The sequence below is a fragment of the Sphaerisporangium rhizosphaerae genome, assembly GCF_042665155.1.
Classification (GTDB): Bacteria; Actinomycetota; Actinomycetes; order Streptosporangiales; family Streptosporangiaceae; genus Sphaerisporangium; species Sphaerisporangium rhizosphaerae.
This window is the reverse complement of sequence record NZ_JBHTCG010000020.1, coordinates 1-56,457: the sequence shown is the minus strand read 5'-3', so window position 1 is coordinate 56,457 and position 56,457 is coordinate 1. Positions and strand designations below refer to the sequence as shown.

General features: G+C 71.6%; 52 protein-coding genes and 1 pseudogene (1 of these 53 only partly in view). 10 read left to right on the top strand and 43 right to left on the bottom strand.

All coding sequences use genetic code 11. The features are described 5' to 3' along the window. Window positions 1–421, top strand: the 3' portion of a protein-coding gene (locus tag ACFQSB_RS25800; RefSeq protein WP_354930266.1) for a TetR/AcrR family transcriptional regulator. Its footprint begins 155 nt before the window's first position; 421 of the gene's 576 nt are visible here — the last part of the coding sequence; its start codon lies beyond the left edge, outside the window; its stop codon occupies window positions 419–421. Window positions 422–485: 64 nt separating this feature from the next. Here ACFQSB_RS25800 and ACFQSB_RS25795 read toward each other — a convergent pair whose 3' ends face one another. From ACFQSB_RS25795 to ACFQSB_RS25765, 7 genes are all read right to left on the bottom strand, one after another. Then, entirely contained in the window at window positions 486–1,061 is a 576-nt protein-coding gene (locus ACFQSB_RS25795; RefSeq protein ID WP_380829538.1) for a dihydrofolate reductase family protein, read from the bottom strand. 185 nt (window positions 1,062–1,246) lie between these two features. Next, entirely contained in the window at window positions 1,247–1,852 is a 606-nt protein-coding gene (locus tag ACFQSB_RS25790) for a response regulator transcription factor (protein ID WP_354844963.1), read from the bottom strand. A gap of 94 nt (window positions 1,853–1,946) precedes the next feature. Further along, window positions 1,947–3,092, bottom strand: coding sequence for a sensor histidine kinase (locus ACFQSB_RS25785; protein WP_380829537.1), 1,146 nt, complete (start codon window positions 3,090–3,092; stop codon window positions 1,947–1,949). 3 nt (window positions 3,093–3,095) lie between these two features. Then, window positions 3,096–3,833 carry an ABC transporter permease gene (locus ACFQSB_RS25780; RefSeq protein WP_354844957.1) on the bottom strand — a complete coding sequence of 246 codons (738 nt, stop codon included), beginning with the start codon at window positions 3,831–3,833 and terminating at the stop codon, window positions 3,096–3,098. A gap of 3 nt (window positions 3,834–3,836) precedes the next feature. Continuing rightward, entirely contained in the window at window positions 3,837–4,727 is an 891-nt protein-coding gene (locus ACFQSB_RS25775; RefSeq protein ID WP_380829536.1) for an ABC transporter ATP-binding protein, read from the bottom strand. A 105-nt stretch (window positions 4,728–4,832) separates the two neighbouring features. Beyond that, window positions 4,833–5,678: an ATP phosphoribosyltransferase gene (gene hisG / locus ACFQSB_RS25770; protein ID WP_380829535.1), complete on the bottom strand. Its 846-nt coding sequence runs from the start codon at window positions 5,676–5,678 to the stop codon at window positions 4,833–4,835. A 79-nt stretch (window positions 5,679–5,757) separates the two neighbouring features. Then, window positions 5,758–6,021 (bottom strand): phosphoribosyl-ATP diphosphatase, encoded by a 264-nt coding sequence (locus ACFQSB_RS25765; RefSeq protein ID WP_248961442.1) that lies wholly within the window; start codon window positions 6,019–6,021, stop codon window positions 5,758–5,760. 436 nt (window positions 6,022–6,457) lie between these two features. Between ACFQSB_RS25765 and ACFQSB_RS25760 the strand changes: the two genes are divergently transcribed. Beyond that, window positions 6,458–7,474: a LacI family DNA-binding transcriptional regulator gene (locus ACFQSB_RS25760; protein WP_354844949.1), complete on the top strand. Its 1,017-nt coding sequence runs from the start codon at window positions 6,458–6,460 to the stop codon at window positions 7,472–7,474. Between the two features lie 80 nt (window positions 7,475–7,554). Here ACFQSB_RS25760 and ACFQSB_RS25755 read toward each other — a convergent pair whose 3' ends face one another. The 12 genes from ACFQSB_RS25755 to ACFQSB_RS25700 form a co-directional block, all read right to left on the bottom strand. Further along, the gene (locus ACFQSB_RS25755; protein WP_380829534.1) at window positions 7,555–9,213 is read right to left on the bottom strand and encodes a DEAD/DEAH box helicase; all 1,659 of its coding nucleotides are present in this window, start codon (window positions 9,211–9,213) and stop codon (window positions 7,555–7,557) included. Between the two features lie 389 nt (window positions 9,214–9,602). Then, window positions 9,603–10,004: a metal-sulfur cluster assembly factor gene (locus ACFQSB_RS25750; protein ID WP_380829533.1), complete on the bottom strand. Its 402-nt coding sequence runs from the start codon at window positions 10,002–10,004 to the stop codon at window positions 9,603–9,605. 46 nt (window positions 10,005–10,050) lie between these two features. After that, the gene (gene sufU, locus ACFQSB_RS25745) at window positions 10,051–10,488 is read right to left on the bottom strand and encodes a Fe-S cluster assembly sulfur transfer protein SufU (RefSeq protein WP_354844941.1); all 438 of its coding nucleotides are present in this window, start codon (window positions 10,486–10,488) and stop codon (window positions 10,051–10,053) included. 3 nt (window positions 10,489–10,491) lie between these two features. Beyond that, a complete protein-coding gene (locus tag ACFQSB_RS25740; protein ID WP_380829532.1) occupies window positions 10,492–11,754 on the bottom strand; it encodes a cysteine desulfurase in 1,263 nt (420 codons plus the stop codon). Further along, complete coding sequence (sufC, locus tag ACFQSB_RS25735) at window positions 11,751–12,497, bottom strand: Fe-S cluster assembly ATPase SufC (protein ID WP_380829531.1); 747 nt, start codon at window positions 12,495–12,497, stop codon at window positions 11,751–11,753. Before sufC ends, ACFQSB_RS25740 begins: the two co-directional genes overlap by 4 nt. Continuing rightward, window positions 12,498–12,836, bottom strand: coding sequence for a non-heme iron oxygenase ferredoxin subunit (locus ACFQSB_RS25730; protein WP_380829530.1), 339 nt, complete (start codon window positions 12,834–12,836; stop codon window positions 12,498–12,500). Continuing rightward, window positions 12,833–13,954, bottom strand: a complete 1,122-nt coding sequence (gene sufD / locus ACFQSB_RS25725) for a Fe-S cluster assembly protein SufD (protein ID WP_380829528.1) — start codon at window positions 13,952–13,954, stop codon at window positions 12,833–12,835. Before sufD ends, ACFQSB_RS25730 begins: the two co-directional genes overlap by 4 nt. 2 nt (window positions 13,955–13,956) lie before the next feature. Continuing rightward, window positions 13,957–15,369, bottom strand: a complete 1,413-nt coding sequence (sufB, locus tag ACFQSB_RS25720) for a Fe-S cluster assembly protein SufB (RefSeq protein WP_354844928.1) — start codon at window positions 15,367–15,369, stop codon at window positions 13,957–13,959. Further along, entirely contained in the window at window positions 15,366–16,145 is a 780-nt protein-coding gene (locus tag ACFQSB_RS25715; RefSeq protein ID WP_354926746.1) for a helix-turn-helix transcriptional regulator, read from the bottom strand. Before ACFQSB_RS25715 ends, sufB begins: the two co-directional genes overlap by 4 nt. Before the next feature lie 93 nt (window positions 16,146–16,238). Beyond that, window positions 16,239–17,417, bottom strand: coding sequence for a multidrug effflux MFS transporter (locus tag ACFQSB_RS25710; protein WP_380829527.1), 1,179 nt, complete (start codon window positions 17,415–17,417; stop codon window positions 16,239–16,241). A 278-nt stretch (window positions 17,418–17,695) separates the two neighbouring features. Continuing rightward, a complete protein-coding gene (locus ACFQSB_RS25705; RefSeq protein ID WP_380829526.1) occupies window positions 17,696–20,182 on the bottom strand; it encodes a SpoIIE family protein phosphatase in 2,487 nt (828 codons plus the stop codon). 87 nt (window positions 20,183–20,269) lie between these two features. Beyond that, complete coding sequence (locus tag ACFQSB_RS25700) at window positions 20,270–21,307, bottom strand: VOC family protein (protein ID WP_380829525.1); 1,038 nt, start codon at window positions 21,305–21,307, stop codon at window positions 20,270–20,272. Between the two features lie 242 nt (window positions 21,308–21,549). On the opposite strand from ACFQSB_RS25700, the gene ACFQSB_RS25695 reads away from it, so the two are divergent. Genes ACFQSB_RS25695 through ACFQSB_RS25685 form a run of 3 tightly spaced genes read left to right on the top strand, consistent with a single transcriptional unit; the run spans window position 21,550 to window position 23,350 of the window. Further along, on the top strand, window positions 21,550–22,464 hold the full coding sequence (locus ACFQSB_RS25695; RefSeq protein ID WP_380829524.1) for an ABC transporter ATP-binding protein: 915 nt from the start codon (window positions 21,550–21,552) through the stop codon (window positions 22,462–22,464). After that, window positions 22,461–22,583 carry a hypothetical protein gene (locus ACFQSB_RS25690; RefSeq protein WP_380829523.1) on the top strand — a complete coding sequence of 41 codons (123 nt, stop codon included), beginning with the start codon at window positions 22,461–22,463 and terminating at the stop codon, window positions 22,581–22,583. The genes ACFQSB_RS25695 and ACFQSB_RS25690 overlap by 4 nt, the downstream gene beginning before the upstream one ends. Before the next feature lie 53 nt (window positions 22,584–22,636). Beyond that, window positions 22,637–23,350 (top strand): ABC transporter permease, encoded by a 714-nt coding sequence (locus tag ACFQSB_RS25685; protein ID WP_380829611.1) that lies wholly within the window; start codon window positions 22,637–22,639, stop codon window positions 23,348–23,350. Between the two features lie 9 nt (window positions 23,351–23,359). Here ACFQSB_RS25685 and ACFQSB_RS25680 read toward each other — a convergent pair whose 3' ends face one another. Beyond that, complete coding sequence (locus tag ACFQSB_RS25680) at window positions 23,360–23,731, bottom strand: STAS domain-containing protein (protein WP_380829522.1); 372 nt, start codon at window positions 23,729–23,731, stop codon at window positions 23,360–23,362. A gap of 361 nt (window positions 23,732–24,092) precedes the next feature. On the opposite strand from ACFQSB_RS25680, the gene ACFQSB_RS25675 reads away from it, so the two are divergent. Further along, the gene (locus tag ACFQSB_RS25675) at window positions 24,093–25,004 is read left to right on the top strand and encodes an EamA family transporter (RefSeq protein ID WP_380829521.1); all 912 of its coding nucleotides are present in this window, start codon (window positions 24,093–24,095) and stop codon (window positions 25,002–25,004) included. Window positions 25,005–25,082: 78 nt separating this feature from the next. On the opposite strand, the gene ACFQSB_RS25670 is transcribed toward ACFQSB_RS25675, so the two are convergent. Next, window positions 25,083–25,577, bottom strand: a complete 495-nt coding sequence (locus tag ACFQSB_RS25670; protein WP_380829520.1) for a beta-class carbonic anhydrase — start codon at window positions 25,575–25,577, stop codon at window positions 25,083–25,085. A gap of 173 nt (window positions 25,578–25,750) precedes the next feature. Between ACFQSB_RS25670 and ACFQSB_RS25665 the strand changes: the two genes are divergently transcribed. Further along, complete coding sequence (locus tag ACFQSB_RS25665) at window positions 25,751–26,182, top strand: hypothetical protein (protein ID WP_380829519.1); 432 nt, start codon at window positions 25,751–25,753, stop codon at window positions 26,180–26,182. Continuing rightward, complete coding sequence (locus ACFQSB_RS25660) at window positions 26,179–26,802, top strand: TetR/AcrR family transcriptional regulator C-terminal domain-containing protein (RefSeq protein WP_380829518.1); 624 nt, start codon at window positions 26,179–26,181, stop codon at window positions 26,800–26,802. Before ACFQSB_RS25665 ends, ACFQSB_RS25660 begins: the two co-directional genes overlap by 4 nt. A 57-nt stretch (window positions 26,803–26,859) precedes the next feature. Here the strand turns inward: ACFQSB_RS25660 and ACFQSB_RS25655 are convergent, their stop codons facing one another. The 21 genes from ACFQSB_RS25655 to ACFQSB_RS25555 form a co-directional block, all read right to left on the bottom strand. Beyond that, window positions 26,860–27,534: a GntR family transcriptional regulator gene (locus ACFQSB_RS25655; RefSeq protein WP_354844898.1), complete on the bottom strand. Its 675-nt coding sequence runs from the start codon at window positions 27,532–27,534 to the stop codon at window positions 26,860–26,862. A 130-nt stretch (window positions 27,535–27,664) separates the two neighbouring features. Beyond that, on the bottom strand, window positions 27,665–28,777 hold the full coding sequence (locus tag ACFQSB_RS25650) for an ornithine cyclodeaminase family protein (RefSeq protein WP_380829517.1): 1,113 nt from the start codon (window positions 28,775–28,777) through the stop codon (window positions 27,665–27,667). Next, a complete protein-coding gene (locus tag ACFQSB_RS25645) occupies window positions 28,774–29,793 on the bottom strand; it encodes a proline racemase family protein (RefSeq protein ID WP_380829516.1) in 1,020 nt (339 codons plus the stop codon). The genes ACFQSB_RS25650 and ACFQSB_RS25645 overlap by 4 nt, the downstream gene beginning before the upstream one ends. Before the next feature lies 1 nt (window position 29,794). Continuing rightward, window positions 29,795–30,508, bottom strand: coding sequence for an ABC transporter ATP-binding protein (locus ACFQSB_RS25640; RefSeq protein WP_380829515.1), 714 nt, complete (start codon window positions 30,506–30,508; stop codon window positions 29,795–29,797). Further along, entirely contained in the window at window positions 30,495–31,307 is an 813-nt protein-coding gene (locus ACFQSB_RS25635; protein ID WP_380829514.1) for an ABC transporter ATP-binding protein, read from the bottom strand. The genes ACFQSB_RS25640 and ACFQSB_RS25635 overlap by 14 nt, the downstream gene beginning before the upstream one ends. Continuing rightward, window positions 31,304–32,269, bottom strand: coding sequence for a branched-chain amino acid ABC transporter permease (locus ACFQSB_RS25630; RefSeq protein WP_380829513.1), 966 nt, complete (start codon window positions 32,267–32,269; stop codon window positions 31,304–31,306). Before ACFQSB_RS25630 ends, ACFQSB_RS25635 begins: the two co-directional genes overlap by 4 nt. Then, window positions 32,266–33,159, bottom strand: coding sequence for a branched-chain amino acid ABC transporter permease (locus tag ACFQSB_RS25625; protein ID WP_354844883.1), 894 nt, complete (start codon window positions 33,157–33,159; stop codon window positions 32,266–32,268). The genes ACFQSB_RS25630 and ACFQSB_RS25625 overlap by 4 nt, the downstream gene beginning before the upstream one ends. A 70-nt stretch (window positions 33,160–33,229) precedes the next feature. After that, window positions 33,230–34,396 (bottom strand): branched-chain amino acid ABC transporter substrate-binding protein, encoded by a 1,167-nt coding sequence (locus ACFQSB_RS25620; RefSeq protein ID WP_380829512.1) that lies wholly within the window; start codon window positions 34,394–34,396, stop codon window positions 33,230–33,232. Window positions 34,397–34,738: 342 nt separating this feature from the next. Next, window positions 34,739–36,895, bottom strand: a complete 2,157-nt coding sequence (locus ACFQSB_RS25615) for an alpha-galactosidase (RefSeq protein WP_380829511.1) — start codon at window positions 36,893–36,895, stop codon at window positions 34,739–34,741. A 212-nt stretch (window positions 36,896–37,107) separates the two neighbouring features. Next, window positions 37,108–38,058, bottom strand: coding sequence for a sugar kinase (locus ACFQSB_RS25610; protein ID WP_380829510.1), 951 nt, complete (start codon window positions 38,056–38,058; stop codon window positions 37,108–37,110). Further along, complete coding sequence (locus tag ACFQSB_RS25605) at window positions 38,051–38,689, bottom strand: bifunctional 4-hydroxy-2-oxoglutarate aldolase/2-dehydro-3-deoxy-phosphogluconate aldolase (RefSeq protein ID WP_380829509.1); 639 nt, start codon at window positions 38,687–38,689, stop codon at window positions 38,051–38,053. Before ACFQSB_RS25605 ends, ACFQSB_RS25610 begins: the two co-directional genes overlap by 8 nt. An 82-nt stretch (window positions 38,690–38,771) precedes the next feature. Beyond that, on the bottom strand, window positions 38,772–40,808 hold the full coding sequence (locus ACFQSB_RS25600) for a beta-galactosidase (protein WP_380829508.1): 2,037 nt from the start codon (window positions 40,806–40,808) through the stop codon (window positions 38,772–38,774). A 71-nt stretch (window positions 40,809–40,879) separates the two neighbouring features. Continuing rightward, window positions 40,880–41,851, bottom strand: a complete 972-nt coding sequence (locus ACFQSB_RS25595) for an acetylxylan esterase (protein ID WP_380829507.1) — start codon at window positions 41,849–41,851, stop codon at window positions 40,880–40,882. A 43-nt stretch (window positions 41,852–41,894) separates the two neighbouring features. Further along, a complete protein-coding gene (dgoD, locus tag ACFQSB_RS25590; protein WP_380829506.1) occupies window positions 41,895–43,040 on the bottom strand; it encodes a galactonate dehydratase in 1,146 nt (381 codons plus the stop codon). Beyond that, window positions 43,037–44,302 (bottom strand): enolase C-terminal domain-like protein, encoded by a 1,266-nt coding sequence (locus ACFQSB_RS25585; RefSeq protein WP_380829505.1) that lies wholly within the window; start codon window positions 44,300–44,302, stop codon window positions 43,037–43,039. The genes dgoD and ACFQSB_RS25585 overlap by 4 nt, the downstream gene beginning before the upstream one ends. Before the next feature lie 62 nt (window positions 44,303–44,364). Then, on the bottom strand, window positions 44,365–46,587 hold the full coding sequence (locus ACFQSB_RS25580; RefSeq protein ID WP_380829504.1) for an FAD-dependent oxidoreductase: 2,223 nt from the start codon (window positions 46,585–46,587) through the stop codon (window positions 44,365–44,367). Window positions 46,588–46,608: 21 nt separating this feature from the next. After that, the gene (locus ACFQSB_RS25575; RefSeq protein WP_380829503.1) at window positions 46,609–47,448 is read right to left on the bottom strand and encodes a carbohydrate ABC transporter permease; all 840 of its coding nucleotides are present in this window, start codon (window positions 47,446–47,448) and stop codon (window positions 46,609–46,611) included. Further along, a complete protein-coding gene (locus tag ACFQSB_RS25570) occupies window positions 47,445–48,395 on the bottom strand; it encodes a carbohydrate ABC transporter permease (protein ID WP_380829502.1) in 951 nt (316 codons plus the stop codon). The genes ACFQSB_RS25575 and ACFQSB_RS25570 overlap by 4 nt, the downstream gene beginning before the upstream one ends. A 6-nt stretch (window positions 48,396–48,401) precedes the next feature. After that, window positions 48,402–49,727: an ABC transporter substrate-binding protein gene (locus ACFQSB_RS25565; protein WP_380829501.1), complete on the bottom strand. Its 1,326-nt coding sequence runs from the start codon at window positions 49,725–49,727 to the stop codon at window positions 48,402–48,404. 4 nt (window positions 49,728–49,731) lie between these two features. Further along, window positions 49,732–50,622, bottom strand: coding sequence for an NAD-dependent epimerase/dehydratase family protein (locus ACFQSB_RS25560; protein ID WP_380829500.1), 891 nt, complete (start codon window positions 50,620–50,622; stop codon window positions 49,732–49,734). After that, the gene (locus ACFQSB_RS25555; RefSeq protein ID WP_380829499.1) at window positions 50,619–53,822 is read right to left on the bottom strand and encodes a sugar-binding protein; all 3,204 of its coding nucleotides are present in this window, start codon (window positions 53,820–53,822) and stop codon (window positions 50,619–50,621) included. Before ACFQSB_RS25555 ends, ACFQSB_RS25560 begins: the two co-directional genes overlap by 4 nt. A gap of 339 nt (window positions 53,823–54,161) precedes the next feature. Between ACFQSB_RS25555 and ACFQSB_RS25550 the strand changes: the two genes are divergently transcribed. Continuing rightward, entirely contained in the window at window positions 54,162–54,863 is a 702-nt protein-coding gene (locus ACFQSB_RS25550) for an IclR family transcriptional regulator (protein ID WP_380829498.1), read from the top strand. A gap of 64 nt (window positions 54,864–54,927) precedes the next feature. Further along, window positions 54,928–55,146: pseudogene (locus tag ACFQSB_RS25545) on the top strand (transposase); the annotation flags it as partial. Window positions 55,147–55,268: 122 nt separating this feature from the next. Here ACFQSB_RS25545 and ACFQSB_RS25540 read toward each other — a convergent pair. Then, the coding region (locus ACFQSB_RS25540) for an aldehyde dehydrogenase family protein (RefSeq protein WP_380829497.1) at window positions 55,269–56,457 on the bottom strand (1,189 nt) is incomplete at its 5' end.

Sequence of the window (56,457 nt, the reverse complement as noted above, 5' to 3'; positions counted from 1 at the left end):
CTATTTCGGCTCCAAGGAAGGGCTGTTCACCGAGGTGGTGGACGTCTCGTTCGCCGAGCCCACAATGGTCCCGGCCGATCCGGCAGATGTGACGGCCGAGACCGCCCGCGCGCTGGTGGACCGCACCGCCCCGGAGACGGACCACCTCGGACCGTTCGAGCTGATGCTCAAGTCGGCGGCCAACCCAAGAGCCGCGGAGATCATCCGAGCCGGCATCGAGAAGCACGTGGGGGCCCGTTTCACCGCCGCCCTGCACGGCTCCCACGCGCGAGAACGCGCCGAACTGGGGCTCGCCCTGCTGGCCGGCACCTGGCTGCTGCGCCGCCTCATCGGTACCTCGGCGCTGCGCGACGCCGATCCGGATCTGCTGACGGCTCAGGTCACCCGCATGCTGGCGGTGGTCGTCGAGCCACCGGCCTAGCCACGGCAGCGGGTTTCGGGGCCGGGCCGACCGCCACGCGAACCGGCGGCGGCCCCGTCGCCGGTCAGCCGTGTCGGGTCGGCCGGTAGGTCAGCACCTGCGTGTGGCGGTCGAAGGTCCGGGCCTCGAGCAGTTCGAGGTCGAAGTCGTCCGCGCCGTCGAAGATCCGGTCCACGCCGGTCGCCCCGGAGATCACCGGGAAGACCGTCACCTCGATGGTGTCGACCAGGCCGGCGTTCAGCAGCGCCCGGTTGAGCGTCAGGCTGCCGTGGGAGCGCAGCGGCACATCGGATTCGGCCTTGAGGCGCGTGACCACCTCGACGGGATCGCCGGACTCGATGGTCGTATCCGGCCAGTCGAGCGGCTCGGTCAGCCGGCTGGACAGCACCGTGACCGGGGAGGCGAACATGCGCGTGATCCACCCGTCGAACACGCTGCGGTCGAAGCCCGCGTCGAGGAACGGCGCGTTCGACGCGTAGGTCGTGGCCCCGAGCACCATGCGCAGCGGGTCGCGGTAGGCGGCGGCGCGATGCGCGAGGAACTCGGGGCCCTGCTTGCCCCAGTAGCCGCCCCAGTCACCGTCGTGGTTGGCGAAGCCGTCAAGGGTGGAGAAGATGTCGAAGGTGTACGCGGCGGTCACGGTGTCTCCTCGCGGGAAGTCGGTCGCGCGCCTTGCGGCGGCCTCACCACTGCAACGAACACCACCGCCCCGATCCGACACGCCTCCCCGGATCTCTCCCAGAACTTTCCGGGCTCATCGGAACGCCCCGAGCGTCGCTCGCGCGAAGCGCGCCGGATGCTCCTGCCATGCCCTCACGCACGTCGTCAGAGCCAGCCTTGGGATTGGGCTCGCTGGACGGCTTCTATGCGGTTGCGGGTGTGGGTCTTCTGGATGGCCGTGGACAGGTAGTTGCGGACGGTGCCCTCGGACAGGTGCAGGCGCAGGGCGATGTCTCCGATGGTCGAGCCGTCGGCGGCGGCGGACAGCACGTCGCGTTCCCGCGGGGACAGCGGATTCGGGCCGGCGCTGAGGGCGGCGGCGGCCAGGGCCGGGTCGATCACCCGCTCCCCGGCCAGCACCCGCCTGATGGCGGCGGCCAGCTCGCGGGCCGGGCTGTCCTTGACCATGAACGCCACCGCGCCGGCCTCCATCGCCCGGCGCAGGTAGCCGGGCCGGCCGAACGTCGTCAGGATCATGACGCGGCACCCGGGCGCCACGCGGACGATCTCGGCGGCGGCCGTGATGCCGTCCATCACCGGCATCTCGATGTCCAGCAGAGCGATGTCGGGCCTGGTCTCGCGGACGACGGCGACGGCCTCCTCTCCGGTGGAGGCCTCACCGACGACCTCGATGTCGGCCTCCAGGCCGAGCAGGGTGGACAGGGCGCCCCTGACCATCGCCTGGTCCTCGGCCAGCACCACTCTGATCACGTGCCGCTCCCAGGGGTGCGAAGGCCGGGCGGTGGCGTGACGCGGCCCGGGTGGGGTGTGCGCCAAGCCATGCGCAGGTGGTCGGTGAGCCGGGTCACGCGCGGGTTCCCACCGGGGCCGGGACGGTGACGCGCAGGTGGAAGCCGCCCCCGGCGGAGGGGCCGGCGTCCAGGGTGCCGCCGGCGGCCTGGACGCGCTCGGCGAGCCCGGTCAGGCCGCTGCCCGGCTCGTAGGTGCCGTCCCCGTGGCCGTCGTCGGTGACCTCGAGACCGGCCTTGCCCTCGTGGTAGGTCACGGTGATCTCGCACCTGCGGGCACGGGCGTGGCGGACGACGTTGGTGATCCCTTCGCGCACCGCCCAGCCGAACAGGCCGTCCAGGGTGTCGGGCAGCGGAGTGCCGGTGGTGCGCACCACGACGTTCACCCCCGCCGCGTCGAGCGCGGCGCGGGCGCTGTCGAGCTCCTCCGACAGGCCGCGCTGGCGGTAGCCGGTGACCGCCTCGCGGACCTCCTGCAGGGCCATGCGGGCGACCGACTCGATGTCGCGGATCTCGCCGGTGGCCTTGGACGAGCCGCTCTCGGCCAGCCGTCCGGCCAGCTCGCTCTTGAGGACGATGAGCGACAGGCTGTGGCCGAGCAGGTCGTGCAGGTCGCGGGCGATGCGCAGCCGTTCCTCGCCGGCCGCCAGTCGGGCCACCTCGCTCTGCGCCCTGTGCAGCCGGTTGAGCAGAACGCGGGTGTTGCGGACGCTCATGAACAGCACGCCGAGCGTGACGACCTGCATCACCAGCAGCGCGATGGCTCCGCCGTCGGCCCCGGAAAGGCGGCCGTCCACCACCACGACGCCGGCCATTCCCGCGATGCCCGCCAGGGCCACCCGGCTGGGCAGGCCCATGCTGATCACGACGGTGACGTAGACGGGCAGCGCCACCCAGCCGCCCCCGAAGATGATCGGGAGCACGATGGCCATCAGCACGAGCACCGACAGCAGCGGAGCGGTCCAGCGTCCCGGCTCGCCGTAGTCCTTCGGGCTGAGCACCGTGGCGATGTAGCAGGTGACGAAGGCGACCAGCGAGGCGACCGCCCAGTACGCCTTGGTTCCGGTGATGGCGCCCGAGGTGACGTCCGAGACCGGGTAGAACAGGTAGACCAGGCCGAAGGACGTGCCGAGCAGGCGCCTCCAGCGGGACGGCTTGTCGCCCACCCCGCCGAAGGTGAACACGCTGCTGAGACCGCTCATGACTCAGGCCCGCACCGTCGCCCTGCGGTAGGCGAACACCGCGACGGCGCCGAGCGCGACCGCCCAGCCGAGGATGCCGGCCACCGACGCCCCCGAGGGGGTGTGACCCGCGACGATCTCCCAGCCGATGGAGGCGTAGTCGTAGGACGGCAGGACGTGCGCGACGGTGCGCAGGGCGCTGGGGAGCATGTCGACGGGGAACCACAGGCCACCGAGCAGCGCGAGGCCGAACATGCTGATGATGGCGATCGGCTGGGCGGTGTCCGGGCGCACCAGCGAGCCGATGATGAGGCCGAGCGCCGCGAACGGGATCGTGCCCGCCCACATGACCGGGATCAGCGCGGCCCACTCCCCCGCGCTCAGCGACACGTGCTGGGTGAGCACCGCGGCCAGCACGACGAACAGCAGCGCGGGCAGCACCAGCAGCAGGGACGCGATGAGCTTGGTCAGGATGATCGACCAGCCGGGCAGCGGGGTGATCTGGAGCTGGCGCAGCCAGCCGCTCTGCCGTTCCTGCGCCCACGGGACGGCGGTGGACATGATCGAGGCGGCAAGGGCCCCGTAGGCGCCCATGGACACCATCAGGATGACGGCGGCCCGTGTGCCGGTCGAGGGGTCGGCCTGGTCGCCGTACAGGTTGGAGTACAGCAGGTAGAAGGCGACGGGGAAGGCCACGACGAAGATGATATAGCGCTTGTTGCGCAGCATCCGAAGCAGTTCGATCTTGATGTAGTGCGGCATGGTTCACGCCTCCGAGGACTGGGTGAGAGCGAGGAAGGCGTCCTCCAGATCGGCCCCGTTGATCTGCAGGTCGCTGATCTCCAGCGTGGTGCGGCGGTACAGCGCGGCCACGGTCGCGTCGGTGTCGGCGGTGCGCAGCGTCACCCTGCCGTCGAGGATGGTGACGCCGGTGACCCCCGGCAGGGCGTCCAGGCGGGCCGCCGACTGGGCGCCGAGCGAGAACTCCACCGAGCTGCCGCCGGCGCCCGCCTTGATCTCGGCGGCCGTGCCGTCGGCCACCACCTTGCCGCGGGCGACGACGATCACCCGGTCGGAGTTCTCGTCGGCCTCCTGCAGGTAGTGGGTCGCGAACAGCACCGTACGCCCCTGGGCGGCGTAGGCGCGCATGCCCTCCCAGAAGGCGCGCCGCGACTCGACGTCCATGGCGGCGGTGGGCTCGTCCAGCACCAGCAGCCGGGGCGACCCGGCGACGGCGAGGGCGAACCGCACCCGCTGGGACTGACCGCCGGACAGCCGGTCGGCGCGGCGCGAGGCCAGGTCGGTCAGGTCGGCCATCCGCAGCAGCTCGTCCAGCGGCAGGGGACGAGGGTAGAGGCGGCGGACGAAGTCGACCAGTTCGCGGACGGTCAGCTCGGGGATGAGCGTCCCTTCCTGGAGCATCGCGCCGATGTCGCCGGCGGCGACCGCCTGGTCGGGGGTGCGGCCGAAGACGCGGATGTCCCCGGCGGTTGGGCGGGTCAGGCCCAGCAGCATGTTGATCGTCGTGGACTTGCCGGCCCCGTTCGGGCCGAGGAGCGCGACCGTGCGCCCGGCCTCCATGGTGAGGTCCAGGCCGTCCACGGCGCGGACCTCACCGAAGCTCTTTCGCACGCCGGCGAGGGATATGGCGTTCATGTGCTCAACGCTAGGAGGGAACGCCGGAGATCCTCAGTGCCGACCATCCGGGCCTGGCGATGACATTTGTCAGAGCGGGATCATCGGGGCGGGATCAGCGTGGAATCACAGGCGGCAGGCGAAGATGGCGGTGACCAGGACGGCCTTGGCGCCGATCTCCCAGAGCTGGTCCATGATCTGCTGGTGGCCCTTGCGCGGGACCATCGCCCGGACGGCGACCCAGCCCTCGCGGTGCAGCGGGGAGACCGTGGGCCCCTCCATGCCGGGGGTGATCGCGATGGCCTCGTCGATGCGCTCGGCCCGGATGTCGTAGTCGATCATGACGTAGTCGCGGGCGACCAGCACGCCCTGCAGGCGCCGGACGAGCTGCCTGACCGCGGGGGTCTCCTCGGCGCCGACCTGCTTGATCAGGGCCGCCTGCGACTGCGCGATCGGGTCGCCGAAGACCTCCAGGCCGACATTGCGCAATGTGGTGCCGGTCTCGACCACGTCGGCGACGGCGTCGGCGACGCCGAGCCTGATCGCGGTCTCCACCGCGCCGTCCAGCTTGATCACCCGGGCGTCGACGCCCACCTCGGCGAGATACTTGCCGAGCAGCCCCGCGTAGGAGGTGGCGATGCGCATGCCCTGGAGGTCGTGGATCGAGGTGAACGCGCCGGGCTTGGCGGCCAGGCGGAAGGTGGAGACCCCGAAGCCGAGCGGAATGATCTGTTCGGCCGGGGCCCCGGAGTCGGCCAGCATGTCCATGCCGGTGATGCCGACGTCCAAGGTGCCCTCGCCGACGTAGACGGCGATGTCGCGCGGGCGCAGGAAGAACAGCTCGCAGGAGTTCTCGGGGTCGACGACCACGAGTTCCTTGGAGTCTTTGCGCGAGCGGTAGCCCGCTTCTTTCAGGATGGTCTGGGCGGCCTCGTTGAGCACGCCCTTGTTCGGTACGGCGAGACGGAGCATGGCTTGCCGTGGTCCCTTTCGGATCGGAGAGGCATCGGGTCGAGGACGAGGTCGGTCGGCTGCGGCCGGGTGGTCCGGCCTAGAGATGCTTGTAGACCTCGTCGAGCCCGATGCCCCGGGCGATCATGAGAACCTGGACGTGGTAGAGCAGCTGGGAGATCTCCTCGGCCGCCCGGTCGGTGGACTCGTGCTCGGCCGCCATCCAGCTCTCGGCGGCCTCCTCCACGACCTTCTTGCCGATGGCATGGACACCGGCGTCCAGGGCCGCGACGGTGCCCGACCCGGCGGGACGGGTGCGCGCCTTGTCCGAAAGCTCGGCGAACAGCTCTTCGAAGGTCTTCATGGTCTCTCTCACGTCGGTGTGCCTGCTCGTCAAGAGTAGTCGGCGGCGGGCGCGAGGCGTGCTAGGCACCCGCCCGAGAGCCGCCCGGCGCGTCAAACAGACCAGGACGGGACCCGGCCATGCGGCGGGCAGGCCATCGGGTGGCCATCTGCCGGCGGCGCCGGTGAAGGTGACGGCCGCGGATCCCACGTGTTCCGCCTTTGATGGGAAGACAGATGCTGAACCGGATAAGCAACATGCGACCACGGCCCGTGCGTATGCGGTCGCAACGGGGTCGCCACCGTGCCCGTCCCGTGGATTCCCCGCGCCGATCGGGTGAGCGCCCCGCACACCGGGCGGCCGCCCGGCCGTGGGAGACCCCGTTCCACCTGCAAGGAGCGTAGTAAGGTACTGGGCAGACACGGTTGGTCTAGACCGGTTCAGCAAAGGGGCCGCTGTGAAACGTCCGACGATCGCCGACATCGCGCGGCAGGCCGGGGTGTCCAAAGGGGCGGTGTCCTACGCGCTCAACGGGCAGCCAGGGGTGTCGGCGTCCACCCGGGCGCGCATCCTGGCGATCGCCGACGAGATCGGCTGGCGGCCCAACAGCGCGGCCCGCGCCCTGAACGGGGCCAGGGCCAACACCGTCGGCCTGGCGCTGTGCCGCCCGGCGCGCTTCCTCGGCGTCGAGCCGTTCTTCATGGAGCTCATCAGCGGCATCGAGGGCGAGCTGTCGGCGCAGTCGTACGCGCTCATGCTCCAGGTGGTCGCCGACCACGACGAGGAGATGGCGGTCTACCGCCGATGGTGGGGCGAGGGCCGCGTCGACGGCGCCATCCTGGTCGACCTGCACTCCGACGACTCCCGCGTGAGCGAGATGGAGTCGATGGGCATGCCGGTCGTGGTGTTCGGGCAACCCTCGGGGTCGGGGTCGCTGCTGCCGGTGTGGTCCGACGAGGGCACGGCCGTCCGCGAGACCGTCGAATACCTCGCCGCGCTCGGCCACCGCCGCATCGCCCGGGTCGCCGGCCTGCCCCGGCTCCTGCACACCGCGCTGCGCGACGAGGCGTTCACCGCCGTCTGCGCGAGCCTCGGCGTGAGCGAGGCCGTCACCGTGCACACCGACTACACCGGCGAGCAGGGCGCCCGCGCCACCCGCAGGCTGCTCAGCTCGCCCGCGCGGCCGACCGCCGTCGTCTACGACAACGACATCATGGCCGTGGCCGGGCTGTCGGTCGCCCAGGAGATGCGCCTGGACGTCCCCGGCGACCTGTCCATCGTCGCCTGGGACGACTCCCCGCTCTCGCAGGTGGTCCGGCCACCGCTCACCGCGCTCACCCGCGACATCCCCGCCTACGGCGCGCACGGCGCCCGCCGCCTGCTCTCGCTCATCGCCGGCGACCACGTCACCGCCTACGAGGACCAGGCCGCCCGCCTCACCCCCCGAGGCAGCACCGCTCCCCCACCGGCCTAGATCATCTCTTGTCCTGACATACGGTCCCCGCGAATGACGAAGGCGCACCCGCACGGAGCGGGTGCGCCTTCGTCGATGGGTCAGCGGGCGGCGCGGCCGGGGGTGTGGTCGCGGCGGTCGGAGGCGGGGCGGCGGGGGCCGCCGCGGGCGTCGCGCGCCGGGCGCTCGCCCTGGTAGCCGCGCGAGGGACGCTCGCCCTGGTAGCCGCGGGCGGGACGGTCGCCCGAGGCCGGGCGCTCGCCGCGGGGGGCGCCGTCGCGGCGGTGGCCGTCCTCGCGGGGACGGTCGTGGAAGCGGCGCGGGAGGCGGTCACCGCCGCCGTGGCCGCCCTCGCGGCGCGGGCGCTTGGCGACCGGGGCCGCCGGCTCCCACACCGGGATCTCCACGCCGCTCGGCCGCTGCGCGCCCGCAACCTCGGCCAGGCGGGGGTGCCCCGGCGTGGCCTTCAGGCGGAACGGCTGGACGCCCGCCCGGCGGGTCATCGTCTCGGTGGAGCGGCGCTCGTTGGGCAGCACGAGGGTCATGACCGTGCCGCGCTCGCCGGCGCGGGCCGTGCGGCCGCCGCGGTGCAGGTAGCTCTTGTGGTCCATCGGCGGGTCCACGTGCAGGACGAGGCTGACGTCGTCCACGTGGATGCCGCGCGCGGCCACGTCGGTGCAGACCAGCACGCCGATGGCGCCCTCGCGGAACTCCGACAGGATGCGCGTGCGCTGGTTCTGCCGCTTGCCGCCGTGCAGGCCGCCGGCGCGGACGCCGACCCGGGCGAGCTGCTTGACCAGCCGGTCGACGCCGTGCTGGGTGCGCACGAACATGATCGTGCGGCCTTCGCGGGCGGCGATCTCGGCGGTGACGGCGAACTTGTCGTCCCTGGTGACCTGGAGCACGTGGTGCTCCATCGTCTCCACCGGCGAGGTCGCCGGGGCCAGCGAGTGCGTCACCGGGTCGTTGAGGAAGCGGCGGACCAGCTTGTCGACGTCCCCGTCGAGCGTGGCGGAGAACAGCAGGCGCTGGCCGTCGGAGGGGGTGCGCTCGAGCAGGGCGCTGACCACCGGGAAGAAGCCGAGGTCGCACATGTGGTCGGCCTCGTCGATCACCGTCACGCGCACGTCCTGCAGCGAGCACTCGCCCTGCTGGATGAGGTCGGTGAGCCGGCCGGGGGTGGCGACGACGATCTCGACGCCGCGCCGCAGCGCCTCGATCTGCCGGCCCATGGACATGCCGCCGACGACGGTCTTCATGCGCAGGGACAGGCCACGGCCGAGCGGCTCGAGGGCGTCGGTCACCTGCATCGCCAGCTCACGCGTGGGGACCAGGATGACGGCGAGCGGCCGGCGCGGCGCCGCCTTGACGCCACCGAGCAGCGCCATGGTGGGCAGGCCGAAGGCCAGGGTCTTGCCCGAGCCGGTCTGGCCGCGGCCAAGGACGTGGCGGCCGGACAGGATGTCGGGGATGGTGGCCCGCTGGATGGGGAACGGGCTGGTGATGCCCTGCCGGGCCAGCGCGGAGATGAGCGGCTTGGGCAGGCCGAGCAGGGAGAACTCCGCCGGCGCGTCGGCGGCGGACTCGGGGAGGCTCTCGCCGTCGGCGGGGACGGCCTGCGGCCGGGTCTCGGCGGGGGCCGTGGACGCGGAGCCCTTCGGACTGGACACCGCCCGCGCGGACCGCGCGGTCGGCGCGTCCTGGTCGTGCCCCGCGCCGGTCATGGCGTCGGCGGGCATGGCGGTGTTGATGATGGTCACGATTGGTCGTGCCTTTCGATCGAAGAGAGATGGCGCGTCACTTCTGCGAAAGGACGAGCCGGGGGCGTGCGGCCTGCGCCGCACTCGAACACGGGCACCCGGAAGGATGCGAAGCGGTGCGCTCATGGCACACGCGAGCACCACTCGAAACAGTGGGCGAACTGAAGTCTAGCCTATCCTCGCCCGGAGGCGATCAAGCGGGTCGCGGCCGAGGCTCCGCGACGGGCCGTACCAGGCGCGAAAAGGCGCGGATCGCCGTACCGAGGTGTCGCAGACAGGGAGAACGGCGTGCAAGAGGACGCCCCGCACCGATCCCGGCGACGGGGCGGCGGCCCGGCAGGGCCGGGCGCCGCGGGCCGGTCTCGTGGGGGCGTCGGGAACCGCGGTGGTCAGACGTTGAATCCGAGCATGCGAAGCTGGTCGCGGCCGTCGTCGGTGATCTTGTCGGGGCCCCACGGGGGAAGCCAGACCCAGTTGATCTTCACGTCGGACACCATGCCGTCGAGGGCCGAGTGCGCCTGCTCCTCGATGACGTCGGTGAGCGGGCAGGCGGCGCTGGTGAGGGTCATGTCGATGGTGGCGACCGGCGGCGCGCCGGGCTCGCCCTCGTCGAGGTTCACGCCGTAGACCAGGCCGAGGTCCACCACGTTGACCCCGAGCTCGGGGTCGACGACGTCCCTCAGGGCCTCGAGAACCTCCTCCAGGGTCGCCTCACCGTCGAACCCGGTGACGGGCCCCGTCGGGGTCTCCACGGGCTTGCTCACGCCGCCTCCTCGCCTTGCCTCGCACATGCCGCCCCGCGCGCGGGGCCGTCCAATCCAACCGGCCGCAGGACGCTCATGCCGAGCTCCTCGCCACGGCGTCCTTGTAGGCCATCCATGCCAGCAGGGCGCACTTCACCCTGGCCGGGAACTTCGCCACACCCGCGAAGGCGACGGCGTCACCCAGCACGTCCTCGTCGGGTTCGATCTGACCCCGGCCCTGCATGAGCCGGGTGAACTCGTCCACCACCGCCAGAGAATGGACAACGGTGGAACCGGTGGCCAGCTCGTGCAGGACGGAGGCGGCGGCCTGGCTGATCGAGCACCCCTGGCCGTCGTAGGACACGTCCTCGACCTGGCCGCCGTCGCCCAGCTTCACCCGCATCGTCACCTCGTCGCCACACGTGGGGTTCACGTGGTGCACCTCGGCGTCGAACGGATCGCGCAGGCCACGGCCCTGCGGGTGCTTGTAGTGCTCGAGGATCAGCTCCTGGTACAGCGACTCGGCGATCATCTTTTATCCGAACACCTTCTGGACGTAATGGATGCCCCGGACCAGTGCGTCGATCTCGTCCGTGGTGTTGTACAGATAGAAAGACGCCCGCGTCGACGCCGGTATTCCGAAGCGCAAATGCAGCGGCCGGGCGCAATGATGCCCGACGCGCACGGCGACGCCGAATTGGTCATCCAATATCTGCCCCACATCGTGGGGATGAATGTCCGGAATGGTGAACGACAGAAGGCCGCCGCGGTCCTCGGCCGTGGTGGGCCCGATGATGCGCAGGCCCGGGACCTCGGACAACGCCTTCAGACCGTACACGGTGAGCTCGTGCTCGTGCCGGCGGATGTCGTCCATGCCCACCGCGGTGAGATAGTCGACGGCCGCGCCGAGCCCGATCGCCTCGACGATAGGTGGGGTACCGGCCTCGAATTTGTGGGGTACCGGAGCAAAGGTCGAGTGGTCCATCCAGACCGCCTCGATCATCTCGCCGCCGCCCAGGAACGGCGGCATGGCCTCCAGCAGTTCCCGCCGGCCCCACAGCACGCCGATGCCGGACGGGCCCGCCATCTTGTGCCCGGTGAAGGCCACGAAGTCGACGCCGAGCGCCGCCACGTCGACCGCGCGGTGCGGCACCGACTGGGAGGCGTCGAGCATCATCAGCGCGCCGACCTCGCGGACCCTGGCCAGGATGCCGTCCACCGGGTTGACCGTGCCGAGGACGTTCGACTGGTGCACGACCGACACGATCTTGGTGCGCTCGTTGACCAGCTCCTCCAGGCCCGACAGGTCCAGGCGGCCCTCGTCGGTCACCGGGAACCAGCGCAGGGTCGCGCCGGTGCGCTGGGCGAGCAACTGCCAGGGCACGATGTTGGAGTGGTGCTCCATCTCGGAGATGACGATCTCGTCGCCAGGCCCCATGCGGAACCGATCGTCGGCGCAGGTCGGGTTGCCGAAGGAGTAGGCCACCAGGTTGAGCGCCTCGGAGGCGTTCTTGGTGAAGACCACCTCGTCGCGGTCCGGCGCGCCGATGAAGGCGGCCACCTTGTCGCGCGCGCCCTCGTAGGCCTCGGTCGACTCGCCGCCGAGCGTGTGCAGAGCGCGGCCGACGTTGCTGTAGTGCTGTTCCATGTGCTCGCGCATGGTCGCGATGACCTGCGAGGGCTTCTGGGAGGAGTTGCCCGAGTCGAGGTAGACCAGCGGCCTCCCCCCGGGCAGCTCGCGCGACAGGATCGGGAAGTCCTTCCGGATCCTGTCCACGTCGAACATGCCGTTTGTCATGCGGTCGCCTTCGTGTAGCGCTCGTAACCCTCGGACTCGAGCTGGTCGGCCAGTTCGGGGCCGCCCTCCTCGACGACCCTGCCGCCCGCGAAGACGTGGACGAAGTCCGGCTTCACGTAGCGCAGGATGCGCGTGTAGTGCGTGATCAGCAGCACGCCGGTCTCGCCGGACGCGCCGAAGCGGTTGATGCCCTCGGAGACGACGCGCAGGGCGTCGACGTCCAGACCGGAGTCGGTCTCGTCGAGAATGGCGATCTTCGGCTTGAGCAGTTCGAGCTGCAGGATCTCGTGACGCTTCTTCTCGCCGCCGGAGAAGCCCTCGTTGAGGTTGCGCTGGGCGAAGGCGGGGTCGATCGACAGGGCGTCCATGCCCTGCTTGAGCTCCTTGGTGAACACCCGCAGCTTGGGCGCCTCACCGCGCACGGAGGTGACCGCGCTGCGCAGGAAGTTCGACACCGAGACGCCGGGCACCTCGACGGGGTACTGCATGGCGAGGAACAGCCCGGCGCGGGCGCGCTCGTCCACCGTCAGCGACAGCACGTCCTCGCCGTCGAGGGTGACCGTGCCGGAGGTGATGGTGTACTTCGGGTGGCCGGCGACGGCGTAGGCGAGCGTCGACTTGCCCGACCCGTTGGGGCCCATGAGGGCGTGGGTCTCCCCCGCGCGGACGGTCAGGTTGACGCCGCGCAGGATCTCCTTGTCCTCCACGGCGACATGCAGGTCACGAATTTCCAGCGTGGACACTTAAGACTCCCCATTTTCAGCATGGTCTGCGCCGTCGAGCGAGACGAGCACGTCGTCGCCTTCGAGCTTCACTCGGTAGACAGGGACCGGGCGCACCGCGGGCGGCCCGGTGGGCTTGCCGCTGCGCACGTCGAAACACGACCCGTGCAGCCAGCACTCCAGGGTGTCGTCGTAGACGTCGCCCTCGCTGAGGCGCACCTCGGCGTGCGAGCACACGTCGTGCAGGGCGAACACCTCGCCGTCCTTGCGGACCAGCGCGACCGGCGTGCCCGCGACCTCGACGCCGACGACCCCGCCGTCGGGGATGTCGGAGATCGTGCAGGCCTTGATGAACGTCATGAGCCGAGCTCCGCCTCCACCGCGGCCAGAACCCGCTCGCGGATCTCCTCGACCTCGATCTTCTGGATGAGCTGGGCGAAAAACCCGCGGATGACCAGGCGGCGCGCCTCGTCGAACGGGATGCCCCGAGCCTGCAGGTAGAACAGGTGCTCGTCGTCCAGGCGGCCGGACGCCGAGGCGTGGCCGGCGCCGGCGACCTCGCCGGTGAGGATCTCCAGGTTCGGCACCGAGTCGGCGCGGGCGCCGTCGGTGAGGATGAGGTTGCGGTTGAGCTCGTAGGTGTCGGTGCCGGTCGCCTCGACGCGGATGATCACATCGCCGATCCAGACGGCGTGCGCGTCGTCGCCCTGCAGGGCGCCGCGGTAGTCGACGTTGCTGCGGCAGTCGGGGACGCTGTGGTCGACCAGCAGGCGGTGCTCGATGTGCTGGCCGGCGTCCACGAAGTACAGCCCGCTCAGGTCGGCGTCCCCGCCGCGGCCGGTGTAGGTCACCGACGGCGACAGGCGCACCAGGTCTCCGCCGAGGGTGACGGCGAAGCTCCGGTAGGTGGCGTCCCTGCCCAGGTGGGCGTGGTGCTGGGAGACGTGCACGGCGTCGTCGGCCCAGTCCTGCAGGCTGACGACCTTCAGCTTGGCGCCGTCGCCGACGACGAACTCGACGTTGTCGGCGTACACCGCGCTGCCCTGGTGGTCGAGCACGACCACGGCCTCGGCGAGCGGCTCGACGGCGACCACGATGTGGCCGTACACCGCGCCGCCGCCCTCGCCGCGCAGGCTGATGACGGTCGGCCTGGAGGTGACGGCCTCCTTCGGCACCGTGATCACGGTGGCCTTCTCGAAGGAGGTGAACGCCTGGGCGCTGACCCGGTCGGTCGGCGCGAACGCCTTGCCGATGCGGGGGTCGTCGCGGCCGACGGTCTCGACCGAGACCTCGGGCGCGGCGTCCACGTTGACGACGACCGTGCCCGAGCCCGCGGCGGTGCCGTCGTGCAGGCCGCGCAGCCGCGACAGCGGCGTGAAGCGCCAGGCCTCCTCGCGGCCGGTGGGGACCGGGAAGTCCTCCAGCTTGTAGGAGGCCTTGCCGTGCAGGGTCGACAGTGGCTTGGAATCCAGCCCCATGGTCAGCCCACCGCTCCTTCCATCTGCAGCTCGATGAGCCGGTTCAGCTCGAGCGCGTACTCCATGGGCAGCTCGCGGGCGATCGGCTCGACGAAGCCGCGCACGATCATCGCCATGGCCTCGTCCTCGTTCAGGCCGCGGCTCATGAGGTAGAACAGCTGGTCGTCCGACACCTTGGAGACGGTCGCCTCGTGCCCCATGGAGACGTCGTCCTCGCGGACGTCGACGTAGGGGTAGGTGTCGGAGCGGCTGATCTGGTCGATGAGCAGGGCGTCGCACTTGACCGTGGAGGCCGAGCCCGCCGCGCCCTCCTCGATCTGGACCAGGCCCCGGTAGGAGGTGCGGCCGCCGCCGCGCGCGACCGACTTGGAGACGATCGTCGAGGAGGTCTTGGGCGCCAGGTGCACCATCTTGGCGCCGGCGTCCTGGTGCTGGCCCTCGCCGGCGAAGGCGACGCTCAGCGTCTCGCCCTTGGCGTGCTCGCCCATGAGGTACACGGCGGGGTACTTCATCGTGACCTTGGAGCCGATGTTGCCGTCGATCCACTCCATGGTGGCGCCCTCGTAGGCGACGGCGCGCTTGGTCACCAGGTTGTAGACGTTGTTCGACCAGTTCTGGATGGTCGTGTAACGGCACCGGGCGTTCTTCTTCACGATGATCTCGACGACCGCGCTGTGCAGCGAGTCGGAGGAGTAGATCGGCGCCGTGCAGCCCTCGACGTAGTGGACGTAGGAGCCCTCGTCGACGATGATCAGCGTGCGCTCGAACTGGCCCATGTTCTCGGTGTTGATCCGGAAGTAGGCCTGCAGCGGGATCTCGACGTTCACGTTCGGCGGCACGTAGATGAACGAGCCGCCCGACCACACCGCGGTGTTCAGCGAGGCGAACTTGTTGTCGCCGACCGGGATGACCGACCCGAAGTACTCCTTGAAGATCTCGGGGTGCTCCTTGAGACCGGTGTCGGTGTCGAGGAAGATGACGCCCTTCTCCTCGAGGTCCTCACGGATCTTGTGGTAGACGACCTCGGACTCGTACTGCGCGGCGACGCCGGCGACCAGGCGCTGCTTCTCGGCCTCGGGGATGCCGAGCTTGTCGTAGGTGTTCTTGATGTCCGCCGGCAGCTCGTCCCAGGAGGCGGCCTGCTTCTCGGTGGAGCGGACGAAGTACTTGATGTTGTCGAAGTCGATGCCCGACAGGTCGGACCCCCACGTGGGCATGGGCTTCTTGCCGAACAGGCGAAGGCCCTTCAGCCGCAGGTCGAGCATCCACTCGGGCTCGTTCTTCAACGCGGAGATGTTTCGCACGACCTCTTCGGACAGGCCGCGGCGCGCGGTCGCGCCGGCCACGTCGGCGTCGGCCCAGCCGAACTTGTAATTCCCGAGGCCTTCAAGCTCCGGGCGGTCGGTGAGAGTCACCTTCCGGTCTCCTTGCTCTCGATCGCGTTCCGCGAAGTGCTTATGGTCACATCGCCGGAGTCGTCTGAGGTGTCCACGGTCGCGGTGCGCCGGGGGGTCACAGGTTGGTTCCGCTGTGCGGCCAGCGCCCTCGGGCTCACGTGGGTGGTGCACACCCCGTCGCCGTGGGCGATGGTCGCCAGGCGCTGGACGGGGGTGCCGAGAAGCTGCCCGAAGGCCTCGGTCTCGGCCTCGCACAACTGCGGGAACTCCGCCGCCACGTGCGCCACGGGGCAGTGGTGCTGGCACAACTGCTCGCCGCCCGACTTCGCCTGGCTGGCCGAGGCGGCATAGCCGTCTGCGGTCAGCGCCTCGGCGAGCACGCGCACCCGCTGGTCGGCGGGCACCTCGCTCATCGCCGGGGCCAGCCGCCGCACCAGGCCGCTCACCTGGGACCGGGCGAACTCCGCGACGGCCTCCTCGCCCGCGCGCTCGGCGAGGAAGCGCAGGGCGCCCCCGGCCAGGCCGTCGTAGGCGTGCACGAAGGCGCTGCGGCCCGCGTCGGTGATCACGAACAGCTTGGCGGGCCGTCCGCGCCCGCGCTGACCGCGGGGACGCACCGTGCGGGGCTCTATCATGCCTTCGGCGAGCAGCGCGTCGAGGTGCCTGCGCACCGCCGCCGGTGTCAGCCCGAGCCGCTCGCCCAGGGCGGCGGCGTTGATCGGGCCGTGCTCCAGGATGAGCCGTGCGACGCGCGCGCGCGTACCGCGCTCGGCGCCCTTCTCGGCGTTCGTCATCCCGGTCACGTTTTTCACAACATCAGTGTGCCGTAATTCCTTCCCGGCACACAACTCGACGTTCATGGGGTACGTCACGCAGGTAAGGCTTACCTAAGCTGGGGAAACGCCGGTCGCGGGCGTGCGGCGGCGCAGCCCGAGGAAGGTCATCAGGGCCGCCACGGTGAGCACCACCATGACCAGCGCCATCGGCAGCGCCGTCCCGGTGCCGCCAAGGCCCGCGAGCGGCGCGGACAGCCCGCCGAAGCCGAACTGCAGCAGGCCGAGCAGCGCGGAGGCGCTGCCGGCCACTTGGGGCGCCTGGCCGGCCAGCGCGAGCGCCCCCGACCCGGGCAGCGAGAGCCCGGCCCCGCACATCAGCGTGAACAGCGAGGCGACCACCACGGGCAGGCCGAGGCCGGCGAGCACGGCGCCGGCCAGACCGGCGGCGCCGATCACGCCCAGCAGCAGGCCGATCAGCACCAGCCGCGCCGGGGGGACCCGGCCCGCGGCCCGGCCGCCCACCTGGGCCATCAGGGTCAGGCCGAGCGCGTTGGTCGCGAAGATCACCGAGAAGCCGGTCGGGGACACCCCGTAGATCTCCTGGAGCACGAACGGCGACCCCGAGATGTAGGCGAACATGCCGGCGAAGCCGAGCCCGCCCGCCATCGCCGCCGCCATGAACGACCGGTCGCGCAGCAGCACTCCGAAGATCGCCAGAGTGTGCCGCAACCCGCCGCCGCCCCGCTCCCCGGCCGGCAGCGTCTCGCGCACCCCGGCCAGCACGGCCAGCAGCAGGACCAGCCCGGCGGCGCCGAGGGCGACGAACACCCCGCGCCAGGAGGTGACCCGCAGCAACTGGGCCCCGGCGATCGGGGCCAGGATGGGCGCCAGCCCGCTCACCAGCATCAGCGTCGCGAAGATGCGCGCGATCGCCGGTCCGTCGTAGAGGTCGCGCACGATCGCCCGGACGATCACCAGCGCCGCGCCGCCGGCCAGGCCCTGCACCAGGCGCAGCCCGACCAGCGCCCAGACCGTGGGGGCGAACGCGCACAGCAGCGAGGCGAGCGCGTAGGCGCCGACCCCGAAGATCAGCGGGCCGCGCCGTCCCCGCACGTCGCTCAGCGGCCCGGCGACGAGCTGGCCCACCGAGACCCCGACCAGGCAGGCGGTCAGCGTGAGCTGGATCTGGGCGGCCCCGGTCATCATCTCCCCGCTGATGGCCGGCAGCGCGGGCAGGTACATGTCGATGGACAGCGGCCCGATCGCCGACAGCGCGCCCAGGATGAGCACGAGCACTCCCCGCCGGCGCCTCTGGCCGGCGGAGCGATCCGCCGGGGCGTCTTGCTGCACAGCGGTCGCGCGCATGCGATCCCTTTCGTGAGCTGAGGTATCAAACAGCCCACAAGGGGGCGAGGAACCCCCAACCCCTACAAAGCCCGCCTAATTCCCGGTTCGCCATAACTTTCCGGTCCCCGTCTTCGCGGACGCCCTCGAAACGGACGCCCTCGAACCGGCCATGGACCGTCCGCGGGAGCGGGCGCAAAATCTCGCCGCCGGTGACGCCACGCTCACACGACTTCCGGGAACGCCTCGCGTGCCCCGTCGCTCGGCACGGAGGCCGGCAGAACCTGTTCGCACCAGATCGTCTTGCCCGAGGTGGTCTGCCTCGTCCCCCAGCCCTGGGTCAGCTGTGCGACCAGCAGCAGCCCGCGGCCACCCTCATCGAAGACGCGGGCTCGGCGCAAGTGGGGCGCGGTGCTGCTGCCGTCCGAGACCTCGCAGATCAGCGTGTTGCCGCGGATCAGCCGCAGCTGGATCGGGGGAGCCGCGTGGCGGATGGCGTTGGTGACCAGTTCGCTGACCACGAGTTCGGTGATGAACTTCATCTCGTCCAGGCCCCAGGCGTGGAGCTGGTCCATGGCCAGCCGGCGGGCGTGCGAGACCCGGGCCGGGTCGGCAGGGACGTCCCACGTGGCGAACCGGTCCGGAGAGAGGGCTCCGGTGCGGGCGAGGAGAAGGGCCGCGTCATCGGCCGCGCGACGACCGTCGAGCAGCGCACCGGTCACGAGGTCGCAGGCGTCTTCGAGCGACGCCGCCGGCATCGCCAGGGCACGGCGCAACTCGGCGAGCCCCTGCTCGATGTCGCGGTCGCGGACTTCGACCAGGCCGTCGGTGAACAGGGCGATCACGCTGCCGGGGGCCAGGAACAGCTCGGTGGTCTCGAAGGGCAGGCCGCCGATGCCGAGGGGAGGGCCGACGGGCCCGTTCACGACCTCCGTGGTGCCGTCGGGCATGATCAGGACGGGCAGGAAGTGACCGGCGGTGGCCATGGTGCAGCACCGCGAGACCGGATCGTAGACGGCGTACACGCACGTGGCTCCCAGCTCCCCGAAGACCGCCGCCTCGCCTTCGGACGCGCCGGGTTGCTGCTCGTTGAGCAGGTGGATGACCAGGTCGTCCAGATGGGTGAGAAGCTCGTCGGGCGGCAGGTCGACGTCGGCCAGCGTGCGCACGGCGGTGCGCAGCCGCCCCATGGTGGCGGAGGCGTGGATGCCGTGGCCGACGACGTCCCCGATGACCAGGGCGACCCGGCAACCGGACAGGGGGATCACGTCGAACCAGTCGCCCCCCACACCCGCCTGCACACCCGCGGGCAGGTAACGGTAGGCGATCTCCACCGCCGGCCGGTCGCACAGCCGCTGGGGCAGCAGGCTGCGCTGCAGGGTCAGCGCCGTGTCGCGCTCCTGGGTGTAGCGGCGGGCGTTGTCGATGGCGACGCCGGCCTTGGCGACCAGCTCCGCCGCGTAGGACAGATCCTCATCGTCGAATGCCTCGTGCGGATGCGAGCGCCAGAAGCTGACCACGCCCATCCGCATTCCATGAGCGGACAGCGGGGTCGTGATCAGCGAATGGCAGCCGCGATCGAGGATCCGCGCGGCCTCCTCGCCGTCCTGGGACCGCCATGCGGTGCCACCCCGCAGGTCGGGCTCGACCATGGTGATCCCGTGGCGAAGACTGTCCGCCTGGGGGGTGGACGGCCGCCAGGTGATCAGGCTGCCCGCCGGCTGGAAGGGGAGGACCTCCCCGCTGCCTCCCCTGGCCACCCGGCACAGTTGCTCCCACTCGGCCGGAGGGTGCTCCTCACCTCGCTGCACGGACACCGCCAGGTCGATGGTGACGAAGTCGGCGAACTCGGGGACCACCACCTGCACCAGTTCTTCCGCCGTCCGGCCCACGTCGAGCGTGGTGCCCACCGCCGTGCCGGCCTCGTACAGCAGCTTGAGGCGCATGTGCGCCTCGTCCGCCAGCCTGCGGCTCTCCTCCAGCGAACTCCCCATGCCGTTGAACGCGGCTTCGAGCTCCCCGATCTCGCCGGTGCCGGTTTCGGGCATGCGCGCCGAGAGGTCACCGCCGGCGAGCCTGGTGGCGACGGCGGCCGCCCGGCGCACCGGCCGGACGATCGCCCGTGTCAGATACCCGTTGTAACCGGCGATGAGGAGGACCGATGCCACCAGTCCGCCGGCCGCCGCCGCGGTCGCCCAGCGAACCTTGGCCTCGGCGGCCTGCTCCTGCGCCGCCAATATGGACCGCGCCTCGCGGTCGAACCGGTCGAACTGAGCCCTGAAGTGGTCGACGCGTCGTTTCCCTTCCACCGTCGTCGCCACGCTCCAGGCGGATGGATCGCCCCGCTTCGCCGCCTCGACCAGCGGGACCGAATAGTCGCGGAGGAAGGAATCGCCGTCACCGGCGATCTCGACGGCCTGGCGCCGCAGCTCGGTCGTGCGGGCGAGAGCGATCACCTTCCGCGCCTCCCCCGGGAAGGCCTCCCTGGCGGCCTCCCACGGCTGGAGGAAACGCTGCTGCCGGGTGATGAGGTAGCCGCGCGCCCCCGTCTCTAGGTCGAGGACGAGCTTCTGGAGGCCGTTCATCTCGACGAGCGTGACGCGGGTGTGCTCTCGCGCGTCCGTCGCGCGGAGCAGGTCGGTGATCGCCCAGAACGGCGCCCCGAAGACAAGCCCGACCAGCATCGCGAGCACGCTGCTCGCGATGAGCATGAGGGGTGTCAGCCCTCTTCCGACACTCCGTCCTGATCGGGTTGCGTTCATGGTGGACCCTGCCGGTAGCCCCGCTACCAGGCGATTCTACCCTCGGGGCGCAATCTGCCCGTTAAGAGGAGGTCCGCTCTCCCCGGACGAGGGGAGCGCCGGGCGGGCTCCGCCGGGAGGGCTCGGAGCCATGACGGCGAAGACGGCGCCGCACGGATCGGCGAGCACGGCGTGCCGTCCGGCGGGCAGGTCCCGCGGCGGGCTCACGACCGCGCCGCCGCACCGTTCAGCAAGGACGGCGGTGGCCTCGCAGCCGGCCACGGCGAAGACCGCCAGCCAGTGCGGCGCGTCCGGCGAGCACGGCGCCCCGCGGTCCGGCACGGACGGCGCCCCGCGGTCCGGCACGGACGGCGCCCCGCGGTCCGGCACGGGCGGCGTACCTGCCTCCGGCACGGACCGCGTACCTGCCTCCGGCACGGACGGCGCACCTCCCGGAGACGGCGCCACCCGCTCCCCCAGGGACGGCGTCCCGCGGCCGGGCGGGGAGGGCACTCCGTTCATGGCCCGCAGGCCGGCCACGGGCCTGCCGTCCAGCAGCCACTCGGCGCGGTCGCCGCCCCCGGGGCCCGTCAGGCTCCGGGCGCTCCAGCCGAAGACCTCGCCGTAGAAGGCCCTCGCCCCCTCGGGGTCGCGGCAGACCAGCTCGCTCCAGCAGAGCGCGACCGGCTCGTCCACGAGCTGCGCGCCTTGGTGCCGCACCGGCTCCCAGACCAGGAACGAGGCGCCTTCAGGGTCCTGGAAGACCGCCATGGTGCCCTCGTCGAAGACCTGGACCGGCCCGACGGCGACCCGTCCCCCCGCCTCCTTGACCCGCTCGGTGGCCGACTCGGCGTCCCCGGTGGCGAAGTAGGTGTTCCAGGCCGAGGGACGGTCAGGGGAGAACGTCGGGCCGATGCCCGCCACCAGCCTGCCCCCCTGGGAGAAACGGCCGTACACCCCCGCTTCCCCGCAGGTGTCGAACGCGGCCCGCCAGCCGAACAGCGCCTCGTAGAAGGCGACCGACGCGGTGAGGTCGGTGCTGGCGAGGTCCACCCAGCAGGGCACGCCGGGCTTGTAACCGGTACGCGTGGGCATGCCGGACCTCCTTGACGGCGGATGTTCACGCCCGAGCCGCCACCCGCGTCCGCGCGGGCGCGGCAGGGGACGAGCGTCAGCCTCACACGGCGACACGGCCGACATGTCCCGCGACCGCCCGCCTTGATGGGAAGTGCTGCGAAGCTTTACCGTCACGCGGCACGCGAAGCTTTACCGTCGCGCGGCACCGGACGCCCCGGTCGCCGCCGGGACCGCGGCGCGCGGTCCCTAGACTCGTCCTCATGAACGCCCCAGCCGTCGCGCTCACCGACCTGGTCAAGCGATACGGCCGCACGCTCGCGATCAACGGTCTGAGCCTCGTCGCCGAACGCGGCGCGGTCACCGCGATCCTCGGCCCCAACGGCGCGGGCAAGACCTCCACCGTGGAGATCTGCGAGGGGTTCCGGCGCGCCGACGGCGGCACCGTGCGCGTGCTCGGCCTGGATCCCGCGCGCGACGGGGCCGCGCTCAAACCCCGGGTCGGGGTGATGCCGCAGTCCGGCGGCGTGCCCCCGGCCGCCCGCGCCGGGGAGTGGCTGCGGCTGGTGGCCCGCTTCCACGCCGCCCCTCTCGACTCCGGCGCCCTGCTCGACCGGCTCGGCCTGACCGAGCACGCCCGCACCCCCTACCGCCGCCTGTCCGGCGGCCAGCAGCAGCGCCTGTCGCTGGCGGCCGCGATCATCGGCCGGCCCGAGCTGGTCTTCCTCGACGAGCCGACCGCCGGGCTCGACCCGCAGGCGCGGCACGCCTGCTGGGACGTCATCGCCGAGCTGCGCGCCCGCGGGGTCTCCACGGTGCTGACCACCCACCACATGGACGAGGCCGAGAAGCTCGCCGACAAGGTCGTCATCATCGACCGCGGCAGGGTCGTGGCCGAGGGCAGCCCCCGGTCGCTCACCGGGGCCGAGCGCCAGCTGCGCTTCCGGGCGCGCCCCGGGCTCGACCTGGACGAACTGCTGAACGCGCTGCCCACGGGGAGCACGGCCAAGGAGTCCCCGAGCGGCCACTACGTCATCGAGGGCCACGTGGGTCCCGAACTGCTGGGCACGGTGACCGCCTGGTGCGCCTCCGAGGGCGTCACCACCGACGACCTGAGCGTCGAGCGCCGCACCCTGGAGGACGTCTTCCTCGAACTCACCGGACGGGAACTGCGATGACCCCTCCGCGCTCGCGCGCCCTCGCCCTGGCCGCCACCGCTCGCGTCCCGGCCCCCGCGGGCATCGCGGTGCCGGGCGCCCACTCCCTGACCCCGATGCTCCTGAGGAGATCCCGGTGACCGCGCCCGTGCTCGACTTCACGCCGGCTCCGGGAGCGGCGCCGCTGCGCCGCATGGTGCTCGCGCAGGCCGGCGCGGAGATCCGGGCCGTGCTGCGCAACGGCGAGCAGCTCCTGCTCACGCTGATCATCCCGATCCTGGTGCTGGTGGGCTTCTCCGCGATCCCGTTGCTGGAGGTGCCCGGCAGGCGGGTCGACTTCGTCACCCCCGGCGTGCTCGCGCTCGCGATCATGTCCACGGCCTTCACCGGGCAGGCGATCGGCACCGGCTTCGAACGGCGGTACGGGGTGCTCAAGCGCCTGGGCGCCACTCCCCTGTCCCGGCCCGGCCTGCTGCTGGCCAAGACCCTCGCGGTGATCACCGTGGAGGCGCTGCAGGTCGTGGTCGTTGCGGCCGTCGCCCTGGCCATGGGCTGGCATCCCCGGGGCAACCCGCTGTGGGCCGCGCTGCTGCTCCTGCTCGGCACGGCCGCATTCAGCGGGCTGGCCCTGCTGATGGCGGGCACTTTGCGCGCCGAGGCCACACTGGCGGCCGCCAACCTCGTCTACCTGGTGCTGCTCGGCCTCGGCGGCGTGGTGGTGCCGGTGTCGGCCTTCCCGCACCCGCTGCGCGCCGTCGTGGAGCTGCTGCCGATCACGGCGCTGACCGAGGGGGTGCGCGCGGTGCTGTCCGGGGCGAGCGGCTTCCCTGCGCGCGACGTGCTCGTCCTGCTGGTGTGGGCCGTCGTCTCCCTGGCCCTGGCGTCCCGTTTGTTCCGCTGGGAGTGAGGCGCCGGACTACGCCGACCGGGTTCTGATGGGCACCCGGTGCGGTGCCCGGCAGGCAGTGGCGGCCGGGATGTGGATGGTGAAGGCGTCGGTGAGCCGGGTGACGTCCAGGACGCGCAGCAGGACGCCATGAACGCCTGTGAGCGCCATGGTGCCCTGGGCCTGCGCCAGGGCGCGCTGGGCCCGCAGCAACGCCCACAGTCCCGAGGAGTCGCAGAAGGCCAGTTCGGAAGTGTCCACGGTGAGGTGCCGATGACCGTCGTACAGTGCCGCCTCGACGGCGTCGTCCAGGTGGACGGCCGAGGTCATGTCGAGGTCACCGATCAGGGCGAGAGTGGTGCGGTCTTGTTCGTGCGCCATCTGAATCGACAGGGCTGTCACGATCGGATTCCGATCCCACGGTGCGAGAGAAATCGCCTATGCGCTCAAACCGGGCGCGAGCAAGTCACCGCTTCTCTCACCCTACGCGCCTCGCCGACCTTGTCATAGAAGTCAGGGCGCCCGCGCGTGGGCCGTGTCGGCCGGCGCGCGTTGCCCGCGGAACGCCGCGGTGGCGGCACGTCGGTCATCGGCGACGCCGGTCCGTCGACGACACCGGCGCCGACGGCCCGTGCGGCCCCGTGGCCGATCTGAGGAGTCCGGCGGCCTATGCTCTAACGCGCCGGAGTGCCGCCGGTGAGCGGCCGGCCGCCCCGCCTCCCCGACCGCACGCCCCGTGCGAGGAATCCGAGGACCGACGCCCATGACCGTGCACTCCCTGTCCTCCTCCGCCGGCCCCTTCCCCCGGGGCCGGGCGCGGCCGGGCGCCATGGCGCGCGCCGCGATCGGCGCCGTGCCCCCGTCCGGACTGGTGATCCTGGCGATCCTGTCGGTGCAGATCGGCGCCGGCCTGGCGAAGAACCTGTTCGCCGCGCTGCCGCCCAGCGCGGTGGTGTTCCTGCGCATCGCGGCGGGCGCGGCCATTCTCACCGTGGTCGCCCGGCCCCGCCTGCGCGGGCTGAGCCGGCGCGACCTGGCCGCTGGGGCGGCCTTCGGCGTGACGCTGGGCGTGATGAACCTCTCGTTCTACGAGGCCCTGGCCCGGTTGCCGATGGGCATCTGCGTGACCATCGAGTTCCTCGGACCGCTCGGAGTCGCGGTCGCCGCCTCACACCGGCGCAAGGACCTGCTGTGGGTGGCGCTGGCCGCCACCGGCATCCTGCTGCTCGCGCCGTGGGGCCAGACGAGCGGGCTGAACTGGGCCGGCATCGCGTTCGCCGCCGTGGCGGGCGGGTGCTGGGCCGCCTACATCCTGCTCTCGGCCGCCGTGGGCGGCCGGTTCCCGGGGACCTCGGGGCTGTCGTTCGCCATGCTGGTCGCGGTGGTCGTGATCGCGCCGATCGGGGTGACCAGCGGCGGCACGGCGCTGCTCACCCCCGAGCTCCTGCTGCTCGGAGCGGGCGTCGGCCTGCTGTCGTCGGTCATCCCCTACAGCGTGGAGCTGGAGGCGCTGCGGCGGATGCCCAAGCGGGTCTTCGGCATCCTGATGAGCCTGGAACCCGCCATGGCCGCCCTGGTCGGGCTCGTGGTGCTCGGCGAGGTCCTCCATGTGCGCGAATGGGCGGCCATCATCTGCGTCGTCATCGCCTCCGCCGGGGCGACCCGCAGCACGTGACCGCCCGCACCGCCTGACCGCCGCCCACCCGCCGCGCGCCCGCGTCCCCCGACGCCGGCGGCCTCGCCCGGCCGCCCGTCAGGCCTTCACCTCGCGGAGCCGGCCGGTCTCCACCTCGTAGACGAAGCCGCGGACCGAGTCCTTGACGGGGATGAACGGGTCGGCGTGGACGCGGGCGATGGACTGGCGGACGTCCTCGTCCAGGTCGGCGAACGCCTCGGCGGCCCACTCGGGCTTGAGGCCGGTCTCGCCGGCGATGGCTTCCTTGAAGGCGTCGTCGGTGAAGGTCAGCATGCCGCAGTCGGTGTGGTGGATGAGGATGATCTCGCGGGTGCCGAGCAGGCGCTGGCTGATGGCGAGGCTGCGGCGCCCGTCGGCGGTGACCACTCCGCCGGCGTTGCGGATGACGTGCGCGTCGCCCTCGGCGAGCCCGAGCAGCCCGTACACATTGAGGCGGGCGTCCATGCAGGCCAGGACGGCGACCTGCCGGGCGGGCGGCAGCGGCAGGTGCCCCTTGCCGAAGTCCGCCGCGTAGCGCTCGGCGTTGGCGAGCAGTTCGTCGGTGACGCTCATGGAGCCTCCACGGTCGTTCGGGAGCGGCCGGTCTCCGTCCCGTCCCAGCTTTCCCTGTATTACCTACTCAGTCAACATCCTTTAACGTTCGGTCACCGGACCCGGCCGGACTCTTGCGTCCTAGTTTGTGTACGACGTAAGCTTACCTTGTACACAAACTACATGGAGGCGCCATGACCACGCTCGCGATCCTCGTCCCGCTCGTCTGGCTGGCCTGGCTGGCCGTGACCGAGTGGGTGCCCATGTTCCCGCTCAACGACCTGGCCCCCGGCAACGTCGGCCGTCGGCTGGCCGCGGCGGCGATCAACTACCCCTTCCCCCTGCTGATCGCCGCGGGGGTCGCCCTGCACCAGACCTGGTCGCTCGCCACGGCCACCCTGCTGTGCTGCCTGGTCGCGGGCGGCCACCTGTGGAACTGGTGGGTGCCCTACTTCCGCCCCGCCTCCGCCGCCCAGCGGGAGACCTACCTGCGCGACTACGCCCGCACGCTGAAGATCCTGCCCACCGCCGGCCACGACGTCGTGATCGACGTCCAGCACATGGTGGTGGGCGCGCTTTCCCTGCTGATGCTCGCGACCACCCTCGCCGCTACCCTGACCGCATGAACCCACCAGCGGGGAGCCGGCCCCGCGCGGCCGGGCGCGGCGGCCGGCCCGCCGTGCTCAGCCGCGAGCGCATCGTGGCCGCGGCGGTGGAGATCCTCGACGCCGAGGGGCTGGAGGCGCTGACCATGCGCCGCCTGGGCACCCGTCTCGATGTGGCGGCCATGTCCCTGTACCGGCACCTGCCCAACCGCGACGCCCTGCTCACCGCGCTGGTCGGCCACCTGTTCGCCGAGGCGGTCGCCGAGCCCGTCCCGGCCGTCCCGTGGACCGAGGCCCTGCGTCTGTTCGCCCTCGCCTACCGGCGGACGCTGCTCGCCCACCCCGACGCCGTGCCCCTGCTGGCCACCCATCCCGTCGACGTCGACACCGGTCTCACCCTGCTGGCCGGCCTGCTGGAGCGCTTCGCCGCCTCGGGCGTCGCCCGGCAGGACGCCCTGACCGCCGTGCAGTCGGTGGGCGTCTACGTCCTCGGCCACGCCCTGGCCCAGGTCGGCCGCCCACTGGGGACGCGGCCGGCCGCCCCGGTCGCCGACCCCGCCGTGGCGGCGTTCTACGACGAGTGGTTCGAGGCCGGCCTGCTCGCCATGGTCACCGGCTTCGAGCGGCGCCTCACCGCGTAGACGGGCGGACGGGCGGGACGGGCCGCGGTTCCGGCGTACCGGCCTTGGGGCCCTTCGTCACTCCGGGCGGTCGGCCCAGATGCCCCGCACGTGCTGGATGTGGTGGTCCATGAGGGTGCGGGTGGCCTCGGCGTCGCCGCGGGCGAGGGCGTCCAGGATGTCCAGGTGCTCGCGGGCGGAGTCGGCCAGCGTGCCCCGCTCGGACATGGTCTTCAGGCCGTACAACCGGGCGCGGTAGCGCAGGTCGCGGGCGATCTCCACCAGGTGGGCGTTGCCGGCCAGGGCCAGCAGGTCCATGTGGAAGCGCAGGTCGGCGTTGACGTAGGCCAGCAGGTCGCCGCGCTCGGCCGCCGAGACGATCTCCTCGGCCACCGGCCGCAGCCGCTCGGCGTCCCCGGCGGCGGGGGCGCCCGCCAGCCGGGCGACCGTGGGGACCTCCAGCAACCTGCGGATCTCGGTGAGCTCGTCCAGGTCGCGCTCGGACAGCTCGGTGACCCGGAACCCCTTGTTGCGCACCGCCTCGACCAGGCCCTCCTTGGCCAGGTCGAGCATCGCCTCGCGCACCGGGGTGGCCGACACGCCGAACTGCGCGGCCAGCACCGGTGCGGAGTACACCACGCCGGGGCGCATCTCGGCGGCCACCAGCGCGTCGCGCAGCGCCTGGGCGACCTGCTCGCGCAGGCTCTGGCGCCCGCCCATGACGGGCAGGTCCAGCCTCCCCTCCTCGCTCACGCCCGACCACCCCGCCCGGAGAGCCCCGCCCGGACACGCTCCCCGGAGCCGCTCACGCGGTCATGCGGCGCGGGCGCGCACGCCCGGCCACCTCGCTCGGCCCTCGCCATGCCGGCACCCCTCCCCAGGCTCATCGGCCCGCCCACGCCTCGTGGACGGCGGCCGCCACGACCAGATCCTCCCAGGCCATGCCCACGCTCTTGAACACGCGAGGGCCGGGGCCCGGCTCGACGCCGCCCCGCACGAGCTCGGCGAGGTCGCCCGCGATGTGGCCGACTCCGATCAAGCCCGTCTTGACGGGGATGACCAGGTCGCCCGCCTCCGCGAGCGCGGCGGCCCGGGACTCGACGACCACGGTCGCCCGCGCGACCAGCTCACCGTCGATCTCGCGGGCGTCCGGCTCGTGCGACCCGACCGCGACGACGGTGGCGCCGTCGGCGACGAGCGCGCCCGGGAACAGCGGCTGTCTGGCGCTCGTGCAGCAGGCGATCAGGTCGGCGGACGCCACCGCCTCCTCCACCTCCGCCGTCCCCGCCGATCCGGCCCCACCGGCCGGGACGGCCCGACCGGCCAGGACGGCCCGACCGGCCAGGACGGCGTCGCCGGCGGGGACGGCGTCGCCAGTCGGGACGGCGTCGCCAGTCGGGACGGCGTCGCCAGTCGGGACGGCGTCGCCAGTCGGGACGGCGTCGCCGGCGATGCGCAGAGCCGTCGCGGCGAGGCCGAGGCCGGCGCACCGCTCGGCGAACGCGCGAGCGCGGGCGGGGTCACGGGCCACGACGGTGACCCGCTCGACGGGGCGGACGGAACGCAGCGCCTCGACGTGGCCCCGCGCCTGGGGCCCGGTGCCGAAGACGGTCAGCGAGCGCGCGTCCGGCCGGGCCAGGAACCCCGCGGCCAGCGCCGAGACCGCGGGCGTGCGCAGCGCGGTGAGCGCGGCCCCGTCCATCGCGGCCAGCGGGGCCAGGGTGTCCCCGTCGAGCAGCAGGTAGGCGCCCTGGATGCGCGGCAGCCCGCGCGCCGGGTTGCCGGGCGCCACCCCGGCGACCTTGACCCCCGCGTGCCGGCCGTGCCAGGCGGGCATCAGCAGGAGCTGACCGGCGGGCACGGCGGCCACGGCGCGGGGCGGGCCGCCGTCGGGGTCGAGCCCGGCGCGCAGCGCGTCGTGCAGGACGCGCACGGCGCGGTCCATCGGCATCAGCGCCCGCACGGTGTCCCCGTCGAGATACGGCAGCGCGCTCATCGCAGCGTGAACCCCGCCCCGAGGGCGTCGCGCGGGTCGATGGTGAACCGGTGGACGCCGGTCCGGTAGGCCATGCCGGTGATCTCGGGGATGACGGCGTCTTCGTGCTCCTCGGCCACCCGCCCGGTGAACACGCTCCCGACGATGCTCTCGTGGACGAGCTCCCCGGTGAAGCCGTCGGCGTGCAGCAGGGCGAGCCGGGCGGCGGTACCGGACCCGCAGGGCGAGCGGTCCACCTCGCCGTCGGCGAAGACGGTGACGTTGCGCTGGCGGCCCGGCGCGAGCTCGTCGTAGAAGATCACCCCGTAGATGCCCGACAGCCGGTCGTCGGCGGGATGCCGCGCGGCGGGGTGGTCGGCGAGGAACGCCTTGATCGAGCGGCCGAGGACGATCAGCTCGGTGAGGTGGCGCGGCTCCACGGCCAGCCCGAACGCGCCGGCGGGCACCGAGACGTACAGGGCTCCGCCGTAGGCGATGTCGACCTCGGCCTGCGCCGCGACGCCGCCGGCGGTGACGGCGATCACCGGCACCTTCCGGGCGGCGACGTGGGAGGCCACGTTGCGGAAGGTCACCGACTCGATCAGCCCGCCGGAGCGGCGGACGCGCGCGGTGACCCGTCCCGAGGGCACGTCGACGACCACGTCGGTGTCGCCGTCGGGGCCGGCCTCGACCAGCCCGGACTCCACGGCGTGGACGCCGAGCGCGATCGTGCCGTGGCCGCAGGCGGTGGAGTAGCCGTCCTTGTGCCAGAACAGCGCGCCCAGGTGGGCGCCGGGGTCGTCGGGCGGGACCAGGAAGCAGCCGTACATGTCGGCGTGGCCGCGCGGCTCGTGGCACAGCAGCCTGCGCACCCGGTCGATCGCGGGCGCGCGGGCCGCGTCGCGGCGGTCCAGGACCGTGGCGCCGGGGATGCCTTCGACCCCGGCGGTGACGACGCGGAACGGCTCGCCGCCGGTGTGGTAGTCGACGGTGTGGATCTCGGCGCCGTGGGCGGGCGGCTCGGGCGTGGCGGTCATGTCAGACCCCTCCCAGGTAGGCCTCGACGACGCGGGAGTCGCCGGCCAGCTCCGCCGCCGACCCGGCCAGCACGCACCGGCCGTTCTCGATCACGTAGCCGCGGTGGGCGATCTTGAGCGCGGCCTTGGCGTTCTGCTCGACCAGCAGCACCGAGACCCCTTCGGCGTTGACCTCGCGCACCAGTTCCATGACCGAGGCGACGACGAGCGGGGCCAGGCCCATCGATGGCTCGTCCAGCAGCAGCATGCGCGGCCCGGTGACCATCGCGCGCCCGATGGCCAGCATCTGCTGCTCGCCGCCGGACAGCGTGCCGCCCTGCTGGGCGCGGCGCTCGGCCAGGCGCGGCAGCAGCGCGTACACCCGCTCGATGCGCCGGCGGACCTCCGCCTGGTCGCGCACCAGGTAGCCGCCGACCTGGAGGTTCTCGTGCACGGTGAGGGTGCTGAAGACCCTGCGCCCCTCGGGCACGTGCACCAGGCCGGCGGCGACGATGGCCTCGGGCCTGGCGCGGGTCACGTCCTGGCCCCGGAAGGTGATCGTGCCGGCGGTCGGGCGCACCAGGCCGGAGGCGGCCGACAGGGTGGTGGTCTTGCCGGCCCCGTTGTTGCCGAGCAGGGCGACGACCTCGCCCTCCCCGACGGTGAGCGACATCCCGCGCAGGGCGTGGACGCCGCCGTACTGGACGTCCAGCCCCTCGATCTCAAGCGCCGCCATCGTGGCCTCCCCTCGCCGTCCCGCCGCCCGCGGCGTCGGCGTCGTCGCTGCCGAGGTAGGCCTCGATGACGGCCGGGTCGCGGCGCACGTCCTCAGGACGGCCGTCGGCGATCTCGCGGCCGAAGTTCAGCACGACGACCCGCTCGGACACCTCCATGACCAGGCCCATGTCGTGCTCGATCAGCACGATGGCGACGCCGAGGCCGCGGATCCTGCGGATCAGGTCCAGCATCTCGGCCTTCTCGCCGTGGTTGAGCCCGGCCGCCGGCTCGTCCAGCAGCAGCAGGCCGGGCCTGCGCGCCAGGGCGCGGGCGATCTCGACCCTGCGCTGCTCGCCGTAGGGCAGGTGGCGGGCCTCGCCGAACCGGTCGCCGCGCAGGCCCACGAAGTCGAGCCAGTGGTGGGCCTGCTCGGTGGCCTCCCGCTCGCCGCGGCGGTAGCGCGGGGTGTGCAGCAGAGCGTCCAGGAAGTTCTGCCGCAGCCACAGGTGGGCCCCGGCGCGGACGTTGTCCAGCACCGACATCTCGCCGAACAGCCGCAGGTTCTGGAAGGTCCGCGCCACCCCGAGTCCGGCGATGCGGGAGGGCCGCAGGCCGGTGATCTCCCGGCCGGACAGCACGACGCGCCCGGCCGTGGGCTTGTAGAACCCGGTCACGCAGTTGAAGGCGGAGGTCTTCCCCGCCCCGTTGGGGCCGATCACCGAGACGATCTCGGCCTCGCCGACCGTGAACGACAGCCCGTCGATGGCCAGCAGGCCGCCGAAGGACAGCCGCAGATCCTCCACCGCCAGCAGGGTCATGAGCTCGCCTCCCTGGACCGGTGCGGCCACAGCCCCTGCGGGCGGAGCAGCATGACGACGATGAGCAGCACGCCGAAGGCGAAGAACCGGTAGTCGGCGAAGTCGCGCAGCACCTCGGGCAGCAGGCTGATGACGATGGCGCCGATCACGACGCCGGGCGTCGAGCCCATGCCGCCCAGCACCACGGCCATGAGCACCAGGGCCGACTGCAGGAAGGTGAAGCTGCCCGGCGAGATGGCCGACAGCTGCGCGGCGAACAGCACGCCGGCCAGCCCGCCCCAGATGGCGCCCGCGATGTAGGCGGCCAGCTTGACCCGGTAGGTGTGCACGCCCATGGCCTCGGCGGCGTCCTCGTCCTCGCGGACGAACCGCCACGCCCGCCCGAGGCGGGAGCGGCCGAGCCGGGAGGCGCCGATGACCGCGAGCGCCACGATCGCCACGGTGAGGTAGTAGAAGACGACCGGGCCGCCGCCGAGGCCGGGGATGCCGTAGATCCCCGAGGGGCCGCCGGTGACGTCCAGGTTGTTGGCGGTGATGCGGATGATCTCGCCGAAGCCGAGGGTGACGATGGCCAGGTAGTCGCTGCGCAGCCGCAGGGTGGGGGCGCCGATCACGACGCCGGCGACCACGGTCACCGCGATGACGGCGGGGACGGTGACCAGCAGAGGAAGGTCGAACCGCGTGCTCAGCACGCCGCTGGTGTAGGCGCCGACGGCGAAGAAGGCGACGTATCCGAGGTCGAGCAGGCCGCAGAAGCCGACGACGATGTTCAGGCCTGAGGCCAGCATGACGAAGATGGCCGCGCTGGTCATCACCGACAGCGCGTACGGGGTGGCGATCACGAACGGGGCCAGGGCGGCGACGGCCAGGCCGGCCAGGCCCGCCCACTTGCTCTCCAGCAGCCGCGACGCGGCCCGGCCGACGGGCGTCCCCCGCCCGCGCGCCTTGGCGCCGGTCGTCATACCCGCTCCGTCACGCGCTCGCCGAGCAGGCCGGTCGGCCGCACGGACAGGAACAGGATGAGCACCCCGAAGGCGAACACGTCGCGCCACTCGCCGCCGAGCCAGTAGGTGCCGAAGGACTCCAGCAGGCCGAGCAGCAGGCCGCCGAGCATGGTGCCGGGGATATTGCCGATGCCGCCGATCACCGCCGAGGTGAACGCCTTGAGCCCGATGAGGAACCCCATCAGGAAGTCGATCTTGCCGTAGTAGGCCCCGGCCATCACCCCGGCCGCGCCGGCCAGCGCCGAGCCGAGGAAGAAGGTGCGGGAGATGACGGCGTTGACGTTGATGCCCATCAGCGCGCTCGTGCGCGGGTCCAGGGCGATGGCGCGCATGGCGCGTCCCTCGCGGGTGCGGGTGACCAGCAGGTTCAGCCCGGCCATCAGGGCGACGGCGACGATGATGAGCGCGATCTGCTGCAAGGTGACACGGGCGCCCAGCACCTGGACCGCCGTGCCGCCGAGCCGCAGCGGGTAGACCTGCGGGTCGGCGCCCGCAGCGGCCCGCATGCCGTACTCCAGGGCGAAGGAGGCGCCGACGGCGGTGATGAGCAGCGAGAGCCTGGGCGCGTTCCGCAGGGGGCGGTAGGCGACGCGTTCGAGGACCACGCCGGACAGGCCCGTCACGGCCATCGTGACGACGAGCACGCCGAGCAGCACGGGGAGCGCCATGCCGGGCGAGACGCCGCCGACCGCGCCGAGGACGGCGAAGCCGGTGAAGGCGCCCAGCATGTAGATGTCGCCGTGGGCGAAGTTGAGCAGCTTCATGATCCCGTAGACCATGCTGTAGCCCAGCGCCACCAGCGCGTAGAACGAGCCGACGAACAGGCCGTTCCAGATCAGCTGTGACATGTGAGGTTTCCTCCGGGGCCGGCGACGGCCGGCGCGGCGCCGGCCGTCCCTGGGTGTCGCTCGCGCACGGTCACTTGAGCGCGTCCTGGAGGGCGAACTTGCCGGACTTCACGACCAGGATCTGGAAGCCGCCGGTGGACAGGGTGTGGTCGGGGGTGAACTTCAGCGGGCCGGAGAACATCGCGAACCCGTTGACGGCCTCCAGCGCGGAGATGACCTTGGCGCCGTCGGTGGACCCGGCGTTCTTGACGGCCTCGGCGGCCAGGCGCACGGCGTCGTAGGCCTGGTTGGAGTACGGGCCGGGGGGCGAGCCGAACTTCTTGGTGTAGTCGGCGATCCAGGTCTCGGCGCCCTGGAGGGTCTCGGGGGTCTGGGTCATCGTGGCGTAGACGCCCTCGGCCGCCTCGGCCCCGGCGATCTCGGCGATCTTCTCCGACACCGAGCCGTCGCCGACCATGATGGCGCCCTTGTACCCGGCCTGCCGGAGCTGGCGGATGATCAGGCCGCCCTCCTGGAAGTAGCCGGTCCAGTACACGAAGTCGGGGTTCTTGGCCATGATGTTGTGGATGTTGGCGCTGTAGTCGCTCTCCTTGGGGGTGACCGCCTCGAGGATCGCCGTCTCGGGGCCGCCCTGTTCGTCCAGGAGCTTCTGGGTGCGGACGGCGATGTCCTTGGAGTAGCTGGTGTTGTCGTGCACCAGCGCGACGCTCTTGGCGCCCTGCTTGGTGATCCACGCCATGGCGGCCGTCGCCTGCTGGGTGCCGGTGCCGTTGATCAGGAAGACGTGCTTGAGGTGCTGGTCGACCAGCTCCTGCGAGTTGGCCGCAGGGATGATCATCGGGATGTTCGCCTTGCCGAAGACCGGCAGCGTGGGCAGCGTGGCCCCCGAGCAGTAACCGCCGACCGACACCTTGACGCCCTCGGTGACGAGCTTGTTGGCGCCGGCCACGGCGGTCTGGGCGTCGCAGGCGTCGTCGGCGACCTTGAGCTCCAGCTTGCGGCCGAGGACGCCGCCCTTGCCGTTGATCTCGTCCACGGCGAGCTGGGCGGCGTTCTTCATGTACGGGCCGATGGCCGCCTCGCTGCCCGACTGCGGGACGAGCATGCCGAGGGCGATGGGGCCCTTGTCCCCGCCCTCCTCCGAGCCGCCGCCGAGCAGGCCCTGGCCGCATCCGGCCGTCAGCATGCCCACGGCCGCCGCCAGCGACCAGACCAGCGCTATGCGCGATTTGCCCATCGTGTATCTCCTCGCGAGTGCTGCACGGCTCAGATGATGTGTGACATTGCACACGTGCCGACAGCGCCCGTCAAGGCCCCGAGACCAGACCGTTGCAACCCTGGCGAACGCCGATATGCCCGGTGAGACTGGACATCTCCGCCCGGCCGGAGCTCCGCCGCCCAACCGGCGAAGTACCTGGCCTCGGAATCACCGAAACCGGACGCCGATGACGCCGGACAAGATCCGACCTTGGTGACCAAGGCGCATATCGAGTCGTTCCAGGCGTGATCTTGCGGGGGACGCCTGTCGCGATCTGCTTGGCGGTGAATCGTCCGAGGCCGTGCGCGATCGCGTTACGGACTAGACGGAGCTGAGGTGCAGCACGAGCGCCTGCACCGGCCACAGGGTCGGCAGCTGCAGCCCCACCTCGGTCAGCACCCGGCCCGGTACGACGACCGGCGGCTTGCTCATCCACGCCGGGGTGACCCAGCCCCATTCGGCCGGGCCGATCTCGTCCCGCAGGCGCAGCGTGTATCGACGCTCGGGGTCCAGGCCGACTAGACGCAGCCGCTCGGTCAGGGCCTCCTCGATCGAGGCGACGGTGACGATGGTGAACACGGCCTCCTCGCGGTTCGCGGCGATCACCCCACGCACGCGCAGCGCCGCGTCGAGCACGTCCGGGTGCACCACGGTGCCGGTGTGCAGCAGGTGGCGCAACTCCTTATAGAGGCCGGCGAACGCGGTGACGGCGTCGAGGTCCTCCTCGGTGCAGCGCGTGATGTCCCACTCGAAGCCGGCCGAGCCCTGAAGCGCGGTGGCCATACGGTAGGACAACGCCGTGCGGCGACCGGACGAATGTGACGGTGAGGGACCGACATGGGCGCCGACGAGTTCGGGTGGCAGGACGAGCTCCGTCCAGCGCTGAATGTCCTGCCGCTCGACCGGGTCGTTGGAGTCCGACGCCCACACCCGGTCGGCGAACTCCAGGATGCCGAGGTCGGTGCGGGCCCCGCCGGAGGAGCACGACTCGACTTCCAGGCCTGGATGGTCGGTCTTGAGGCGCTCGATCAGCCGATACACCGCGAGGGTCTGCGCGTGCGTGCCCGGCAGGTGTTCGTGCACCGGTTCGACGAGATCCCGATTGTGGTCCCATTTGATGAAGTCGATGCCCAACGTCCGGACGAGCGTGGACATTCGGGCGCGCACATGTTCCCAGGCTTCGGGGAGGGCGAGGTTGAGAACGTACTGGGAACGGAAGGACACGTCGGCGGGCGACGGGACCGATCGGGGATCGGCCAGCAGCCAGTGCGGGGCGGTGCGGGCCAGGTCGGAGTCCAGGTTGACCATCTCCGGTTCGAACCACAACCCGAACTGCATACCGAGCGAGTGGACAAGGTTCGCGAGCGGTTCGAGGCCATCGGGCCACACGTCCGGGTCGGCCACCCAGTCGCCGAGCCCCGCGGTGTCGTCCCGGCGGCCGCGGAACCAGCCGTCGTCGAGGACGAACCGTTCCACGCCCACGGTGGCGGCGTGCCGGGCGAGCTGCTCCAGGCGCAGCGGTTCGTGTTGGAAGTAGACCGCCTCCCACGTGTTGAGCACGAGTGGCCGGACCGTGCGGGGATGGTGGGGCCGGGCGCGCATCCAGGTGTGGAAGCGGTCGGCGATCCCGTCGAGCCCGGCCGGCGACCACGCGAAGTACGCCGTCGGGCTGCGGTAGGACTGCCCGGGCTCCAGGCGCACCTCGCACGGGCGCAGCAGCTCACCGGCGCCGAGCAGGGTGACATGTTCGGTGACCCGGTCGAGACGATGGCGGACGTCGGCGCTCCACCCGAGGTGGACCGCCCAGACCTCGCCGTGCCGGTTGAGTGGTCGCCCGTCCGACGCGAGCGTCACCCAGGGGCCGTCGTGCCCGCCGCGGCCGCGGCGGGACTCGCGTGTGGTCGTTCCCCGCGGCATCGGCATGGTCAGCGGCGACTTCTCCCGTGTCCAGCGGCCCGCGAAGGTGGTGACGTGGCCGGCGGTCTTCGGCACCGGCAGGGTGGCCTCCAGCCAGGCCAGATCGACGGGGGTGGCGCCCTGGTTGGTCAGCTCGTGGTGCAGCAGCACCAGCCCGCCCGCGCCGATCTCCAGGCAGGATCGCAGGTGGAGGCCGGTCTCAGCGTCGCTCGCCACGGTGTACATCGACCGCGGGCCCTGTTGCTGCACCCGCGAGGTCCACCGTGGGAACAGCAGCCGGCCGTCACGGCTGACGAGCAGGCCCGGGCGGCCGGACCAGCCGTCACCCTCGAGAGGCACGAGCGGCAGGCGCCAGGCGGCGTCCAGCGTCCCGGGCGGCGTCTGCCGGCTAGTGGCCAGGTCCACGGCCTTGAGGTCCGCGGCGTCCAGGACGCCGAGGTCGGCGCCCCAGTGCAGGACCGCGGGCAGGCCGGTCACGGGGTGGGCGACCACGACGGCGACGCCGTCGTGGCGCAGGACGGTCCAGCCGGCGTACTGCGGCGAGGGTTGGTCGGGCGGCATGTCTCTCCAGCTCGTGTGGTCGTGTCGGAGGTGGCGGGTCGTATCGCCCGGGCCCGGACGTGGATTCGGCCAGGGACCGGGGCGACCCCGCGCGGGACAGGGAGCGCACCGCCCATGGCGGCGGCGTCGTCTGCAGCGGCGACGGCGGACGGCCGAAGATGCCGAACGTCCTCGAGGTCGGTCCGCGGTTGCGGGACCGGTTCGCACCAGCGTCACCGCACCACATCCGCGCCGGTGAGCAGGCCGAGCTCCGCGCGCGTCGGCAGACCCTCCCAGTCACCCGTGGTGGACACCGCGAACGCCCCGCAGATGGCGCCGCGGGCCAACCTGCCCGCCGGGGGCAACTCGTCCAGCAGGCCCGACAGGTAGCCCGCGACGAATCCGTCGCCCGCCCCGACGACGTCCACGGCCGTCACCGCCACGGCCGGCACCCGCGCGACGTCGCCGCCGGCCAGCACGAGGGCGCCCGCCGCCCCGAGCTTCAGCACGACCTCCTCAGGGCCGAGCTCGGCCAGGCCGCGGGCCAGCTGGACCGCGTCCACCGGCCCCGGCCGATCGAGCACGAGGGCGGCCTCCTCGGCCCCGGCGAACACGGTCGCAGACCTCTCAACCAGTCGGCGCAGCACCGGCCGGGCCTCGACCGCGGACCACAGGCGACTCCGGTAGTTGACGTCGAAGGTGATCCGGGTGCGGGCCTGGCCGGCCGCCGCCATTAGGGCCTCGACCGCGGCGCGTGGTCGTTCCCCGAGCGCCGGGGTGATTCCGGTCAGGTGCAGCACGCGCGCCGCCGGCAGCGCGTCGGCGGGAACGTCGTGCGGCCCCACCGCCGCCCCGGCACCGCCCGTGCGGTAATAGGCCACCGCCGCCCGGTCCGCGGTACGCCGATGACGGACCAGCAGACCGGTGGGCCGGTCCGCGTCGCGACCGACCGCGTCGACACCGACGCCTTCGGCGCGCAGCGCGGCCAGGATCATGTCACCGAAGGCGTCCGAACCCAGACGCCCGATCCACCGCGCCGAGTGGCCGAGCCGCCGGACCCCGATCGCGACCGTCGACTCCGCCCCGGCGAACGACAGCTGCGCCGCGGCGCCGGGCCGCGGCGGGCCGACGTCCGTGGCGCGCACGACCGCCATGGCCTCGCCCAGCGTGACCAGATCAGGCATCGGCCGGCTCCGGGCGGAGCGTCCGGACCAGAGTCTCGGCTCGGCCGGCGAGCGCGGCGAGGTCACCACCGTCGGCCGCGTCGCCGACGAGCGGCCCGCCCATACCGACCGCCCGGGCCCCCGCCCGCAGATAGCCGACGCTCTCGGCGACGGAAATGCCCCCGGTCGGCACGAGCGGGATGTCCGGCAGCGGCGCACGCACCGCCCGCAGATAGCCGACGCCGCCGACCGTCCCGATCGGAAACACCTTCACCAGCGCCGCGCCGGCCCGGGCGGAGGCGAGGATCTCCGTGGGGCTCAGTGCGCCGCACACGACCGGAACACCGGCGTCGACGCCGGCCGCGATCACATCGGGCACCACAGCCGGCGTGACCAGGTACCGGGCACCGGCATCCACGGCCGCTCGGGCCTGCGCGGCATGCAGCACGGTGCCGGCCCCGACGACGAGCCCCGGCGTCGTGGCGGCACCCTCGATGGCGCGCAGCCCGCCCGGCGTCGTCAGGGCCACCTCGACCGCCGTGACCCCGGCCCCGGCCAGGACATCGAGCACCGCAGGGACGTAGCGGACCGACCGCGCGCGGACGATCGCGATCGCCGGACACCGGGCCAGCGCACCGGCCAGCGCGCTCACGACACCACCGTGCGCGGTACCGGCACGAACGCGACCGACCGCACCTGAAGCGCCGTAGCGGGCGCCGAGGGCCAGGTGATCATCACTTACCGGCCGAGTCCAGGACCGCGGCGCGACGCAGGACCGCTACGCCGCGCGGTGCCAGGATGGCGGTCCCGGCGCCGAGCCGTTCGCCGCCGACGGCGGAGATGTCGAGGAGCTGCCCAGTACGGTTGATCAGGAACCAGTACGGTCCGCGTACGGCCAGTTCGACGCGACCGCGCAGGCCCGGCGGGAGTTCGCTGTGGATGCCGGCTCGTTCCGCCAGGTCGGCCAGGACGACGGCGAGCCCGGCGGGCCGCAGGCGGGTGGAGACGTAGGCGGCGGATCCGGACTCGACGGCCCGACGGGTGATGGCCGGGCGGCCGGTCTGGCCGCCATTGCCGTACCGGGCCAGGACCTCGGTCGCGGAATCCGTGAGGTCGATGCGGTCGGTCCACAGGGTGCCCACCGTGCCGTTGTCGAGTTCGACGCTCTGCTCGTCGGGCAGGGGGGCGAACTCTTCGATCCGGATGCCGAGCAGATCGCGCAGGGCTCCCGGGTAGCCGTCGAGCCAGACATGGTCGTGCTCGTCGACGATGCCGGAGAAGTAGGTGGTGACGAGGTGGCCGCCGCCGGCGACGTAGCCGCGTAGCCGGTCGGCGAGCGCGCCGGGCACGACATGCAGGATCGGGGCGACGAGCAGACCGTAGCGATGCAGCGGCGCGTCGACGGGGACCACGTCGGCGCGGATACCGAGTTCGAGAAAGGCGGTGTACCAGTCGAGGGCCTCCTGCCGGTAGCGGAGCCGGTCGCTGGGGTGTGCGTCGTGTTCGGCCGTCCACCAGGACTCCCAGTCGAAGACGATGGCCGCGCCGGCCGGCCGGCGCGTCGTGCCGGCCACCTCGGCGAGATCGCGCAGCGTGGCGCCGAGATCGGTGACGGCGCGGAAGATGGTGCTGTCGACGCCGGCGTGGGGCAGCATCGCCGAGTGGTACTTCTCGGCGCCCGCCGCGGACTGGCGCCACTGGAAGAAGCAGACCGCGTCGGCGCCGTGCGCGACGTGCGTGAGCGAGTCGCGGGCCATCTCGCCGGGCGCTTTGGCGAGGTTGATCGGCTGCCAGTTGAGCGCGCTGGTGGAGTGCTCCATGAGGTACCACGGCCGCCCGCCGGCCAGATTCGCGGTGAGGTTGGCGGAGAACGACAGTTCGTCGTGCGCCTGCGGGCCCGGCGTCGTGTAGTGGTCGTTGGCGACGAAGTCGACCTCGGCGGCCCAGTCGGCGTAGTTGATGGCCTTGGACCAGCCCATGACCATGAAGTTGGTGGTGACGGGAATGTCCGGGGTCACTTCGTACAGCACTGATCGTTCGGCGCGCAGGTGGTCCTTGAGCGCATCGGAGGAGAACCGCTTGAAGTCCAGTTGCTGCGTCGGGTTGGGGTGCGTGGTCGCCAGCCGTGGTGGCAGGATCTGCGTCCAGTCGCTGTACTGCTGTGACCAGAAGGTGGTCGCCCAGGCCCGGTTGATAGCCTCCAGGGTGCCGTATCGGAGGCGCAGCCAGTGCCGGAACGCGGTCGCGGCGTCGTCGGAGTAGTCGTAGGCGTTGTCGGCGCCCAGTTCGTTGCTGACATGCCAGGCGGTCAGCGCCGGGTGGTCGCGGTACCGCTCGGCGAGTGCGCGGGTCAGGCGGAGCGCATGCGATCGGAAGATCGGCGAAGTCGGCCGCCAGTGCTGCCGGGCACCGGGCCAGATGGTGCGGCCGTCCCGGTCGACCGGCAGGATCTCCGGGTGCATCGTGCTCAGCCAGGGCGGCGGGGATGCCGTCGCCGTGGCCAGGTCGACGGCGATGCCGTGCGCGTGCAGCAGGTCCATGACCTCGTCGAGCCACGCGAAGTCCCACACGTCCGCCTGCGGCTGGATCCGGGCCCAGGAGAAGATCGCCAAGGAGACGATGTTCACGCCGGCCGCCTGCATGGCCCGGACGTCAGCGTCCCAGATGTGGCGTGGCCACTGCTCGGGGTTGTAGTCGGCGCCGAACGCGAGACGGCTCCGGGACGGCTCCGATGGCCAGCGCAGCCATCGGTGAGTGGGGTGCGGCTGCATGCCGGTTCTTCCTTCGCGGTGCTGGTGATGGTGACGTGAGCCCGGCCGCCACCGGGTCGGCTGCGCCCCGCTCATCCGCTGAGCGGCTTGGCGGCGAATCTCAGCTTTTCGGCCTCATGGAAAGCCTGGCCCCCTTCGTGGCCGTTGAACGGGTAGACACGGATCTGCTTCGGTCCGGCGTAGTGGTTGTACGAGGCGTACACGGTCGAGGGCGGGCAGATCTGATCCATCAGCCCGACGGAGTAGAGGGCTGAGGCGTCGGCCCGTTTGGCGTGATTGACCGTGTCGAAGTACGAGAGGGTTCGCAGCACCTGATCCTTTTTGTCCCGGTGGACCTTGAGATAGCCGGTGATCTCGGCGTACGGCGAGGCGTCGGTGATGGCCAGGGCACGGGAAAAGTCGGCCAGGAACGGAACGTCGGGCATGGCGGCCACGAGACCTGACGCGAGGCCGGCCGCGGCGGTGGCGATCCCGCCGCCTTGGCTGGTCCCGGTGACGGCCACCCTGCTCGGGTCCACCGCTGGCAGTTGCCGTACGGCGTCGATGGCACGGACCGCGTCGGTGAAGACCCGGCGGTAGTAGTAGGTTTCCGGACTGGCGATACCTCGGGTGGTGAAGCCCAGGGACGCGGGGTCGCCGGTGGGGTCGGGATCGGGTGTGTCCCCCTTGGGGCCTTTGGCGCCCTGACCTCGAGTGTCCATGATGAAGTGGGCGTAGCCGGCCATGGCCCACAGAGGTCTCTCGTGCGGCAGGCCGCGGCCTCCGCCGTATCCGACGTACTCCACCACGGCGGGCAGTGGACCGGTGCGGGTGACGGGCAGGTGCAGCCATGCCTTGACCGGGTCGCCGGCGTAGCCGGCGAAGGTGACGTCGAAGGTGTCGATCAGCGCGAGCCCGTTGTCGGCCGGTGTGACGGTGAGGTTCAGATGATGGGCGCGCGCTTCCTGGAGCGTCGCGGTCCAGAAGCCGTCGAAGTCCTCCGGCTCCGCGACGTCGGGCCGGTAGCTGAGCAGAAGGTCTTCGGGGAGGTCGAACAGTGCCATGTCATCTCCACGGTGGCTGGTCGGTCGGGCGCGGGATGGGTCGTCACCACTCGGTGAACGCGCCGTCCGGGTCGCGCCAGATGGGGGAACGGAACCGGTGGCCTCGTGCCGCCGCTTCGCGCACCGCCTTCTCGTCGACGTCGATGCCGAGGCCGGGTGCGTCGAGTCGCTCGACGTGCCCGTCGCGCAACCGCAGGACGTCGGTGTCGACGAGATAGTTCAGGCCGTCCTGGCCGTGGTGGTGGTGGAGGCCAAGAGCCTGTTCCTGGATGAGGAAGTTGGGTGTGGCCAGGTCGATCTGCAGGCATGCGGCCAGTGCGATGGGGCCGAGCGGGCAATGCGGGGCCAGGACCGCGTCGTACATCTCGGCGACCGCGGCGATGCGCCGGACCTCGGAGATGCCTCCGGCGTGCGAGAGGTCAGGTTGAACGACGGCCACACCGGCGTCCAGGACGTCCCGGAACTCGCGCCGGGTGTAGAGCCGCTCGCCGGTGGCGATCGGCGATGAGGTCGCCGTGACGATCCGGGCGATGTCGCTGGAGTACTCCGGTCGCAGCGGTTCCTCGACGAACAGGGGCACGTACGGCTCCAGCAGTGGCAGGAGGCGACGGCTGGCGGGGATCGAGGCCCGGCCGTGCAGGTCGATCGCCACGTCGTTGTCGGGGCCGATCGCGTCGCGGACCTTGGCCAGGAGATCGACGACGGATCTCAGGCCCGCGGGGGTGTCCAGGAACGCCATCGGGCCCGGCGGTGCGATCTTGACGGCTGTGTATCCGGCTGCGATCGCCGTCGCGGCGGCTTCGGCGACTTGTCCGGCCGTCTCGCCGTACGCCCATCCGTACATCCGGACGCGGTCGCGTACCGGCCCGCCGAGCAGTTCGTGGACCGGCGCCCCGCGGACCTTCCCGGCGATGTCCCACAGCGCCTGGTCGATGCCGGCGACGGCGCTGGACAGTACGGGGCCCCCGCGGTAGAAGCCACCGCGGGTGAGAACCTGCCAGTGGTCCTCGATGCGCATCGGGTCGGCCCCGATGAGCAGGTCGGACAGCTCACCGATCGCGGCCCGGACGGTCTCGGCGCGGCCTTCCACGACCGGTTCGCCCCAGCCGACGACGCCGTCGTCGGTGGTGATCTTCAGAAAGAGCCAGCGGGGCGCTACGAGGAAGGTTTCGACGCGGTCGATCTTCATGGGGCCACGATCCCGCCGTCGAGTTGCCGCACCTGGGCCGACCACCGTTCGTGGAGATGCTCCACGGGCGGGTACTTGGCCGCCTCCGGCTCGTCGAGGTCGATGCCCCACCCCGGCGCGTCCGACGGGAAGAGGTAGCCGTCGCGGGGTGTGAGCGTGCCCGGGAAAACCGCGTGGACGGCCGATGAGTACTCGTGACCCTCCTGGATGACGAACGCCGCGCTGGTCACGTCGAGCGCGACGTTCGCCGCCGCGCCGACCGGGGACACGTCGGCCGGTGAGTGCCAGGCGGTGCCCACACCGTGCAGTTCGCACAGGGCGACGAGCTTGCGCGCCGGGCTCAGGCCGCCGATCGAGGAGATGTGCAGACGCAGCAGATCGACGCCGCCACCGGTCACGAGCCGGGCCGCGTCGGCCACCGACGCCACCTGTTCCCCGGCGGCGATGGGCATGGGGGCGGCCGCGCGGACCTCGCCCAGCCGGTCGTAGAACTCGGGGGCGATCGGATCCTCCAGGAAGAACAACCGGTACTCCTCGAGCCGGCGGACCAGTCCGACGGCCTGCTTGACGGTCAGCCGGGAATGGACGTCGTGCATCAGGTGCGGCTCGGGCCCGAGCACCGCGCGGGCCTGCGCGAACAGGTCCGGAGTGTCGCGCAGGTAGCGATGCACGTCCCACCCGCCGGGATGCGGGGTTCCGGGGTACTCGCCGGGCGTGGCCGGAGCACCGTAGGTTCCGGCGCCGGGGCTGCCGACCTGTAGCCGGACGTGCCGGTAGCCCTGGGCGAGCAGGACCTGGGCCTGCTGCAGGGTGGCGTCGACGGTGGCCCCGCCGGCGTGCAGGTACGTGTCGGCCGCCGCTCGGACCCGCCCGCCGAGCAACTCGTAGACGGGCATGCCGGCCCGTTTACCGGCGATGTCCCACAGCGCCTGGTCGACGCCGGACAGGGCGTTGTTGGTGACCGGGCCGCTGCGCCAGTACGACGAGAAATGGATCATACGGAAGATGTCCTCGATGTCGGCCGGGTGACGGCCGACGAGCAGCGGCGCGACATGACGCTCGACGGTGGCCGCGACCGCGTGGAACCGCTGGGTGAACGTCGCGCATCCGAGCCCGTACAGGCCGGGGTCGTTGGTGTCGACCCGGACGACGACCAGCGGTACGCCCTCCGGGGCGGTGACGATCGACCGGACGCCGGTGATGCGCAGCCGGTCGCGGCCGGGCCAGGGCACCTGCGTCTCCGGCATGGGATTGAGGGTCACGGACGTGACCTCCTGTTCGAGGATCGGTGGACGGCGGACGGCGGACGGCGGACGGCGGACGGTCAGGCGTACGCCCGCACGGCGATCAGCTGGGCCGAACCGGTGCCGTTGGTGGCGGTGACGACGACCCTGATCCGGTCGGTCACGATCGGGGCCGCGAAACTGTGCGTGCGGCGCCGCTGCCGGTTGCCGGCCACGGATACGAGCGGTTGCCAGCCGGCTCCGGCGGCGCGGGCCTCGATCCGGTAGTCGCGCACGAGCGTCGGCATGAGCGTGAACGGCATCCGGTGATGGGGCAGGTTGATCAGGTCCTCGTTGACGTCGTCGTTCGCGATGATCTCGATCCGGCTCACCGTCACCGGCTCCGCCCAGGCCAGCTGCAACCACGGCTCGCCGTCCGTGGCGAGGGGCCGCGACGTCCACAGGTGCGGTCCGGCGAAGGGGCGCAGGTACCCGTCGACCACCTTGTCGGCCGAGTAGGCCGCGGTCGGACCGGTGCGCAGGCAGAAGGTCCGGCGGCGCAGGGCGGCGCTTTTCCACTCGAGCACCGGTTGCCGCTCCGTCGGGTCCGTCGCCGGCGGCACGTGGGTCAGGGAGAGCACGCCGGGGACGGCCGTGTCCGCGACGTGCAGGGTCACAGCGCGGTTGGCCCGCAACCGCAGGAAGGCGTTGCGCGCGGTGGGCGGCGTCCACTCCAGCGGAAGGCGGACCCACTGCCGGGCGCCCGCCACGACCGGGACCTCCGCGGTGTCGATCAGCGTGCCCGGTACGTAGTTCTGTCCGAGGCCGGGATCATGGAGTTCCACCACGAGCGTCGTGGTCTCGGCCGCGTCGGCGAGGAGTTCCAGGCCCGTCAAGACGGGATCGACCGGCAGCACGATGCCGGCGTCGGCGGTCAGCGGCCACGGTTCACCCGGTTCGGTCACATCGATCCCGTCCAGCGTCGAGGACGCCGTCACCAGCGCCGCGCGGGCCTGATCGGCGGGGTCGGCGGCGGCCACGCCGATGAGGGACGCGTCGGAGCGCAGCAGGGACTGCTGCAGTTGACCCACGTCGAGTTCGCGGGGGGCCACCTGCCGGTCGAGGCACAGGACGGCGGCGGTTCCCGCCACCTGGCCCAGCGTCGCGCAGGTGGCCATCACCCGGGTCGACCCGAACGCGATGTGGCTGGCCGAGATGTTGCGTCCGGCGAACAGCAGGTTCGTGGTGTTCACCGAGTACAGGCAGCGGTAGGGGATGTGGTACACGCCGTCCGGGTGCAGGTGTTTGGAGGCGGCCTCGGTCGCGTACATGCCCTGCGGGGGATGCATGTCGATGGACCACCCGCCGAAGGCGATCCGGTCGGGGAACTCGGTCTGGCCCATGATGTCGTTCTGGGTCAGCACGTAGTCGCCGATGAATCTCCGGTACTCCCGCTTGCCGGGGACGGCCCCGACCCATTCCAGGGTCATCGTGTCCGCGTCGAACCGGCCCGAGTTCTTGATGTGGTCCCAGATGCCGTAGATGACCGACCACAGTTCGTCCCGGATGACATCGTTGTCGTGGACGGTGTCCAACTCCCCGCCGTACTCGATCCACCAGTACGCGGTGCCGTTGTCGCCGGCCCGGATGAGGCGCTGCTGCGGGATGCTCGTCCGCGTGATGTCCTTGGCGAACGACGGCGCCACATAGGTGACCGGCTCGCCGGCGTCCTTGGTGTAGAAGAGCAAGGTGCTGCCGAGGGTGATGTCGTCGGCCTCGGCGGGCGCCCAGGGCTCGCCGTACTCGCCGCCGGCCTCACGGCCGATGCGGTACTCGGCCCCGGCCAGGTGTCCGATCAGGCCGTCGCCGGTGCAGTCGAGAAAGATCGGCGACGAGAAGTGGATGAGCCGTTCCGAGCCCATCATCCATCCGGTGACGGCGTGGATCCGCCGCGCCTCGGGCGGCCCGCCCGCGTCGACGTCACGGACGTCGGTGTTGAGATACAGGGAGATGTTCGGTTCCGCCCGGACGGCGTCGAGCACGACCGTGTCCCACACGTACGGGTTGCCCTGCGGGTTTCGGTACTGGTTCTCCACGAACAGCTCACCCATGATCCCGCCTTCGCGGGCGTAATGGTTGTCGCCGTGGCTCGTGGCACCGACCACCCAGACCCGGACCTCGCTGCTGGAATTGCCGCCCAGCACCGGCCGGTTGTTGATCAGCGCGACCGTCCGGCCGAGGCGGGCGGCGGCGATGGCGGCGCACACACCGGCCAGACCACCGCCGACCACTGTGATGTCGTGCCCGGCGTGTTCAACACGCATTGCTGTGAGCCTCCGTCGGTGTCACTTGAGCCCGGTGCGGCTCAGCGCGGACAGGAACTGGCGCTGGAACACGAGGAACACGATGATCATCGGCACGACCGACGAGGTGGCGGCGGCCATGGACAGGCCACCGGCGAGGCCGCCGTCGCCGTCGACGAAACGGGTCAGGCCGACGGGAAGCGTGTAGTTCTCGTCGGTGGACAGCATGATCAGAGGTGTCTCGTAGCTGTTCCACGACCACACGAAGCCGAGAATCGCCAGTGCCGCGAGGACGGGCCGCGCCATCGGCAGGTAGATACGCCAGTAGATCGACCACTCGCCGGCGCCGTCGAGGCGGGCGGCCTCGGCGAGTTCCCCGGGCACGGTGGAGAAGTGCTGGCGCATCAGGAAAGTGCCGAAGACGGTGAACATGCTCGGCAGGATCAGCGCCCACAGGGTGTCGTACAGGCCGACGGCCTGGAAGAACATGAACCGGGGCACGAGCAGCAACTGGGTCGGCACGATCGAGGTCGCGATGTAGAGCAGGAAGAGACGGTCGCGACCTTTGAACCGCATGCGGGCGAAGGCGTACCCGGCGAGAGAGGACGTGAACAGCTCGCCGACGACGGCGACGGTCGCCACGATCACCGAGTTCCCGAAGTAACGCAGCAGGGGCGGGTCGCCGGCCCACACGTTGAAGTAGTTGACCCACTGCACCGGGTCGGGAATCCACTTCACCGGAAGCGTGAACACGTCGATGTTGCGTTTGAGCGAGGCCGAGATCATCCACAGCAGCGGGAGGGCGAAAAGCACCGCGACCGCCCACATGACACCGCTCAGCATCCAGGTGCGCGGGCTCCGGGCACTACGACTGCGGGTCATGTGTAGAGCCCCCGTCCCTTCTGGAACCGCCACATCAGCAGCGTCAGCAGCAGCACCGCGGCGAACGTGACGACGCCTATCGCCGCGGCGTAGCCGAACTTGTAGGCCTGAAATCCGGACTGGTACATGTAGTAGGCCAGCACGGTGGTGGAATCTCCCGGGCCGCCGCCGGTCAGGAAGGCGATCAACCCGAACCCCTGCGACGTGCTGATGAACGAAGTGATCCCCAGGAAGGTGGTGGTCGGCATGAGGCTCGGCCACGTGACGGTGCGGAACCGGCGCCACGCGCCGGCGCCGTCGATCATCGCCGCCTCGTGCAGGTCCTGGGGCAGTTCCTGCAGGGCGGCCAGGTAGATCACCGCTTGGTAGCCCATGCCGGCCCACACCTGGACGAGCACGAGCGCCGGCAGAGCCCAGTCCTCGGACACCAGCCAGGTCGGCGGCTCGGACAGACCCAGGAACCGCAGGGCCTGGTTGAGCAGCCCGGCGCTGGGGTTGAGCACGAGCAACCAGACCATGCCGATGGCGACCGTGTTGACCATGCTGGGTACGAAGAACACGACCCGCAGCGCGGCCCGGCCGGCCAGCGGCCGGTTGAGGGCCAGGGCGAGCAGCAGGCCGAAGGCGATCGACAACGGAACGCCGAGGCCGGCGAAGAACACCGTCCGGCCCAGGGCTTTCCAGAACTTGGGGTCGGCGAACAGGTCGGCGAAGTTGTCCAAGCCCACCCACTCGATCCCGCCCAGGCCGGACAGCACGTTCCATTTGGTGAACGCGATGCCCAGCCCGGCCAGCATCGGCCCCAGGGTGAAGGCGATCAGTCCGAGAAGATTGGGAGTGATGAACAGCCACGGCAACCAGGAACGGACCCCGGCCGGCAGGCGCCTCTTCTCCCGCGCGGCGGGCGGTACTACCGGTGACCGGGCCGGGCCGGCCAGAGTCTGCATGTGTCTCTAACCCACCTTTTTGATCGCCGCGTCGCACTGTTGCTTGGCGGTCCGAGCCCACTCGTCGAGGCTGATGCTTCCGAGCAGGACCCGCTGGTTGAGCCCGTTCATGATCGTGGCGATCTCCGCGTGCGCCGTTTGGATGGTGTCCACAGGGATCCGCGCGTCCGAGGTCAGCAGGTTGGTCACCAGTGACCGCTCGTCGAACAGCTTCGCCGCGTCGGGTCCGCCCAGATCGGCGGCCAGTACGGCGGTGTCACCGCCGGGCAGCGACGGCAGCCTGCCGCCGGGCACCATGCGGGCCGCGCCTTCGCCGAGCCAGAACTGCAGGAGCGTGAAGGCGGCGTCCTGGTGGGCGGACTTCTTGGTGATGGCCACGTTGTCGCCGTAACCACCGGTGTTCCAGAACGGCACGCCCTTCTGCGGCGCCGGCAACGGCAGCAGGATGGTCTGGAAATCGTGCGGATATTCCTTGGTGTCCTTGATGTAGCGCAGGACGAACGGCTGGGAGATCCACATGCCCACCCTCCCCGTGAGGAACGGGGTCTGGGCGAACGCGTCCCACTTCTGCGCGACGATCTCGGTCATCGGTACGGCGGATTTCTCGGCCATCATGTCCAGCCGGAGCTGGAAGTTCTCGCGGAACGCCGGGTCGTCGAAATTGGACTCACGGCCGCCGGCCTTGTAGGTGAAGTCCGGGCCGAGCCTCTGGCGGGCCAGGTCCGGCGGGGTGAGACACCCGTACACGTCCTTGCCTGAAAGCTCTTTCGCGATCGCGCGGAAGTCGGCGGCCGTCCAGTCCTCCGGGACGGTGATGCCGGCCTTGTCGAGCAGGCTCTTGTTCGCCAGCACCGTCTCCACGCTGCGACTGGCCGGGACGGAGTACGCCTTACCGTCGAAGAAGTTGTTGCTGGCCGGTTCCGCGCCGGGGGCGAAGGCCTTCAACGTCGCGTCACCGGCGATCCGGTCGGTGAGGTCGGTGAGCAGACCCGCCTCGACGCGTTTGGCCAGGGCCGAGCGCGCGTACGACACGACCACGTCGATCTCGAGACCGCCCTGCAGCGCGGTGTCGAGCTTGAGGTTGCCCTGATCGTCGTTGACGTAACGGGTGTACTTGACCTTGATGTTCGGGTGCTTCGCGGTGAACGCGGCGAACAGGGCGTCGGGTCCGCTCTCCGGTGGGACTCCGCCCCACACGTTGAGGGTCACCGCGCCCGTGTCATTGCCCGTGTTCTTGGACTCGCTGTCTTTGCCGCAGGCCGCGAGCAGGGCGGCGGAACCCAGTCCGGCCGCGCCCGCGAGCAGGCGCCGACGGCTGATCGTGTTCGTCATGGCGTCACTTCCTGATGGGGGGTGGTGGTGCCTGTCCGGGTAGGGACAGCGGGAAGAGGTGCTCAGGGGTGAAGCCGAGTAGCCGCGTGGCCCGACCGGTGTCGATGGCGACGCTCCGGCCGGTCCATCGCATCCGCCGGGGCACCCCTGGCAGGTGTTCGTCCAGCAGCGCCTCCGTGTCGGTGGCGCTGAGGGTGTCCGGGGCGGCGACGAACACCGCGTGGAATCCCGTCACGGGGGCGGTGAGGGCCAGCAGTCCGGCGCGGGCGGCGTCGCGGGTGTCCAGATACGCCCACAGCTCCTTGGCCCCCCACTCCGGGTGTTCGGCGTAGTAGCGGGCGTAGGTGTCGAACTGATCGCCGGGACCACCGAGCAGCGGCAGGCGCAGTGCGACGACGCTCATCCCGTGCCGGCGGGCCATCATGGCGCCGGCCGCCTCGTCGGTCTGCTTCGACAACGCGTACGGGTCGGCCACCTGCAGCGGCATATCCTCGTCGATGGGCAGGTAGGCCGGTGTCCGCGGATGCGGCGACCAGGGCAGACCGGTCACCGACAGGCTGCCGGCGATCACGGCCCGCATGACGCCCGCCTGGGCCGCCTCCTCCAGCACGGTGAACGTCGCCCGGGTGTTGGTGGTGAACACCTCGTGCGGTGTGCCGAGAGTGGGCGCGGGGATCGCCGCGCAGTGGAAGACGGCGTCGACCCCCGCGAGGGCGTCACGCACCACGGTCGGGTCCCCGGCGGATCCGGTCACCATCCGGCCCGCCCGGGTGTCGCCCGGGTCGTGCAGGTCGAGGCCGGTGGTGGGGATGAGCCGGTCGGCGAACAGGGTCAGCGCCGCCCGTCCCAGCCGGCCGGCCGCACCGGTGACCAGGATCCGCCGAGGCCCGCTCACGGTGCCATCACCTGCACCGGCCGCATCTCCGCGGTGTTCTTGGCCAGGACGATGCCGCCGCCCCACTGGATCCAGCCGGCCCGGCCGATGCCGTCGTCGTCATCGTTGACCACGAAGGACAGGGCGACCGGTGCGGTGGGCGGACCGGTGAACCCGAGCGCGGACCAGGGCACCGACACGCGGTAGGAGGTGGTGGTCCCGGTCCGGACGATCGCCGCCGTCGCGCCGGGCGTCGCCCCGGCCGCTCCGCCCGCCGGTGGCGTGAAGGTGTACACGGCCGGACCGGTGCCCAGCAGCGCCGCGCCGATCTCGACGCGGGCGGTCGACCGCCCCGGAAGGTCGGGGCTTATCGCGAGCTGGATGGAGTCGCCGTCCCACATGCTGCCGGCCGTCTTCGTCTGGGCGTGGACGTTGTCGGTCACGTCGGCCGTCAACCACAACGCGTCAGCGGTGCGGGTGAGCTTGACGGTGCCCGACAGGTCCGACACGCCGCCGTAGGGAACCCGCCGGTAGTCGACCGCGCCGTCGGCCGCCAGATTCACGGGTGCGACGGCGTTCTGCCCGTCGGCCTCGATCGGGTTGAAGCCGACGGTCCCACCGGCTCGGAACGCGCCCAACTGTGCCGTGTCGACGCGCACCGACATGTCGTAGGACTTCCACGGGACGATCCCCGCGACCGGGATGTCGACCGAGGCGACGGAGTTCGGCGGGACCGGGGCGACGCCGGTCGCCGTGCCGCTCTGCGTCCCCACCGTCCAAGCGATCTGGGAGACGTTCAGGGGCGTCGCCGATTTGTTGTTGGTGATCTTCACCCGCAGCGAACCACCGACCGGCCCGACCGACGTCACGATCGGATCGACGGTCGCCACCACCGGATCGGTGATCATCGCGTCGTCGCGCAGCAGGATCGACGCCGATCCCCCGGAACCGGCCCGCACGAGCACCGTTCGCGGGCCCTTCACCGTGCTGCCGGGGACGGTGACGGTCTTCGTTCCCGTCTGCCCGGCCGGCGCGTTCACCGCGTAGGTCTTGTCCTGGATCTGGAAGTTGGTCCACGTGCCTCCCCCACCGTGGGTCCGGTCCACCTTCAGCGTCACCGGGATCTCGTCGCCGACCGCGACCGTGTCCGGAACCGAGACGGAGTACACCACCGGGTCGGCCACCGCGACGGCCGTCGGCTTGCCCCGGGTGAAGACCGGGTGCTCGGTCAGGTCCAGCGTCACCTTGCCCTGCAGGGGTTCCAGGGTGTTGGACCGGCCGTAGGCGTTGGTGACCGTGAGGGGGGTGGTGGTGCTCAGCTCGACCTGGGTCGGCGTGGTCGCCCACATCACCCGGACCGGCGCCTTGCCGGTTCCCCCGGTGAATTCGTACGAGTAGACGCCCGACCCCAGGTTGTCGGCGGCATGGAAGTCCAGGCCGGCCAACTGGCGGATCATCACCGACTGCGCGACCAGTGCCGGTTTCGGGGTGTAGGCGGTCATTCCCAGGTACCCGGGCCGGCGCATCACGCCGAAGTTGTACTCCTGGTTCGACGCGGTCGTGCCGTCGTTGAGGAAGTCGTACCAGTAGTAGCGGCTCGCCCCGTTGGCCACGGCCAGGCCGGCCGCCCGGACGAGGTAGTCGCCCTGCTGCAGTTCGGTGACGCCGCCGCCGGTGTGGGTCGGGAATCCGTTCTCGGTGATGTCGATCGGCATGTCGCGACCGTTGTTGTAGCGGCGGATCAGGTCCCTGAACGTCGGGATCAGGGTCAGGCCGCGGATCTCCGGCGGGGCCGGGAAACCGTAGAGGTGCGCGCTGAAGCGATCCATGTACTGCAGGCCGCCGATCTGGAACAGCTCTTCCCACCACGCGGGTCCGCCGCCGGCCGGCGCGACGACCTCGGCCTGCGGGTGGTCGGCCTTCACCTTGGCGTAGGTCGCCTTCAACAGGGGCAGGTAGCACTGCGGGGTACGACCGCACAGGCCGTTGTTGAAACCGCCGTCGAACTCGTTGTACACCTCGACCTTGTTGGTGCCGGAGAGCTTGAGCACCGCTGAGGCGTAGGCGGCGAAGGCGGCGTGGCCCTCCGGTGTGCTCGGCGTCTTCCCGCCGTCGTAGAGCGGATTGGCGAATGCCGCGACCAGAAGAGGCTGCATGCCGTTGGCGGCCAACCCGTTGATGAACGGGGCGCCGTAGCTGGGCATGGTATAGGTGCCGGCGGTCTTCTCCACATGCTGCCAGGACAGGGCGTCGCGGACGTGGGTGTAGCCGACCTTCGCCATCGTGGGGATGAGACCGGGCGGGTCGCTCTGGGAGAAGTGGGTTCCGACCCCCCACGGCGCCCCGGGCCGCCGGGCGTCGGCGGGAAGCGCGTCCAGCAGTGCCACCGGCGTGTACCGGGTGACCGGGAGTCCACCCACCTCGGCCGTGACGCCGAGGGTGTAGTAGCCCGGCTTGACCGCGGCGAGGTCGACCGTCGCCGTGCCGCCGGACACCGCGGCCGTGCCGCCGGCGGCCGGCACGCCCTGCTCGTCGGCGGCCGTCCAGCTCACGGTGGCCGCACTGGAGGTCACCGGGATCGTCCGCGGCTCGGAGCCGCTGAAGACCAGGTTGCTCGCGGTGATCCGGACCGCTTCCGCGGTACTGAAACTCACCGACACGTCGGCCACGCACAGATCGGTGGCGGACCGTCCGAGCTTGCTGTCCCAGGAGGCGATGCGGAAGTCCGCGCCGGACGGCATGTCACCTTTGAACTCGGCGTCGGCGAGCTGGAAGACATAGGACCGCCAGACGTTCCCGCCCGTCAGCGGCACGGCATCGCCGGCTTTGAACTGATTCGTGGCGTCGTACTGGATCGTGAAGTGTCCGGGGCCGGCGTCGAAGTAGCTGACCTTGACGAAGGCGTACCCGGTGGTGGCCGGTTGCCGAGCGGCGTCGACCCGGAAGTAGAGGAAGTCATTGGCGATCGGCGTCTGCGTGGTGGTCCAGCAGGGGCGGCCGCCTCGCTCGGTGGCCGCCGCGGAGACCTGGCCGGAGGCGTCGCCGGGATTGCCCGCCATACCGTTCCACTGCGGGGTCGCCGAGAGCACCGCGGAGGCCGCGGGCGTGTCGGCTAACGCTGGACGCGCGACGCCGATCAGGGGCAGGCCGATGAGAACGGCCAGTCCCATCGCGACGCGCATCCACCACCTAGGGGAGTGCGCGTTCGAGAGTCGTGTCAAGGTCATCACCTCTCGGCTCAGCCACGGTCCGCTCGTCGGCGCAACGTCGTCCCGTGACTTGGATGCGTGGCGAGCCCGACCGGCTCGCCACGGTTCGCAGCGTGTGGCGCCCTTCCGTCCATGGCGGCAGCCCGCGGACCCACTCCGTGATGGGGGAAACCGACCCGGGCAGCGGTCATCGCGCCTGCTAGGGCAGGGTCAACTGCGGCTTCAGGCGAGATCGTTGGTCAAGTGCGGCGAGCGTAATGGTGCAGTAATAGCACCGTCAAGATGCTTCGCCGAAACCCCCGCGACACGATCTCGTAGCAAACTCGGCCGTAGTGATGCTATAAATGCAACATGCTGCCGTCTCAGCCGAACAAATCACTCCTGGATGGACTCGACTGCCTGCAGTTGCTGGCCAGTTCCGCTGAGGCCCTCGGCTCACGCGAAGTCGCAAGACGGCTCGGGCTGGAACCTTCCCGCGCGAACCGGCTGCTCAAGACCCTCGCGCACGTCCGGCTGATCGAACAGGACGAGCGGCGCCGCTATCGTCCCGGCCCGGGAATCCATGCCCTGGCCGCCCAGAGCCTCTTCGGGTCCGGCCTGATCCGCCGCGCGCTCGGGCCGCTCGGCAAGCTGCACGTCCACGGTCACACCGTGGCCATGGGCGTGCTCTGGCGCGACCATATGTCGTACCTGTACCACGCCGACCCGGGCATGGACACCAGCACGGCCCTCGGCCGGATCGGCCTGTTCCCGGTCACCCGATCCGGCCTCGGGATGGCCCTGCTGGCCTGCCAGGACGACGAGAACGTCCGCGCCATGTGGGCCACCAGCGCGAACGAGACCCCGGTCGAACAGGTCCTCACCGATCTCGCGGAGATCCGTGAAGCCGGTTTCGCCCTGCGCGTCGGCAGAACCGAACGCACCGTTGCCGTCACCGTCGGCTCGGCACCGTACGCCGCGGTCGGCATGTCCGGCCGCTTCACCGACGCGCACATACCTGAACTCGTCAGCGCACTCCGGCACGCGGCAGAAATGATAGAGAAGAAGGGCTGAGGCGGACCGGGCCGGACCGTCGCGTGGCCCCGTACGCCGATCGGCGGTCTCCGGAGTCACCCCCGCGCGAACAGGAGGAGATGTCGGCCGCCGAGGTCATCAGGAGGGCGGCGACCGCACGGACGGGCAGCAACGCCATGCCCACAGGGCAGGCGTGGAGGGCACCATCGCCCAGGGCGTCAGAGGCTTCGGCCTGCGGCGATCCCGCTACCGCGGGACCGCCGAGACCCATCTCCAGCACATGCTCATCGCGGCGGCGATGAACCCAACCAGGCTCGACGCAGGGCTCACGGGAACACGGCGGGCGGGGGCTCCAGGACCGGGTACACGCGATGGCGTGCCCGGGACTCCGGGCCGGGCGCCGGGAGGCGGGGCGGGGCCTCCCGGCCCGGGTCGCGGAGCCGGTCAGGCGCCGGCGGGGCCCAGGGCGATGGTGTGGGTGGAGGTGTAGAACTCCTGCGCCGCCTTGCCCTGCTCGCGCGGGCCGTAGCTGGAGTCCTTCTCGCCGCCGAAGGGCAGATAGAAGTCCACGCCGCTGGTCGGGTTGTTCACCTTGACCAGCCCGCTCTCCAGCCGTGAGGAGACCTCCAGCGCCCGGTCCAGATCGCGGGTGTAGACCGCGGAGGCCAGCCCGTAGGGCACCCCGTTGGCCAGCGCCACCGCCTCCTCCACCGACCCGGCGTCCTGCACCAGGCAGATCGGCCCGAACACCTCGTCACGGGCGAGCACGTGGTCGGCGGCCACCCCGTCGACCAGGGTCGGGGCGGCGAACCACCCGTCGCGGTCGAGGGCCTGTCCGCCGGTGAGCACCCGGCCGCCCTCCGCGGAGGCCACCACCCGGTCGCGGGCGGACTCCTCGATGACCGGCCCGACGGCGGTGCCGGGGTCGGCGGGGTCGCCCACGCCGAGCTTGGCGACGGCGGCGACCAGCGCCTCGCGCACCTCCCCGGCGTTGCCCACCGTGATCACCCGCTTGGTGGCGGTGCACTTCTGCCCGGCGTACCCGAACGCCGCCGCGGCGATCTGCGCGGCGGCGGCCTCCAGGTTGGCGTCGTCCAGCACGATGCTGGGGTTCTGCCCGCCCATCTCGGCCTGCACGGGGACGCCCCGGGTCGCCGCGGCGACGCTCACCTTGCGGCCCACGGCGGCCGACCCGGTGAAGGACACGACGTCCGCCGCCTCGATGAGCGCCACGCCCTCCTCGGCGTCCCCGGGGACCACCTGGAACAGCTCCTCGGGCAGGCCGAGGATCTCGGCCAGGCGCAACGCGGTGCCGAGCGCCTGCGGAGCGGGCTTGAGCACCACGGCGTTGCCGAAGGCAAGAGCGGGCGCGGCCTTCCACAGGGGGATGGCCAGCGGAAAGTTCCACGGCGTGATCAGCCCGGCGACGCCGCGCGGGCGCCTGCGGGTGTAGGACAGCCCCGCGCCGGACGGCTCGTACAGGGCGCCCACCGGGTCGAAGACCTGCTGGGAGTAGTAGCGCAGGATGGCCACCGCGCGCGCCACCTCGCCCTTGGCCTCGGTGACCGGCTTGCCGACCTCCCGGACGGCGAGCGCGGCCAGTTCGTCGGCGACGGCGGCGACGTCCGCGATC

Bases quoted from the DNA above. Each gene is read 5' to 3' on its own strand.
- ACFQSB_RS25660 (WP_380829518.1), top strand. From the start codon at position 26,179: ATGAACCCACCAGCGGGGAGCCGGCCCCGCGCGGCCGGGCGCGGCGGC.
- ACFQSB_RS25575 (WP_380829503.1), bottom strand. From the start codon at position 47,448: ATGACCCGCAGTCGTAGTGCCCGGAGCCCGCGCACCTGGATGCTGAGC.
- ACFQSB_RS25615 (WP_380829511.1), bottom strand. From the start codon at position 36,895: ATGCCGCCCGACCAACCCTCGCCGCAGTACGCCGGCTGGACCGTCCTG.
- dgoD (WP_380829506.1), bottom strand. From the start codon at position 43,040: ATGAAGATCGACCGCGTCGAAACCTTCCTCGTAGCGCCCCGCTGGCTC.
- ACFQSB_RS25570 (WP_380829502.1), bottom strand. From the start codon at position 48,395: ATGCAGACTCTGGCCGGCCCGGCCCGGTCACCGGTAGTACCGCCCGCC.
- ACFQSB_RS25785 (WP_380829537.1), bottom strand. From the start codon at position 3,092: ATGAGCGGTCTCAGCAGCGTGTTCACCTTCGGCGGGGTGGGCGACAAG.
- ACFQSB_RS25630 (WP_380829513.1), bottom strand. From the start codon at position 32,269: ATGACGACCGGCGCCAAGGCGCGCGGGCGGGGGACGCCCGTCGGCCGG.
- ACFQSB_RS25705 (WP_380829526.1), bottom strand. From the start codon at position 20,182: ATGCTCATCGCGAGCAGCGTGCTCGCGATGCTGGTCGGGCTTGTCTTC.
- ACFQSB_RS25690 (WP_380829523.1), top strand. From the start codon at position 22,461: ATGACCCCTCCGCGCTCGCGCGCCCTCGCCCTGGCCGCCACCGCTCGC.
- ACFQSB_RS25685 (WP_380829611.1), top strand. From the start codon at position 22,637: ATGGTGCTCGCGCAGGCCGGCGCGGAGATCCGGGCCGTGCTGCGCAAC.
- ACFQSB_RS25610 (WP_380829510.1), bottom strand. From the start codon at position 38,058: ATGCCTGATCTGGTCACGCTGGGCGAGGCCATGGCGGTCGTGCGCGCC.
- ACFQSB_RS25645 (WP_380829516.1), bottom strand. From the start codon at position 29,793: ATGACCGCCACGCCCGAGCCGCCCGCCCACGGCGCCGAGATCCACACC.
- ACFQSB_RS25750 (WP_380829533.1), bottom strand. From the start codon at position 10,004: ATGTGCGAGGCAAGGCGAGGAGGCGGCGTGAGCAAGCCCGTGGAGACC.
- ACFQSB_RS25765 (WP_248961442.1), bottom strand. From the start codon at position 6,021: ATGAAGACCTTCGAAGAGCTGTTCGCCGAGCTTTCGGACAAGGCGCGC.
- ACFQSB_RS25620 (WP_380829512.1), bottom strand. From the start codon at position 34,396: ATGGGCAAATCGCGCATAGCGCTGGTCTGGTCGCTGGCGGCGGCCGTG.
- sufD (WP_380829528.1), bottom strand. From the start codon at position 13,954: ATGGGGCTGGATTCCAAGCCACTGTCGACCCTGCACGGCAAGGCCTCC.
- ACFQSB_RS25635 (WP_380829514.1), bottom strand. From the start codon at position 31,307: ATGACCCTGCTGGCGGTGGAGGATCTGCGGCTGTCCTTCGGCGGCCTG.
- ACFQSB_RS25600 (WP_380829508.1), bottom strand. From the start codon at position 40,808: ATGCAGCCGCACCCCACTCACCGATGGCTGCGCTGGCCATCGGAGCCG.
- ACFQSB_RS25715 (WP_354926746.1), bottom strand. From the start codon at position 16,145: ATGACGAACGCCGAGAAGGGCGCCGAGCGCGGTACGCGCGCGCGCGTC.
- ACFQSB_RS25595 (WP_380829507.1), bottom strand. From the start codon at position 41,851: ATGGCACTGTTCGACCTCCCCGAAGACCTTCTGCTCAGCTACCGGCCC.
- ACFQSB_RS25650 (WP_380829517.1), bottom strand. From the start codon at position 28,777: ATGAGCGCGCTGCCGTATCTCGACGGGGACACCGTGCGGGCGCTGATG.
- ACFQSB_RS25640 (WP_380829515.1), bottom strand. From the start codon at position 30,508: ATGGCGGCGCTTGAGATCGAGGGGCTGGACGTCCAGTACGGCGGCGTC.
- sufU (WP_354844941.1), bottom strand. From the start codon at position 10,488: ATGATCGCCGAGTCGCTGTACCAGGAGCTGATCCTCGAGCACTACAAG.
- ACFQSB_RS25550 (WP_380829498.1), top strand. From the start codon at position 54,162: ATGCTGCCGTCTCAGCCGAACAAATCACTCCTGGATGGACTCGACTGC.
- ACFQSB_RS25565 (WP_380829501.1), bottom strand. From the start codon at position 49,727: ATGACGAACACGATCAGCCGTCGGCGCCTGCTCGCGGGCGCGGCCGGA.
- ACFQSB_RS25740 (WP_380829532.1), bottom strand. From the start codon at position 11,754: ATGACAAACGGCATGTTCGACGTGGACAGGATCCGGAAGGACTTCCCG.
- ACFQSB_RS25665 (WP_380829519.1), top strand. From the start codon at position 25,751: ATGACCACGCTCGCGATCCTCGTCCCGCTCGTCTGGCTGGCCTGGCTG.
- ACFQSB_RS25775 (WP_380829536.1), bottom strand. From the start codon at position 4,727: ATGAACGCCATATCCCTCGCCGGCGTGCGAAAGAGCTTCGGTGAGGTC.
- ACFQSB_RS25780 (WP_354844957.1), bottom strand. From the start codon at position 3,833: ATGCCGCACTACATCAAGATCGAACTGCTTCGGATGCTGCGCAACAAG.
- ACFQSB_RS25695 (WP_380829524.1), top strand. From the start codon at position 21,550: ATGAACGCCCCAGCCGTCGCGCTCACCGACCTGGTCAAGCGATACGGC.
- ACFQSB_RS25730 (WP_380829530.1), bottom strand. From the start codon at position 12,836: ATGACGTTCATCAAGGCCTGCACGATCTCCGACATCCCCGACGGCGGG.
- hisG (WP_380829535.1), bottom strand. From the start codon at position 5,678: ATGCTCCGTCTCGCCGTACCGAACAAGGGCGTGCTCAACGAGGCCGCC.
- ACFQSB_RS25675 (WP_380829521.1), top strand. From the start codon at position 24,093: ATGACCGTGCACTCCCTGTCCTCCTCCGCCGGCCCCTTCCCCCGGGGC.
- ACFQSB_RS25700 (WP_380829525.1), bottom strand. From the start codon at position 21,307: ATGCCCACGCGTACCGGTTACAAGCCCGGCGTGCCCTGCTGGGTGGAC.
- ACFQSB_RS25580 (WP_380829504.1), bottom strand. From the start codon at position 46,587: ATGCGTGTTGAACACGCCGGGCACGACATCACAGTGGTCGGCGGTGGT.
- ACFQSB_RS25625 (WP_354844883.1), bottom strand. From the start codon at position 33,159: ATGTCACAGCTGATCTGGAACGGCCTGTTCGTCGGCTCGTTCTACGCG.
- ACFQSB_RS25670 (WP_380829520.1), bottom strand. From the start codon at position 25,577: ATGAGCGTCACCGACGAACTGCTCGCCAACGCCGAGCGCTACGCGGCG.